Consider the following 57,671-nt stretch of genomic DNA (forward strand, 5'->3'; position numbering starts at 1 on the left):
CCGCCAATGAATGTTCCAATGGCAAAAACACTCATTGCGGTTAAAAAAAGCTGCCTCGTTGTAAAACGTTCAATTAAAAAAGCACTGACAGGGATCATAATCCCGTTGACCAGCATAAATACGGTTGTCAGCCACTGTGCGCTGTTCGGCGTCACACCCATTTCATTGATAATTGGCGGTATCGCAGTAATCATCAATGTCTGGTTTAAAATAGAAATAAAAGCCCCCGCCAGCAGCAATGCCACAACGGTTGGCCTATGTATTTGATTCATCCATCTATATCCCCTTGCAATTATATTTTATTTTTGTTTTCGAAATACTAATCGACTTATTATAGATTAAAGGAAAAGCTGAAAAGATGCTAGCTTTTTTTATGCTTCATCTATCTAAGAAATGAAATCTCATTTCCCAGTATGTTACCATATTCATATAATTATCTGATGAGAGGTGTGATTTTTATGCCAACCTGCCAACATTGTCACCAAAGATGGACCTGGAAACAAACAATGAAAACAACCACAACCATAGACACTGCATATATTTGCCCTTATTGTGAGGAGAAACAATATGCTACCAAAAAATCAAGAACAAAATTTTATTTCTTGACGCTTATTCCTTTGATAGCTCTTCTTTTAAATTTATTTAATATACCAATGTGGTTTATTTTCAGCTGGCTTATCCTTGGAAGTATTGCTGTTCTTAGCCTTTTTCCTGCTGTATTAAAACTGACAAATAAAGAGGAATTCTTCTTTTAACTTTATGTTGGTTGCTACACGCCAAGGAGATGTAAATTAGAAAACTATTTGAAATAAACAGGCACCCGACACCTTTGTTTCTATATCAATATTCCAATAAAATATTTGAATACAACATATCAGATATCCCACAATTGCTCTTCATCGCTAAGAATCGTGAAATTTCTTCTTATATCATGTTTTACTCACTCAAACAAAGGGAAAACTTTCTTTAACATCGCTATAAAGGAGTTGGACAAAATGAAAACATTCAGTGTAGTACCAAATGCAGATGAAACGAGCTGGATTGTAAAATTGGAGGACGTCGCACCGGAAGAAGTTTATGGTTCAAAAGATGATGCCATTTCTGCTGCAGAGCAAATGGCGAAGGAGAATACACCAAGCAAGGTGGAAATCATGGATAAGGACGACAATATCCAAGAAGAAAAAAACTTCTAGAATTTTACGTTTCAAATGTAGGGTTACTATCCTATTAACTTAATAAATGTAGAAAAGGAAGCGCTGGGAGCAGTGCTTCCTTTTTCTACATTTCCGTTGAATGAATGCTTTTATTAAAATTGAATATACAAAAATAGAGTTTAAAAAACGCTTCTCTATTGTCTTGGTATCTAGAAAAAATCTACGCTTTTATTTTCTTCATACACCTAAACGCACTCATTTCCCCCAAACTTCCTCAGCAACTTCTCTTACCAGCCGCAGTTTATTCCATTGCTGTTCTTCCGTAAGAATATTACCCTCTTCCGTAGATGCAAAACCGCATTGCGGGCTTACACATAAACGTTCGATTGGCACATATTTTGATGCTTCTTCAATACGTTTCTTGATTTGTTCCTTATCCTCTAACTCTGGAAGCTTAGAAGAAAATAATCCTAACACGACAAGCTTATCATCACTTACATTAACCAATGATTCAAAGCCTCCTGCACGCTCTGTATCAAACTCCAAGTAGTAGGCTCTTACTTTCTCCTGTGCAAATAAAATTTTGGCAATCGCGTCATAAGCTCCGGATGAAGCCCATGTTGAATGATAGTTCCCACGGCACACATGGGTTGTAATGATAAGATCCTCTGGATGGTTTTCGATTGCTTTATTATTTAAATTTACATAAAGTGTACCGATATCTTCAACATTCGCACCATCATGACGGCTGGCCCAGTATTTTTCATCGACCAGCATTCCCCATGTGCAATCATCCACTTGCAGGTTTCTGCACCCTGCTTCATATAAATCCTGGATAACTGTACGATATGCTGCCGCAATGTCTTCTATTAATTCATCCTGATTCGGATAAATCTTATTCGTTACTTCCACATTTTCCGGACGTTGTAATTCTGCTAAAAATTGTGCCGGTGCAGGAATCGTTTGTCTTGCAACTACTTCATCGTCAGCAAATTGCTGAACAAATTGGAAATGTTCCACAAACGGATGATTTTCTCCACTGATTTTCCCTGTTAAACCAGCTGTTTCCGGACGCGTTTCCTCTCCTTTAAATTTATAACCTTGAGCAATATCCTGCTTTTCTACACCTTGCAGCCCCCACATAAAATCAAGATGCCACCAGGAGCGGCGGAATTCTCCATCTGTAATTGCTTTTAGCCCAACTTCTTTTTGCTTTTGGATTAAATCTTTAATTGCTTCATCCTCTACAGCTTTTAAATCCTGTTCCAAAATATTCCCCTTTGCAAAAGCTTGACGGGCTTCCTTTAATTTTTCCGGTCTCAGGAAGCTTCCCACGTTATCAAAACGGAATGGTGTTTCTGCACGTACGCCTTCTTTACTTGCTACTGTCATCACTGATCTCTCCCTCACTTTATTGGTTGTAGATTAGTCTATCACAGTAAATTCATTATCAGATAACACCTAAAATCTATCGTTTGGTATAGTTTTAAGCTATAATAAACTCTGCCGTTCTTCCTCAATACTGGTCTGCAAATACGCAATATACGTTTCCGCCATTGGGCTAAGCTCAATATCCTTATGAACAATATAGCCGACATTAATGATTTCATCGACCTTCAAAGGCACTGCTATAATATTATCGCCATTCAGCTTTTGACTGATAACCCCTGTAGATATCGTATAGCCATTGAGACCAATCAACAGATTAAACATCGTCGCCCGGTCCCGGACATGGATATTTTTCGGGCGGGTCAGCGTGCTCAATATCTCCTCCGAAAAATAAAATGAATTATAATCTCCCTGTTCATACAGCAGATAAGGATAGGGCTCTAAATCCTCCAGAGTAACGTAATCCTTTTCCGCTAACGGGTTGTCCCCGCTGATAAACACATGCGGTGTTGCCTCAAATAAGCGATGAAAGGCTAGATTCCCTTCCCTTAAAAATTTCCGGATCACCTGTTCATTGAAATCATTGATATACATAATCCCGATTTCACTGTTTAAATTTTTGACATCTTCAATAATTTCATAGGTCCTTGTTTCCCGAAATGTAAAATCATACTCATCCCGGTCATAATCCTTTAACAGGCGGACAAAGGCGCTGACCGCAAAGGCATAATGCTGGGCAGAGACAGCAAAATGATGCTGCGGCGCTGCATTGTTGGAATAGCGGTTTTCCAGCAGCTCTGCCTGCTCCAGAACCTGTCTGGCATAGCCTAGAAACTCGGATCCTTCCTTGGTTACATGAATTCCCTTATTGGTACGTGAAAATATTTTAATGCCAATTTCTTTTTCCAGTTCCTTCAATGCATTGGACAAGCTCGGCTGGCTGATAAATAAAACTTGGGCTGCTTTGGAAATGGAACGGCTTCTTGCTACTTCTATGACATATTTTAATTGTTGTAAGGTCATCTCTTTCCTCCCTTATAAAAAGATCAATAAAAAATAACTGCACTTTTTTCATTTTTTACCATTTAAACACCATCAATTGGTGAAAGTCGCCTTGACGCGCCGGGACCTGATGAAATATAAAATCCAAAGGACACTGGGCAGAATAGAACCCCCGCTTGTTTCTCCTTCCATAAACAGGACAGGCAGATGCGATAAAATATTGATCGTATAAGCTGTTATCATCAGCTTTGGCAATATTCTTTTCCTTTTGACCCATGAATATATAATAAAAAAATAGAAGAATATTAAAATAATGTTTGTTATGTAGATAATTAAATCGTAAGTCTCTAAATAAGCCGGATTGACAACTATAACAATATATACCGCCGCAACTATATTAAGAATCATCATAATTGCCGGGAGAATAAGCCATCCAGCTACAATTGCATAAGGAGAATCTGTCCTAAATTCAGGCTGATTTTCTGTATTTTTTTCTTCCAATGAGACATCCTCTTTTCTACTTAATGTAGACTCAATATAGCAAATTCGGGATGTTCCTTCAACTGTTTTTAGTCTGACAGAACTATTTCCACTCCAGATTATCAGCATTTCCGTATTTTTTATAATGGATGGCTAAATCAGAATAGAACTTTTAATCTTCTCATTTGATAACACTTTTACCCAAACAGAATTTTTCCTGCTCTATTCTGCTTTCCGGAAAGGATGCCGGGACAGCCAAATAAATAGTGCAAGAAAAATACCTGCTGAAATTAGAAATAGCGGTGGAACAGGTAGCCATTCTGCCCAAATCCCAGCAATAAATAACCCCAGTGGCAGCATCAGTTTCATAAACATAGAAGCAGTTCCGGCAACTCTTCCAAGCAGATGGTTTGGAGTTACCTCCTGCCGGATAGCGAGATAAATAATATTGGATATAACAGTTGAAAAGGTACGGATAGCTAGACTGATTCCCAACAACCACCATGTATTTGCAAAAGACAGAAGCACCATTGCAACAACATCGACTAAGAAAAAACCCGTAAAAATTCTCCCTCTGTTAAATTTCCTGCGCAGCGGTTTTACGGCCAATGCTCCCATCAAACCGCCCAGCGAAGAAATCGAAAACATCAAACCAATTTCTTTTTCCGACGCATGCAGCTGGTCAGCCGCATAAAAAACAAGCACACCGATAACAAGACTCATCGCCAGATTAGTAAAGATAATTGCAATTGTAGGTGTAAGCAAGGTTTTATTTTGAAATAGTTCGTTCCAGCCTTCTTTAATTTCCAGCCTCCAGCTTCCTGCTTGTTTTGTTTTCAGTATTTCCTTCTCCGGAACCTGAACAAACTGCACACAAATAAATAAGATGATTAAGCTCACCGTATAAATCGATAACACAGATGCAGCCGTCAGTATGCTTAATAACATTCCGGCGAGTCCCGGACCGGCTGTTTGAATAAATGTTGCTACAAAGGAAAGCTTGGCATTTGCCGAGGTAAGCTGTTCCTTGGAAACAATCTGCGGCATAACAGAATGCTGTGCATTTCCAAATGTATAACCGGCTGAAGATAATATAAAGCCAAGAATATATAGATGCCACGCCTGCATTGTATTTGATAAAAGAAGAAGGATCATCCCCAGCGAAGCAAGGATGGAAATCAGACTTGTCCAACGCATCATCGTTTTCCGATTCACCCGGTCAACCAGCACTCCGGCAATAATCCCAAGAAAAATATTTGGGAAGAAATCAATAGCCCGCATCGTACTCATTGCCAGAGCAGACTCTGTCATACTGTAAATCAATAGCGGAATTGCTAGAATATACATTTGCATACCAATGCTTTGTACGGTTGACCCTCCCCATAAAAACAGGAAATTTTTATTTTTCCATAAAGAAACCGGTACTTCTTTCTCCAGTTTGACTTGATTTAATTCCATTCCATCATCTCTCCTCGCTATCTGCTATTTACTTTTAGTGTAAGTTGTGAAAAGATGAATAAAAAGTGAGGATTATAAATTATTATTGTTCACCTTTTTAAAATGGAAAGGAGAATCGCTGGTGAAGCATCATAAATATGCGTCTAAGCTGCTGGATTATTTCACTTCAGAAAATAAGACGGAAACAACCATTGCGGATCTGGCCAGTGTCTTTCAATGCTCCGAAAGATATACCAAAACGGTTATCCATCATTTAGCTGCCAAACAATGGATAACATGGCATGTTTCTCAGGGGAGAGGAAAAAAGCCGCTCCTTACATTGCATTTTGAAAAAGATGATATTCTGCTGGAGCAGGCGAAGGGATTAATAGAAAAGGAAAATTATCAAAAGGGGTTTTCTGTAGTTCAGCAGGCGAGTGCCGCCTATCAGGAAAAGTTTCGTGCCTGGTTTCAGCAGCAGATCGGAATCACTCAAGTTTCATCGGATAAAAACGCATCCTTAGATGTGCTTCGTTATCCATTTTATCCTGTCCGTTTATGTATGGACCCCCTCGATGCAAGCTCACGTCATGACAGTCATATGATTCAGCAAATCTTTGATCGGCTAGTAGAATATCATCCAGAAACGGAGACCCTGGAACCTGCAATTGCACACTACTGGGAAAGCAAGGATGGAAAGCAATGGATTTTTTATTTAAGGAAAAATGTGCGGTTCCATCATGGCAGAATATTACATGCAAATGATGTAAAGGCTACAATTCTTCGTTTCACAAAGGACAGTGCCATCAGAAAAAATCTGCTTAACATACAAGTAATCAATCAGACAACACTTATCTTCCAGCTGGATAAGTCCGATTATTTGTTTCCCAGATTACTGGCAGATGTCCGAGCTTCGATAGTTCCTATAGATGTTATTAAGAAAAAAGGAAGGCTGTTTTCTTCAAAACCAATAGGCTGCGGGCCTTATCAGCTTACGATGTACAACGAAGAGAAAATTCAACTGGATCGATTTGAAAATTATTATGGACTGGCACCCTGGCTGGATAAGGTTGAAATTATTACAGCCTCCGAAGATTTTTTATCAAAGCAAAAACATCCGCTTTTACTGGAAGCACCGGACAGCTCCTGGTTAGAAAAGTTTACGTATGAGCAAGGAGCAGATTTTATTATTCTGAATAGTAGAAAGCCAGGACCTCTACAGGATAAAAATTATCGAAAAAATCTGGCTGAAGCAATTCGTCCGGCTGATTTTTGCCTGACAAAACAGAGAGAAATTGTTGCTCACAGTATGCTTGTAGATAAATCAATGACCTTTCCCAATAAAATAAAACAGGCCTCCAGCAGCCCCGGACAGGCTTCGTTAAAGATTGCAGCACAGCAAATACGAAGAAATACGAATCATTACCGGGAGGCAGTTATTTTACAAAGACAATTGGAACATATCGGCATTTATTCTGAAATCGATTTACTCTCTAAGACGGCGTGGAAAGACCCAAATAAAATATTAGATTATGACTTATTTGTTGGCGGGATTTTCTTATCAGATGATTATTTACTTTCTGCTCTGACATTTATGGAAAGTATGTCTATGCCTCTTTACTCTCTGCTTCCTGACAGTGTCCAAAAAGAAGTTCAACAAAAGCTCACTAAAATACGGCAGTCTAAGAATTCTCAACAGCAATGGGAGCTTTATTTTCAATTGGAAAAGGATTTAAAGAAGCAGCATTTTATCGTGTTCTTAAATCACCGGGGTCATAAGATGTACGAGACACAGAACAGCCTGTATGAAAATATAAAGCTTGACAGTAACGGGCGGATTGATTATCGAAAGGTTTGGAAGAAGCCTTTTTAAAGAATTAATTTATATATAGTTGTTTTTGGAGGATAGACTTATACTGTTCCATTTATAAGTCTATCTTTTATCTTCCTCCAAAAACAACTGATAAGCATACCTCTCTCCATTTACAAAAGGAAGCTGGATAATCCCTTTGAACGCAAACCCCGCCGATAAAATAATATTTTGCATTGCCCGATTTCTTGGATATGTATCAATTCGCACTTCAGACATTCCTTTTTCTTTGCATACAAACAACAGCAGCTTTAGAAATGTTTTTCCATAGCCTTTCCCGTTTATTTCCGGATTAATAGCGAATTTATGAATCGTCGCATAGCTCCCCTGTGATGCATCCCAATCCCCGTAGCTTATTGTCGAATAGGCCTGCTCCTCTTCATCCGTAATAATCGCAGTACCGACAATCACATTATTTATTGCAAAAAGATAATTATTTCCTTTTTCTATCTCACTTTTTATATCTTCCTCTTTCGGAGAATCTTCATCTGACCATTGTGGCGACCCGGATTCAGCCAGTTTGATTCTCGCCTTATTAATAATTTGCATAATATCATGGAAGTCATCAAGATTTCCGTTTCTTATTTCGACGTTCACTATATCACCTGCTTTTATAATTTTATGTCTTCTTTAAGTATATTTCTAATTTTGTATAAACAAAATGAATAAGCATCATTTAAATTAAAACTTATATATTAGCATTTGTACAACCTCTGGTAATCAGGATTATACCATATAAATCATATTAAAATGGCATTACTCCATGCGAGTAATGCCATTTCGTTACGTTTTAAGTATTTCCTGCTAATTTAACAATCCGCTTTACTTTTATTCCTCTAAAAAGCCATTCTCCACCAGATAATTATGGGCAACTATAGCGACACTCTGCCTTTCAATATCTACCTGGTAATTGAGCTGACGCATCACTTCACTGTCAAGGCTTTCTGCCAGGGGTGCAAGAATAGACTCAACTTCTGGATACTCCTCCAGAAATTCTTCATTTACGGCAAGTGCTGCATTATAAGGAGCGAAAAATCTTTCATCATCTTCTAGTAAAAACAGGTCAAATGCATCAATTTGGGCATTGGTTTCATATGCCATACCTACATCCAAATTCCCGCTTTGCAGGGCTTCATAGATAAGGCCAGAATCCATTTGCGTAATATTTTCTGCTCCAAATTGAAAGTCATATGCTTCTTCCAGTCCGGGAACGCCATCTGCCCGATTGGCAAACTGAGCGTCAGTTCCCATTGTTAACTCGTCTGGATGTTCATTCACATAATCTGCCAAATCAGAGTAGGTTTCAAGCCCATATTCTTCAGCTTTGTCACGAGTCATGGCAAGCGCATAGGTATTGTTTACTTCCGAAGGGTTCACCCAGGTGATGCCATTTTCCTGATCAACTTTCTTTAACTCTTCAAAAGCTTCATCAGGATCTGTTACCGGTTCCATCCCTAAATAAGTAACAATCGCTGTTCCTGTATAATCCCAGGCAAGGGTGACCTGTCCATTTTCTAAGGCGGTCCGGAGAACGGTACTTCCCAAATTCTCCATCATTTTTACATTGAATCCTTCCTCCTCAAGTAAGAAAAAGGTCATTTGTGTAAGTAAATACTGCTCGGTGAAATTTTTTCCGCCAATCGTTACCGTCTTCCCGCCACCACCAAAAACTGAGCAGCCACTTAAAAAGACGAAGAGGAGGACGAGCATGATGGAGCGTCTAAAAATAGTCATTTTATAATCCTCCTTTATGTTGTGGTGGCAGTATCAGCCGTCTGTCTTGTTGATTTTGGCGAAATAACGTAACCCACGCCTCTTAATAAGTAGTCAAATCCAATTGCCATCAGCGTAACAGGAATAGCTCCTGAAATTAAATAAGCATTGTCGAAAAGCTCAATACCTGTCATAATCCAGACACCTAAACCGCCGCCGCCAATATAATAAGCAAGAGCAGCCGTTCCAATATTTAAGACAACCGCTGTTCTGAGTCCGCCAATAATTGCATACGCAGCATTAGGCACTTCCACCCTCCAAAAAATCTGGCCTGCTTTCATTCCCATTCCTTTCCCTGCATCAATAAGATCGGGGTTTATGGAATTAAATCCTGCAACTGCATTACGAAAGATCGGCAAAACAGAGTAAATAAATAAAGCAAACACTGCCGGCTTAAAGCCAACCCCTAAAATACCAATTGCCAGCGCTAAGACAGCTAAACTCGGAACCGTCTGTGCCAGATTAGCAACATTGGAAGCAATCCATTCATATTTACGAAAACGTGGACGTGTAAACAGAACCGCCAAAGGCAGCGCAATAACAATTGCCAGAAAAGAAGAAATTATAACTAGGTTAAGATGCTGACCGACCAATACCCAAAACGTGTCCGACTGCTCGAAAATTGGTGAAAAGTAGCCATTTACACCTGCATAAACAAAGAAACCAATTACAAAAGCATACAGTAAAATACGGACGATAATGGCGATAATCTTCTTCTGATTCACTCCATCACCTTCTCTTTTCCGCCTGATTGAGCCGGTTTTTGGCGCATTTCCAGATGCAAATATCTTTGTACACGATCAATGGTGATTGCTCCTTGTACCTCATCATTATCATCGTGCACAATCACCTGATCCGCCTCTTGATTTAACAGCATTGCAAGCGTATCTTTTAAATTCTCGTGAACGTTCACCTGCTTGGAATCAACAATAGACTGATCAATTTCCACCAGGCCGATTTCTTCTTGCAGCTGAGCAATCGTACGTAAACTGAGGTGTTTAATAGCACGATCCCTTCCTATAAATTGGGAGACATATTCATTTTTAGGATGGATTAATATATCTGATGGAGTTCCATACTGCATAATCTCTCCATCACGCATAAGTACAATTTTATCTGCCATTTTAATCGCTTCATCAATATCATGGCTGACGAATAAAATAGTCTTCTTGACTTCACGCTGAATTTGTAAAAACTCATCCTGTATTTTTTCGCGGATTAATGGATCCAGTGCACCAAACGGCTCATCCATCAACATAACAGGGGGATCAGCAGCAAGCGCCCTAACCACACCAATCCGCTGCTGCTGGCCTCCAGATAGCTCATTCGGAAATCGTTTCCTGTATTCCCCCGGATCCAGACCGATCAATTGCATTAGCTCTTTATAGCGTTTATGCTTTTTCTTTTTATCCCACCCCAGCAAATCAGGGACAATTGTTACATTTTCTTCTATATTCATATTTGGAAAAAGTCCGTTACTTTGGATGACATAACCGATCTTCCGTCTAAGTTCAATTTCATTTAGTTCACCTATGTCCTGGCCATTAATTAAAATGGACCCTTCAGTAATCGTCTCCAAACGGTTTACCATCCGAAGAAGTGTTGTTTTCCCACATCCGGACGGGCCAAGGAAAATAACAATTTCACCTTGCTCCACTTCAAAATTAACATCATTTACTGCTTTTTCAGTTCCTGTGTATGATTTAGATACATGTTTAAATGAAATCATATGTTCACCTCTTCATCAGTGTTAGTTTTCTATGCCTTTTGGTGTCAGCCGCTTTTGAATCAGCAGAAGAACGGTATCTGCAATAATTGCAAGCAAGGAAACCACAATCGAACCTGTAACAATAGAATACATATCGGTTCGGGTGATACCTTGAACAATCAAAGTTCCGAGCCCTCCTGCACCAATAAATGCAGCAATAACACCAATCCCGATATTCAGGACAACAGCTGTGCGGATACCAGCCATGATAACAGGCAATGCGTTGGGAATTTCTACGCGGACTAGCCGTTGCCGCCTCTTCATTCCAACACCATTGGCCGCATCTATTACCGCTGGATTTACATTCTTAATCGCCGAATAAGTATTACGGATAATAGGCAGCTGCGAATACAGCACAAGTGCGACTAACGCCGGAACAAACCCGATTCCCTGGTTGATTAGTGAAAAGAACGGAATCATTATTCCAAACAACGCAATACTTGGGATTGTTAAAAGGACAGAAGCTGCAGCTAAAACGGTTTCCGCCAGATCCTCGTTGGTCGTTAAATAAATGCCGATCGAGACACCGATAATAATGGCAATTATTATCGCTATCCCTACGAGCTCTATATGCTGAACCGTAAGGCCCCATATGTAAGAAGCATTGATACGCAGATATTCGAGATATTCATTCATTTAAGTGCCCCCTCTTCAGTATTAGAAACAAATAATCTTAGCATCCTTATGTTACTCACCTCCGAATAACAAATATACGCCAGCGTAAATACGAAATTTTTAAAAAATTAAAATTCTACAAAATAAGCAGCGCATACGTCTGTTCAAAAAATCTATGAATTTCATAATTAAGATAACCTATTAATTGGAAGGCATTTATTTGGGCTACAAGGGTCTTACCCTTTTATACCGCTTCATCTATAAAAGTTGAAGAAACTTTCCTAATAAACGGAAGGAATTAAATACGAAGACTTTACAGAAAATAGTTTTCGTTTGGATTTCCATCTCCTAGTGACAACAGTGGCGAAAGCTTTGTCATTATAGAGAGGAGAAGTTTTCATTTGTTCAGTAAGGTATCCCAATTTTATCTCACGGATTGCATGAGATACTTCTCTAACTGCCCAAGACTCCCATATATATCACAGCTATTCATAAGCTCATCCATACAGCCGCCGAATCCTTTTCCTATAAGCCGGCTGCTGTTTCTATACTTCTCAGCTATAGAGGATGTTCAAAAAGGCTAATCATTATAAACCGTCTCCTTTGCCAAAAGAATAAATTCTGTCTGTATCAGACTAAACTATCAGTATGAAGAAGCTTTTAATTAGGAATAATTATCTGCTTTCATATTTATATAGTATATTTCCCTAAAAACATTTTAGTAAACTACAAAATAGTGAACTGGTTTATTTTATTCAAATTAAATAATTAAAAAAGCTATTCATGAGCACATTAGAATTAGCTCACGAACAGCTTTTACAGATTGGAAAATTACTTATTATAAAGCAAATGGTGTCCGGCATAAGCAAACAGCGCTGCGCCCGACCGCATGTTCCAGTTCCATATACTCACATCGCCGAAAAAACCTTTACAATAACTCTTTATTCTTCTTATACGATCTTTTTAATGAAATAAAGTCCAACAAAAAAGATAGTACGCCAACACTTATTACCATTCCAAAAAAATCATACCAGCTTGCTTGATCAGATGTTATTTTATATATCAGATAGCCTATTCCAAACACAACAACAAAGGAAGCAGTTCTGGATTTAAGAGCTCTTAACGCTCTTTTATATTCTTTTTCCGTAGCAATATCTGTATGTTCGATTCCCGATAGGATATATCTTCCCAACGTATAAAACAGGAAAATTGCTATACCGGCTAATAGGATGACACCTGTATCTAAGCTTATAAAATTACTGCTAATAATCATGATTACCAGAAAAAGAAAAAGCAGCACTCCTCCTTCAGCTAAAAAATACAGCATCTTTTTTTCTTTATATTCGTCCTCCGGCATTAAAAAGGATATCCATGATTTCATTATTCTTCTACCTCCCAAAATAATTCATCTAATGTTTTATCAAGCTCTTTTGCTATTGCAATACAGAGCTGAAGCGTGGGATTGTATTCCCCTTTTTCAATCAATCCAATTGTCTGTCTGGTCACACCTGTTTTTTTCGCAAGCTGCTGCTGAGTCATTGATGTTTTTATACGGGTTATTTTCACATTATTTTTCATTATTCATCCCATCTCGCTGAACGCAATATATAAATTGCTTTTGTAATTTATATATTACATTAACTAATTAATAAAATCAAATTATTTCTATGCAAAAAAACCACTTGAAGAACTTCCCCCGCTCTTCAAATGGTCCTGTTTTTATTAAGGCTATCCTTTTAACAATTTATCATTTGGTTAATCCATCATCCGCTTCTTGAATGTAACAGCTGCCAATACTAACGTTGCCGCAACCCAGGCCAAGATAATTGCAAAAGGCTTCCAAAGCTCGTCAAAACCTGCTCCCGCTTCACTGAATTCAGCAATTTCTTCCAGCTGAATTCCCGGTGTATACTCTAATACTTGTAAGAAACTGAATTGATCGGCAAGTCCGATAAACATATTAGCCATACCAAATATAAACATTACAGGAAGAATATAGACAGATGCTTCTAAAACACTTCTTGTAATTAATCCCATCCAGGTTCCTAAAGCGATAAAGAAAACTAAAGACAAAAGGATTCCAGCAATTAGCCAGCCTCTTCCAGTAAATGAAAAATCCATGATAAACATACTAACAGCAGTTACAATAATGGTAATTACAATGGTAACAGCACTTTTTCCAGCTAAAATTTCTGTCAATGTTGCTGGAGAAAGCATCAGCCCGCGCAACGTATTTTTCTCCTTTTCTTCTGCTATTATTGCACATTGCAGAAAGGTTCCAACCAAAGCAAGTGATAACGTAATGACAAATAAGTGCATTGCCAAGGGCACTTCCCCTATCCGACTATATATGACAGCAAAGATAAGCGGCATCAGTGCTGTTGACGAAACGTACAAATTTCGATATAAATCCTTCAAATCCTTTTGAAAAATAGCCATAAAACGTTTTACAGAAAATGTCATACTAATTCCCTCCCAGTCACTTCAACGAAGATATCCCCTAATGTCGGTTCTTTTGTATAAATACGCTCCACCATTTCCCGGGAAATATATTGTTGAATTTCCTCAGCACTTGATGCTTTCAAGGGAAGCTCTAATTCTCTTCCATCCTTTAATTCGATACCAATAATTTCTTCCCGATACTGTTTTTTCAGCTGTTTTGGCTCATCTAAAAGCTGGACAACCCCTTTATTTAAAAAGGCTACCTGGCTGCACAGATGGTCTGCCTCCTCCATATCATGTGTTGTCAGAAAAATGGTCGTTCCCTGTCGATTCAGTTCCTTTAAACCATTATGGATGTGTTTGGAATTAGCAGGGTCCAATGCAGAGGTCGGTTCATCTAAAAATAATAGCTCCGGCTTATGCAGAAGTGTTCTTGCCAATAATACCCGCTGTGTCATTCCTTTAGACAGCTTGGCGACCTGTGTTTTTTTCTCGGAACCTAAGTTAACTGATTCCAGCGCCTCGTCAATCCGCTGCAAAGATGTACCATATAAATCTGCGTAAAGCTTTAAGTTATCATAAATAGTCAGCCTTGCGTATAAACCGCTATTATCTGTCACCACACCAAAACGTTTTCGGTACTCAGGTGTGTTTAACTGTGAGACTGGTATTCCAAATACATTCGCTGTACCTGCACTCTGCCTCATTTGACCGGTTAAAATTTTTATTGTAGTTGTCTTTCCTGATCCGCTTGGACCTAAAAAGCCAAATGTTTCTCCTTTTTTAACCTGGAAGGACACATCCTGCAATGCCCGTTTATCACCAAAAATCTTCTCTAAAGATTTTACTTCTATCATATTCTCCACTCCAAAAACCTCCTGCTTCAGTTATTTGCCTGTGACTACAGAATAGTCCCTTTTCAGCAATAACGCAGTATTTTTCAGATGAATGGAGTATATTTTGAGCTGAATTGTGCTTATTCCACTCCCAATAATTCCTTCAGCTCGTTCAATTTTGATTTTGATAATGGAACCTGGGAGCTTTTTTTATCAACAAGCGATAAGCTGTAGCTGTTTCTGGTCCATGTAATAACCTCTCTTATTTTTTGAAGATTCACAATATAAGAGCGGTGGCAGCGAAAGAAGCCCTGATGAGATAAGCGCTGTTCCAGCTCTTTTAAGGTAAGACCTGTGGGAAATCCTTCTCCACGTGTATACAAATATGTTTGACCATTCTGGCTTTCAATATAGTCGATTTCCTGTGGATCAAATAAAATAATTTTATCCTCTACTTTAGCGGAGATTTTATTTAACTGAAAAGTTTGCTGTACTTGAACCTCTTCTTCCGCTGTTTCTATTCCATCTATTTCTGAAGATTTTACTCTGCCTTTTTCCTCCGTTTCAACTTCGATTTGATGCAGGCCCTGTTCATCTAAACGATAGACTATATCCGCAATTGTAATGGCACTCTCCGTACTTGTTGTTAAAATCAGTACCGCTTTTTGCTGTTCCTGCAAAATCTCGACAAATTGATGAAGTACACGTTTGGTTTCCAAATCCACATTTACCTCTGGCTCTTCAAAAACCACAATTTCTGCTTTCTGCATTAATATTCTGCCAAATTGAACCCGGCGCTTTTCAGAACGATTCAGCTGATGCATTTTCCATCTTGCTTTTTCCTCCAGTTGAATCAGCTGCAAAGCTTCTTTTATAGAAGTTTTGCTTTGATATAATGACCTAATAAATGTCAGATATTCCTGTACCCGCAGCCGATCATAAATACCTTCTTCATACCAGCAAATACCTAAAGAGGAAAAGTATTTCTGCTTATCCTCCTCCAGTGTTTTGTGGTGTATCTGAATAGAACCCTTTCGCACACTTTCTTCTCCGGCAACCATCTGCAGTAACACCGCACGAATATTAACAGTGGACTGAATTGCTTTGATTTCTCCAGGCTTTATTTCTATATCTATCTTCGGAAATAATGTTTGATCTCCTTGCCGGTATTCAATTCCGTTCATTCTTAACATGCTTTATACCTCGCTCTATCTATAAAGAATTCATTTCGTTCTATTTTGATACCACTTAAACCTGATTATTATTTCATGACAAACAGTTAAATCTTTGATACAGTAGATTCAAAGATAATAATGAAAAGCAACTACTAGGGGAGCCCAAAATTGCGGGCTGAGAGGGAAGCATGCTTACTTTCCGACTCTTACAAACCTGATCTGGCTAATACCAGCGTAGGGAAGTAGTCAATCAACTTATGATTACTCTCAGTATACCAAATCAGGCCTCTCTTTAGAGCCTGATTTTTTATTTTTACAAGGTAGTTTACTTTTCATTTCCAAAAAGAAAAGGAGATGATTGGATTGAAAAACCGTACACGCTTATTAACAATGATGGCTGTTCTAGTAGCTATTGGAACGATTGGATCTCAATTGCTCTGGTTTCCAGCAGGAGTGGCCAGAGCCTATCCCGTTCAGCATGCTGTTAACGTGATAGCTGCTATTTTACTTGGGCCGGGACCGGCAGTAATTGTCGCATTCATGATCAGCTTAGTCAGAAATCTTTTAGGATTAGGAACATTGGTTGCATTTCCAGGAGCGATGATTGGTGCTTTTGTTGCCGGGGTATTGTATAAGAAAACACAAAAATATTCAATGGCGGCTGTTGGAGAAATCATCGGAACAGGAATTATCGGTTCCTTCTTTGCTGTTCCGATAGCTAATCTGCTTATGGGAAGCTCTGCAGGGGCATTTGCCTTTATCCCGCCATTTATTGTAAGCAGTGTCTCTGGCGCCTTAATTGGCTGGCTGCTGGTCAGCCGTATTCCCGCAAGACAGCTTTCTTTAACAAAATAATTTACTTTACAATCCTAAGGAGGATTTTTATTATGAGTCAGGTTCGTTGTGCATTAACAATTGCCGGTACAGACCCAAGCGGCGGTGCCGGTATTCAGGCAGATTTAAAAACATTTCAAGAGTTAAAAACCTATGGCATGTCTGTCATTACTTCCGTTGTGGCTCAAAATACAACAGGGGTCCGCTCCGTTGAACATATGCCGCTTTCTATGATTGAGGATCAGCTGGATGCAGTTATTGAGGATATGCCCATCCATGCAGTGAAAACTGGAATGATTGCAAGCAAGCCGATGATGGAATTAATTGCTGAAAAATTAAAACAGGTTGATGCTCCATATGTGATGGATCCTGTTATGGTTGCAACCAGCGGCGATGCTTTAATTAATGAAGAAGCCCGCAACTTTTTGCGGCAATATCTTCTTCCTTTAACGACAGTTGTTACGCCGAATATTCCAGAAGCAGAATTTCTGACCGGGTTATCTATTGAGTCTACAGATGATATGAAAAGTGCTGCAGAATACCTCGTTCATGAGTATGGTGTCGATGCTGCCTTAGTTAAAGGAGGCCACCTAAAAGGGCAGGCTGTCGATTTTCTTTATGACGGAAAGCAGATGCACAGCTATGCTGCAGAACGTATAGATACGAAGAATACGCATGGAACCGGCTGTACCTACGCTGCTGCCATTGCTGCCTATTTAGGTAAAGCCTATCCGCTTCCAGAAGCAGTAAAGCACGCAAAAGCTTTTGTTACCGCTGCTATTTCTAAATCATTTGCACTTGGAAAAGGAAATGGACCGACAAATCACTGGGCAATCCGGGAAAATGCCGGAAGGGAGATTACACATGAATCCTGATATTATTCAAGAAGTCAGAAACAGCACGCCACTTATTCATCATTTAACCAATCAGGTTGTTATGAATTTTAGTGCTAATGGGCTGCTTGCCTTTGGCGGCAGTCCTGTGATGGCAAAAGAAGTACGGGAAGCGTCTGATATGGCGGACATTGCTGATGCTGTAGTCTTAAATATCGGAACGATTTTGGAAGGGGAAGTCGAGGCAATGATTGCAGCGGGGAAAACCGCTAATAAAAAAGGTATTCCTATTGTTCTTGATCCTGTCGGCGTGGCTGCAACTTCTTTTCGGAAAGAAATAATTGAAAAGATTTTACAAGAAGTACGTCCGACAGTTATCAAGGGTAATGCAGGTGAAATTGCCTCCTTGGTTAATGCAGATATTCAAACACGCGGAGTAGATTCTGTCGGGGAAGGAAATATAGATGATATTGCGGAAAAAGCCGGTAAACAATTTGATACTGCGATTGTAGTAACCGGAAAAATAGACGTTATCTATGCTGATCGGAAATTAATTTATAATCAGACTGGACATCCGCTTCTCTCCAGTATTACCGGGGCAGGTTGTTTATTAGGATCTGTGGTGGCAGCATGTCTGACTACTTCCTATCCAGTCGGGGAACAGCTTCGTTCCGCACTCAGCTTCTACGGAATGGCCGCAGAGCATGCAGCAAAGCAGTCTCATGTGCAAGGACCGGGAACCTTTTTGCCAAGCTTTGTCGATGCTTTGTCCTTTACACCCAAGCAATTAAACGGAGGCACGGAAGATGGAATTTAATAGAGAACAATTAAGAAAATATTTTATTATGGGAAGCCAAAATTGTGACAGGGATCCTCACGCTGTTTTAGAGGAGGCACTCACTGCAGGTATTACTGCATTTCAATTTCGGGAAAAAGGGACCGGCTCGTTAAATGGCGAGGAAAAGCTGAAGCTGGGTAAAAGCTTCAGAGCGCAATGCCGTAAACATAATATTCCATTTTTTATTAATGATAATATTGAGCTTGCCGAAGAGCTGGATGCAGATGGTATACATGTAGGGCAGGATGATATGCCTGTCAAGGAAGTCCGCGCTAAGTTTCCGGATAAAATTATTGGCCTGTCGATATCCACACAGCAGGAGCTTGACCAAAGTCCGCTTGATTTAGTGGATTATATTGGTGTCGGCCCAATTTTTGCAACCTCTACAAAAGAAGATGCAAAACAGGCAGTAGGCTTAGAATGGATTCATACTATCCGCTCGCAATTTCCTGACATGCCTGTTGTGGCAATCGGCGGGATTCAGACAGAAAACGCAAGCGCTGTTATAGAAGCTGGTGCGGACGGAGTTTCTTTTATTACTGCTGTTACAGAAGCAGATAGTATTCAGGAAGCTGTAGATAAGCTGTAAGCTATACTGTTTCTCCAGATTAGTTATTCCGCCCATTCTGTTTGTTATGAAGCGCAAATAATACAGATGCCTCATATGCTATTAGGGAACATTAGCCCAATAGAGGAGGAAAATTATGAATTATTTTCAACCATCGCATCCAAATGGCGAGGAAAACAAACAGAATAACCTGCCTGGTAAGATGCTGAATAACTACTTTCAGCCGGCCCCACAGCACGATTATTCGAATGGGTTCTTTGCAGGGGGCCCAGAAGGTGAAACTGGCGGACCGGGCGGCTATTACCAGGAACAGCAGCCTGCTAATCATATGCCGCCTCAGCAAGGACAGCAAAACCCTCCATCACAGGAGCGAATCGGCAACTTTTTCCCTGGTTTCCCAGGATCAGGAGGAAATGGGAATGAATCACCTTTTCCAGAGTTTAATACAGATCAATTTGTAGATAATATATTCCCTGGCCCTCCAAATAACAACGGGAGCGGAGGCGGAAATGAAGGTACTTTTCCAAATTGGCCGCCAGCCCCGTCTGCTCCATCTTTTCCAAATTTCCCGGAGAGCGGAGGTAGTGGAGGAGCCCCAGGACAGCAGGCAGGCCCGGCAGAAATGGGCGGTATGAACAGCCAGCCCCCAATGGGACCGCCGCCTAACTTTGTACCGCAAAAGCAGCAGGTGCAGGCGTTTGCTGTTGATCCCGGCGGTATCAGACATTGCATGTTCCGCTTCACCTATATTTGGCCAAATCGCGGCAATGGTTTCTGGGCTTTTCCGACATTCCTAGGCAGAAATTCTATCGCCGGCTTCCGCTGGAACGGTTTTCGCTGGGTTTACTTCGGGATGGATTTAAATAGTATTGAATCCTTCCAATGTATGTGACTATAGAAAAGTGTATGAAATTAAAAACGAGCCGCTGAAAGCAAAACCTTTTCAGCGGCTCGTTTTATATTAAATCTCTTAATTAATTATATTTTTTATCTTCTTTCTTACGCATTTCACGCTGCCAGATAAGCCCCTGTTCCAATGCCATTTTCTTTGCAATTTTCGGCGCATTCCACAACGGCGGTAAAATCAATAACGATACTGGGACTGCCGTTATAACAATAGAATTTTGAATCGATGTAATACTATCTTCACCAATTGTAAGGATAACAGCAGTAAATGCTCCAAATAAAATGGCCCAGACAACCCGCAGCCAACGTTTTGGATTATCATGTCCTGTTAATGTTGCAGCAACAGTATACGACATTGTATCTGCAGTTGTTGCAACAAAGACAATAGATACAAGCAGGAAAGCAACTCCCATTACTGTACCTAAAGGAAGCTGATCAGTAATCGCCATAACTGCAGCAGGCATGCCGCCATTAGTTAATGCATCAGAAATAGAACCCGGTTTTTCTATTTCAAAGAAAACACCAGTTCCACCGACAATGGAGAACCAGAAATTTGTTACAAGCGGTGCTACTACGGAAACTGCAATAATAAGCTCCCGAATTGTTCTTCCTCTGGAGATACGGCTGATAAATACGATAAGCATTGGTGCATAACCGATAAACCAAGCCCAAAAGAAAATCGTCCATCCTGCCAGCCATTCTCCATCTCCACGATAGAACATCATTTCAAACATATTTTGAATATGGACTCCTGTACCGCCGACAAACCCATCAATAATAAATGCGGTAGGTCCAATAATAAATACAATAATAGCTAAAAGAATTGTAAATTGTATATTCCAGTTACTTAAATGATAAATCCCTCTATCAACTCCAGTTGCTGCGGAAATGGCAGCTACAGTAACTAAGACGATAACGACAATAATACTCATAGTTAATGTATCCGGTACATTAAAGAGATGATTTAATCCATAAGAAATCTGTAAACCTAAAAACCCAAGCGGTCCCAATGTTCCTGCTGCCGTTGCAATAATAGAAAAGGAATCGGCCAACGTCCCAATGGCACTTTTTTCAAATATCTTATCTCCAAAAATAGGATACAACAATCCCCGAGGTTTTAAAGGATAACCCTTTTGATAATGCACATACATCATTACAATAACTGCAAGTGTACCGAGAATTGCCCATGCAAGAAATCCCCAATGCATAAATGCTTGAGCAAAGGCTCCCTCTATATTATTAAATTCTCCTCCGCCAAAAAGAGGCGGCGTAGTCATAAAATGATACATAGGCTCCGCTGCAGCCCAAAAGACCCCTCCACTGGCTAACAGGGTTACCAAAATCATACATACCCAGCCAAAATAGCTGTATTTTGGTTTATCCTGATTTCCTAACTTTACTTTTCCATACTTTGAAATTGCCAGGCCTAACCCGATGGCGAAATTAAGGAATAAGAGTATTTGCCAATAAGCGCCAAACCAATCAGCAGAATAATTAAACAAAGTGTTTACTGCACTATCCACCATATCACTGTTAATCAGCGACAGGACAATAAACACAACTAAAAATCCTCCACTGATATAAAAAACTGGCCAATCTAAACCTTTTCCTTTTTTTGACTTCACACTTTACCTCCTGATTAATGTAAGCGTCTAAAATATCATGAATATGTTATTTACAGACCTTTTTTGGATGAAAGCATTATTTAGAGAAATGCTTGACAAACTTTCATCCTCTCACTTGTTTTGTTTGCACATGTCTTTTTATTATAGTGACATCCTTCATACAATACAACTTTCAATTTAAAGACGTATTCAGCGTATAGCTTTGAATATAGAAGTATTTCCCTTCTTAAATATTCCTAAACCCTTCTCATCCCCGAAAATAAAAAAATCTCAGCAGATTTAGCGAGATTTTTTTATAAGTCTATCCTATTCGGCTTTTCAAAGTTTAAGAATTAATAATTTTATCTACCGTTTCTTCTACTTCATCTCTGGACATTTTTTCCTTACCGTTTTTCAAGGCATTTAATGTTTTATGTGCCAGTGCTAATGGTATCCGGCAGAATAGAAGTATATTTTTGGTAGAGATTTGTGTCATATACTCGTCCGCTTTTTGTAAATTCGCTTCTGCATATGCAAACATTTCCTTCTTAGACCAGTCATTCGGGAAAAAGCCGACTCCTCTTTCCGCATCTTCATCAATATTCCGTAATATATTCACAGCCTGCAGTCCGCGCCCATAACCGATAGCCAGATCGCGGTCTGTTTCGGTTCCGTCATACCATTTCCAAATATCAGACAGCATGACACCGACAAGACCTGCTACATAATATGTATACTCATCTAAATCCTCTTTTGTCTTTACTTCCCAGTCTTTACCTACCCATTTAGCCATTCCCTCTGCCATTTCACTCGTCGAATCTTTTACTTTTTGCTGAATATCTTCCGGACAGAATTCAATCCAGTCAGCTAAGCGCAATGTCACTTCAGGAAGTTCGTTTTCATATGGAGCTACCAGCCGGCGATAAGCCTCGCGGTTAAATACTTCTTCCTTTAATAAATGGCTTGTCTCATTTAATAAATGCTGTTTTATTTCTGCATCCATTTCTTCATGGTCTTCCATTTCGTCAACAGCGCGCATGCAGAGGTAAGCTGAACCAACTGTTTTCCGCAATGTTTTGTTCAACAGTTTAATGGGGATATAAAATGTTCTGCTCGTCTGTTTTAAAACCTTCATTGCATCTTTTTCTAATGTTGCTTTGTTACTCACCCAAAACTCCTCCTTATTTCATGCGTTACTATAAGTATAACAAACAAGTATCTTTTTTTCCTTTAAAAGTGTTGAATTCTCATTAATTTTCACATAAAGTTCTTGTGCTATCCTTTTTTTAAAGCTACTATGGTAGATAGTGTTTTTATCACTTCGATGTTAATAACAGGATAATTATAGATAAGGCGTGTTGATTATGAATAAAAGTGTATATTTACTGATGACCATTTCATTTGTAGTCGGAATGGTTGAATTAATTATTGGCGGTATTCTCGATTTAGTAGCGGGTGACCTCGGTGTGTCATTAGGAAAAGCTGGATTATTAATTACCATTTTTTCTCTTGTTTTCGCTATTGCTTCACCTATTTTACTTTATTTAACTGCATCTGTTGAACGGAAAAAGCTGACCATTATTTCTTTAGTATTCTTTTTACTTGGAAATATTCTTGCTGTTTTTAGTTTAAACTATACGATGATTTTTATTAGCAGAATAATTTCTGCAGCAAGTGCTTCTTTACTCATTGTACTTTGTGTGATGATGGCATCCTCCATTGTTAAGCCGGCTTACAGAGGACGGGCTATCGGCATCGTCAGTATGGGAGTAAGCGGATCGCTTGTTTTCGGGATTCCATTCGGGCTAATCCTTGGAGAATCGTTTGGCTGGCGCGCTCCGTTTGTACTTATTTCTTTCTTAACGGTTGCTTCTATTATATTTGTCCATTACTTTATGCAGCGTATTCCTTCCGCAGAAAAACCACTGCCGTTAACAGCGCAGCTGAAAATGATCCGGAACCCGAAGGTTCTTTTTATATTACTGACGACATTCTTTGTCTTGGCCGGCCACACAACATTATATGGCTACTTGAATCCATTTATAAAAGATTTCATGGAATTAGACGGCATTTGGCTAAGTGCTGTTTATCTGATCTTTGGTATTTCTGCTGTCAGCGGTGGCGGTGCAGGTGGAACATTATCCGATTTATTCGGACCGAAGCGAACTATTCTCAGCACCATTATCTTATTTGTGGCTACCATTTTAATTATTCCGGTTTCGTCGTTCCATGTTGTCTTATTCCTTGTGGTACTTATACTATGGGGAATGCTCAGCTGGGCTGTTTCGCCGCCGGTTCAAAGCTATTTAATTGAGACCTCCCCGCAGAATTCGAGTATTCTGGTCAGCTTAAATAATTCTGCTTTACATTTAGGTATTGCAGTCGGTTCATTTGCCGGAAGTATCGTCATTGAACAAGCAAGCGTGGAAAAGAATGCCTATGTCGGCGGAGCTATTGTCTTTTTAGGATTAATCACAGCCTTAATCGCACTGAAAGGATATAAACGCCCGGAAGTAACAGCAGACTGATAGGTTGATAAACTGCATGGATGATTTTATTTCCATGCAGTTTTTAATTTACATCAGAAAATTCGCTGCTCATGTATACGATGTTTTATCTTCCTTATCATTAGAGACCTTTTCTTTCTTTATAATACTTCTTCTGTAAATAACAATAGGCAGCGTTCCTAAAATTAATCCGCTCACTGCGAACACTTCTATTTTACCCAGGCTGCAGCCAACGACTATACCCAGGCTTAAGAAAAAAATAAATAACGCTCCGAGATGGTAGATCCGCATATCTTTATATCCCCTTTTTACCTATTATATGAAGGAGATAATTTAATGGTACATCATCGCTTGAGCGGCTTATGCCCATTCCCCCTTAACCATATAAATATCTTTTAAAAATCCGCGTTTTTTCAAGATTACTTTATTGCCGCATTTTTGATAACGGTTACATTCGTGAGCCCAGATGTATTCTAAAAATTCGCTATTGCCTTACTTCCTTTTTCATGTTTAAATAAATTCAATATACAATAGGAAGCGTAGAGGTGGTTAGATGGAAGAGAAGGTTTCAGTAGGATTATTAGGTCTTGGTGTCGTTGGCTCAGGCGTTATTCACCTGATTGAAGATCACCAGGAAAAACTGGCGCATCAATTAGGCTGTAAAGTTGAAGTGGTTAAGGCGCTTGTACGTGATATAGAAAAAGCAAGAAATATTGATGTGAACCAGGAAATTTTAACAACAGATCCCGATGACGTTCTTGAAAATCCGGATATTGATCTTGTCATTGAAGTAATGGGCGGAATTGATCATACCAGGGATTATATGCTAAAAGCCTTTTCTAATAAAAAACATGTCGTATCAGCTAACAAAGACCTGGTAGCTGTGCACGGCCCAGAATTACAGGAAGCAGCGGTTAAAAATAATTGTGATTTTTATTATGAAGCAAGTGTAGCCGGCGGTATTCCTATACTACGCGGAATTAATGAAGGATTATCCTCCGACCACATTCAAAAAATAATGGGGATTGTCAATGGGACAACCAACTATATTTTAACAAAAATGGACGAAGAAGGTGTAAGCTACGAGGATGCTCTTGCAGAAGCACAGCGTCTCGGCTTTGCAGAATCGGATCCAACTTCTGATGTAGAAGGATTAGATGCAGCCCGGAAAATGGCTATTCTCGGCCGCTTAGCGTTCTCTACTCCTGTTGACTTGCAGGATGTTGAGGTAGAAGGAATTCACGGGATTGAATTAAAAGATCTTCGTTATGCTGCACAGCTGGGGTATACGATGAAGCTTATCGGATTTGCCAACTTCTTTGATCATGAATTAGAAATAAGTGTACAACCTACATTACTGGCCAAAAATCATCCGCTGGCCAGCGTTAAAAATGAATATAACGCAGTTTATGTTTATGGTGAAGCAGTTGGTGAAACAATGTTCTATGGTCCCGGCGCCGGAAGTCTTCCGACAGCTACAGCGATTTTATCCGATGTTGTCGCTGCAATTAAAGCGATGCGTCTCGGGGTATCCGGAAAACAATTAAACGACATGCAATTTCCAAAAACATTGCGTCCAAAGGATAAGCAGCATGGTCAATATTATGTTCGTTTATGCGTAGAAGACAAGACTGGAGTGTTCTCAGAAATTTCATCGATTTTTCATTCACAGGACATCAGTTTCCAACGTATTCTGCAGACACCAGTGGATGAAAAAGATTCTGCAGAAATTGTATTAGTCACACACGACACACCATACTCTCAATTTGAACAAGTATTGAATCAGTTGGAAGCATTTGATGCAGTGAATGAGATAAAGAGTTATTACAAAGTAGAAGGAGATGCGTAAGATGGCTTGGAAAGGGTTAATTGAAGAATATCGTGACTTACTTCCTGTTACGGATAAAACACCCGCTTTATCATTATTAGAAGGAAATACTCCACTATTTCATTTTCCAAATCTATCAAAGGAATTGGGGATTGAATTATACGGGAAGTTTGAAGGCTTAAATCCGACCGGGTCATTTAAAGATCGTGGCATGGTGATGGCTGTTGCTAAAGCGATAGAAGAAGGCTCAAGCTCTGTTATTTGTGCATCTACCGGAAATACCTCTGCAGCAGCAGCGGCGTATGCGGCACGTGCTGGAATCCGGGCAATCATTGTTATTCCAAAAGGAAAAGTTGCTCTTGGAAAACTCGCTCAGGCTGTTATGTATGGAGCTGAAATTGTTGAGATTGAAGGTAATTTCGATCAGGCGTTGCAGCTCGTTCGCAAAATTAGTGAAAAGTCTCCTATCACACTAGTAAACTCTGTTAATCCATATCGTTTGGAAGGCCAAAAAACAGCAGCGTTTGAAGTATGCGATCAATTGGGAGACGCTCCTGATATTCTGGCAATTCCTGTCGGTAATGCCGGAAATATCAGTGCCTACTGGAAAGGCTTTAAAGAATACAGTACATCAAAAGGAACAGCTCTTCCAAAAATGTTTGGTTTTGAAGCAGAAGGTGCAGCTGCCATTGTCAGAAATAAAGTTGTTGAAGACCCGGAAACAGTGGCAACGGCGATTCGAATTGGAAATCCTGCCAGCTGGGATTTAGCTGTCCAGGCCAGAGAAGAATCAGGCGGAATGATTGGTTCTGTCACAGATGACGAAATCATTTCTGCCTTTAAACTGCTCCCACGCAAGGAAGGAGTTTTTGCAGAGCCGGGCTCAGCCGCTTCTATTGCAGGTGTTATCCAGCAGGTAAAAGCAGGTACAATCGCTGAAGGCAGCAAAGTTGTTGCTGTATTAACCGGTAACGGATTGAAGGATCCACAGACTGCCATTGATCAATTAACAATTGACCCTGTTACGCTTCCAAACGACGAAGATGCCATCCTTGAATATTTAGAGAAGATGATCACATCATGACGCCGTTCCGCATTTCTGTACCTGCAAGCAGCGCTAATCTTGGCCCTGGATTCGATTCCATGGGCCTTGCATTAGGCTTGTACATTCATTTAGATGTAGAGCGTGCAGATCATCATGTTTTTTTTGCACACGGCTCTGAGGAGACAGAAGAAAATCATTTTATCTGGAATATCACGGAGCAGGTAGCAGAACGGTACGGGGCAGCATTACCTCCCTGTAAGGTACAGGAAACCAGTGAAATTCCACTGGCCAGAGGATTAGGAAGCAGTGCATCCGCAATTGTCGCAGGAATTGAGCTCGCTAATCAGCTTGGAAATTTACAATTAACAGATGAACAGAAATTGGCATTTGGAACGGAAATCGAAGGTCATCCAGATAATATTGCACCTGCTTTGTTTGGAGGATTAACAATTTCTACAATGCTTAAAAATGAGATCCCTTCTGTCCGGCTAAATGACATCGAATTAGATTTAATTGCATATATTCCGGAGGTAGAACTGAAAACAAAGGTTGCCAGGGATTGTCTGCCGGATACATATGAACGGAGTTATGCAGCAAGAGCGAGTGCAATGAGCAATCTGGCCGTTGCTGCCCTCTACTCGAAAGACTATGCTTTGTTTGGAAAAATGCTTGAGAACGATTTATTTCATGAGCCTTTTCGAAAAGCACTTGTTCCTAATTTTGATCTTATCCGTGAAAAAGCAAAGGAAGCCGGGGCATATGGTACAGCTTTAAGCGGTGCAGGACCGACGATGCTTTCTTTTGTACCGAAAGGAAATGGAGAAAAAATCAAGAATGAGATAGTAAAACAGCTTAACGATTATCAAGTACAGCTTTTAAAGATTGATACAAAAGGGGTTTCTATTTCTTAAAATATTACTTAATAAAGGGCAATAAAATGTGCAAGAGTTTTCCAACCACTCTTGCACATTTTTTAAATGATTTCATTATAGATCAGGCCATCGTTATTATGAATATCAATGATTTTTAAACGGCTATCATGTTTAACAAAGATGGTTTTATAGTATTTCTCTCCATCCATTTCATAGATCATAACACGAGATTCCTTATTATCTGTTTCAACTACTGCGTCATAATCACCTTCCGCAATCTGTTCAGCAATAACTTTCTGTTCTTTATAGTCATAAGATGCTTCTGCTTCATTATCGGAAGTGCCATCTTCAGATTCCTCCTCAGGTTCTTCAGAAGCTTCACCAGCTGTATCTGACTCATGCTCTTCTGCAGCTTGTTGGCTTTCGTCAGCATTATTATCAGCTTCTTGCTCTGTATCAGCCTGGCAGGCACTGGCAACGAGTAAAACAAACAGGATGCTTGACATTTGCAGTATTTTTTTCATTATATCTCCTCCCCCAGCACTAGATTTCCTTTTTTAAGATCGTATTAAACCTTTTTTTCACAATGATTTATTATAACTGAGATATCAAATATTTGTGTTATCGCAAGACTTTTTCTGTCTTTTCACATATATTTTATTTACTGGCTTTCTCTGTTTTTTTTCGGTGAACCGGCTCTCTTCGTACAGATTTAAAAAATGAAATACCCATAAGAATAATCACAATAGAAAACGGCAATGCTGCGATAATAAGCATATTTTGCAGGCCTTGCGTACCGCCAAAATATACAATGATTGCTGCAACTGCTGATTGCATTAATCCCCACATAATTTTAACGGAATTGTGCGGGTTGATTGTCCCTCCTGTACTCAGCATTCCCAATACAAAAGTGGCTGAGTCAGCTGAAGTAATAAAAAACACCGCCACTACAACAATAGTAATGATTGACATTATCATTCCTAATGGGTATTCATTCAAAACGCCAAACGTTGATGTTTCGAGAGCAAATTCAGAAATTTTAGCAATTCCATTTTGCTCCAGATTTAAAGCAGAAACACCAAAAACAGCAAAGAAAATAAAACAAACAATCGCCGGAACAAATAATACTCCCAGCATAAATTCTTTAATCGTTCTCCCTTTAGAGATGCGGGCAATAAAGATCCCTACAAATGGGGACCAGGATATCCACCATGCCCAATAGAAAATTGTCCAATTATTAATCCATCCCCTCTGTTCTTCATTTTGAGGAGCCAATCGCAGACTCATCTCAAAAAAATCAGATACATAGTTTCCTAATGTATTTGTAAACATGTTAAGAATGTATAATGTAGGACCTATTATAAATAACATAAGTAATAATACAAATGCCAGCCCCATATTAAAATTACTCAGGTATTTTATTCCTCTTCCAATTCCGGACCATGCAGAACAAATAAACAAGGCTGTTGCTATCACTAAGATCAGTAACTGTACCGGGAAAGTACCAGGTGTACCAAATAAATAGGATAATCCACCATTAATTTGTGCAGACCCAAATCCTAAAGTAGCAGCAACACCAACTACTGTAGCAAAAACTGCTAATGTGTCTATAATTTTTCCGGCTAGACCCAGCATTCTCTTCTTCCCAAATATAGGGACCAACGTTGCGCTAATTAATCCCGGTGTGTCCTTATGAAATTTAAAGTATGCTAATACGAGTGCCACAATACCATATACTGCCCAGGCATGCATCCCCCAATGAAAAAAAGCATACTTTAAACTGTCGTTTATTGCTTGTTCAGACCCCAGCTCTGCAGCCGGAGAATTGGTAAATGCATGTGAAACAGGTTCTGAGGTTGTCCAAAAAACTAATCCCATCCCCATCCCGGCACTAAATAACATAGCAAACCAGGATAATAAACTAAACTCTGGTTTATCATTTTCTTTTCCCAGTTTAATATTTCCATATCGTGAAAAGATAAGGTAAATACAAAATACCAGCATAAACATAACTAATATTAAATAATACCAGCCAAATTTTTCGGATATAAAAGTAGTGACATCTAAAGTAATTCCTTCTAAGTTCTTTGGTGCAACAGACCCCCAAATAACTACGATAATACATAATACCAATGAATACCAAAATACACTCGTTACATTTTTCATCTATACACCTCTTATCATTTACTATTTATATGTACCGTCTTCCTAACCACTACTACCCTTCAAACCATCCTATCAAACCTTCACCTGTTCTTATTTACCATTTGTAAAATTGATAAATAAACAAGTAATGGCATGGTATTTGTTGAAAAAGAGTTGATGCAACAGCCCGGATAAAATCTCGACTGCCCCGGGAACAGGATGTTCACACGGAAAAGAAAAATAACGGGGGCCCAAGGGGCGTTTTCCGAACTTATCTTACATATTTTTGGTCAGGTTTGTACTCTCAATATCTGCTCGTAAACATTTTCAGCACATACCCTTTCTGACACATAAAAAGGAGTGTAACAGGAACTGCGCGTTCCTGTTACACTCCTTTTATTCTAAACAAAACGGCTTACTGTTCTAAATAAACATCTTTTAACAGCAGCATTTTCGTCGGCAGCATTTTTAGGTTTTGAACCTCTGTTCTTTCAGCAAGCAGATAGTCCTTATGCATAATGTAGACCATTGGCGCTTCATCAATCAGTAATTCCTGCGCTTCTTTATAGATTTCTAAGCGCTTCTCTTCGTCAACTTCCTGACGTCCTGCATCCAGTAATTCATCTAACTCATCAATTTGTAAAAATGTACGGTTGCCGGGAGGTCCCAAATTATCCGAATGGAATAACGGAGCTAATCCAAGATCAGCATCTGCTGTACTGTTTGACCAGCCCAGAATAAACATATCATGATCACCATTACCAATCTGTTCCAGATATGCGCCCCACTCCATCATTTCAATATCGACATCAATTCCAATTTCTTTTAACTGTGCCTGAGCGTTTGTAGCAATATCTGCACGCTCCCGCGTTTCATTTGTCCAAAGCGTTGTTGAGAATCCATCAGGATATCCAGCTTCCGCTAAAAGCTCTTTTGCAGCGTCAACATCATATTCTAATCCTTCTAAACTTTCATCATAACCAAATACACCCGGTGAAAGCGGACCTTCCGCCTCTAACGCATAACCATTTACAACACCATCCAGAATTTGGCCTTTATCTAATGCCATAGAAATGGCCTGGCGCACACGTTTATCATCAAACGGTTCTTTTTGTGTATTAAATCCAATATAGTCTAAGGAAACACTGCTTTGCTGATACATTTCCAAATCTTCAGATTGTTCAACCTGTTCAATATCTGAAGAGCTGAGCGGGTTAGAAACATGCGAATCTCCTGTCTGTAATTCTGCCAATCTTGTTAAATCCTCAGGAACTACTTTAAATGTTACTGAATCAAGTTTTGCTGCTCCATCCCAATAGTCTTCATTCTTAACAAGGCGAATATGTTGCCCTGATGCCCATTCATCAAATTTAAAATAACCTGTGCCGATTGGATTTGCATTAATAACAGATCCGGGGCCCTCTCCATCCTCCATTGCTGCATAGTCTTCTTCAATCTGTTTCGGTGAAATCATTGCTCCCATTGGATGCCCTAAATTAGCCGGAAGTCCTGGAAACGGATACTCTGTTTTAATATGAACTGTATAATCATCCACCACCTCAACATCTTCAACCATTTCCACCATATTTGCAGTTGGATAGCCTACATCAGGATCCATCATTCTCTCAATATTTACTTTTACTGCCTCTGCATTAAAAGGCTCGCCGTCATGGAAGGTAACTCCCTCCTGAAGCTTAAATTCCCAAGTTGTATCATCAACCTGCTCCCACTCTGTTGCCAGACTTGGCAGTAGATTCATATCTTCGTCATGCTTTACCAGTTTTTCAAAAATGTTATATTGTACATCAAACGAAGGTACATCATTTACAGCGCCCGGATCTAAAGAAACTGCATCAGAAATTGTAGCGATTACTAAATCTCCGCCTTCTTGAGCTTGCCCTCCATCTCCTGAGCCTCCTTCTGACTCATTTGGTTCACTTGCACAACCAGCCAACACTAAAACGGTCATGATCATGCTCATAAAAAATGCTAAGTAATTTTTTTTCATGCTGCTTCCCCCTGTGTTATATTGTTATAATAAATTTCCATTCCGTGAGACTCCTGATTTTCTCTCACGGAATGAGCATTTTTAACAAAATTTCCTGATGTATTATTTTAAATAATGGTTCATAAACTCAACAATTTTTGAATTCATCAGAATGTGATTTTCCAATTTTTCTGTCTGATGTCCTTCATCATCAAATATAATCAGTTCAACATCCTTATCCTGTTTTTCCAAGTCACTTGTCAGCTGTTCTGCTTCAGATACTGGTACACGTGTATCGTTTCTTCCATGGAAAATAAGCAGCGGTACTTCTATCTTATCTGTATGGTTTAACGGGGCAATCTCTTCAAAGAAATCTACATCATTTTCTAATGATCCATACTCCTGTTCACGCAGTCTTCTTCTCCAAAGACCCGTATTTTCCAAAAACGTACGGAAATGACTGATTCCGACAATATCAACAGCGGCAGCCCATAGCTTTGGATAGTGAGTAATTGCTGCCAGCACCATAAAACCGCCGTAGCTTCTTCCCATAATTCCTACACGATCTTTGTCCGCCTGATGGTTTTCTATTAAGTCTTTCACAAGATAATTCAAATCAGCAACAGAATCCATCCGCTTACGGACATCATCTAATTGTACATATTCTCTTCCATACCCCATGCTGCCGCGTACATTTGGAGTAGCCACTGCATAGCCTTGTGCAGCCAGGAATTGAATTACCGGGTTGTACTCATTCCGTATTTGACTCTCCGGTCCGCCGTGAACATGAATCATTACCGGCTGATTAGCATGCTTCTTGCCATATAGAAAATAAGGAACTTCCAGTCCATCAAAGGATGTAAACTGATAGAGCTCCGGTTCTACCCATTGCTTGGCAATATCTGAATCTGGAGTAACATGGGTTAACCGGGTTGATTGATCTGCAGTAATTTCGACCTTCCATATGTCACCCGGAATGACAGCACTTGTTACGCCTGCCAATAATGTCTCCTCATTTAACCAGCTGAGAGATTGATAAACACCTGATGGAATACTCTCTATTGTTTTTACGGAGTTATCTTCCAGATAATAAGCGGCTAATTGTGAGCTTCCTCCTTTGTTCAAAGAGTAAGCAAGTCTGGTTTCATCCGGGGAAAGTTTTATTTCTTCAATATCCCATTGCTCATCCTTAAAAAGATACTCAATCTGCTGTGGTGAATCCAGTGAAAATGAAGCTATGGCTAATGTATTTCTGCCTTCGTCTGTGACTAGGTATCCTGCGCTTCCATCCTTCTTAAGCTGGACAGAATGATATCTTGCAGGAACGTCTACATTACCAATTCGTGTTGTCTCTCCTGACTCCAGGTCTAACATATGTAATTGGTTATCAATATTTGAGACTTTCACACTGATAATGAGACCCCTTCCATTTTTCGTCCAGCATAGCGCCGTACAATTCGTATCCGTTTCATATACTGTTTGTTCTTCTCCTGTTTCCACATCACAAACAAAAATATCAAAATATCCCGGATGTCTGCGATTACTTGCAAAGGCAATTTTCTTTTCATCTGGTGACCATCCGCCAAATTCATGAAAATGATCTTTGGAAATAACTAAATCCTCTACGGTTTGTCCTCTATCCTTTGTAATATAAAACTGCTGTTTCTCATTTCCTTCAAAATCAGAAGCAATAATAGATTTCTTCCCTGTTGGAGAATGGTACACCTCCAGTACACGATCGGACATTGTTGTAAAAGCTTCTGTTTCATCTTTTTTATTCAGCGTCCAGGCCTGGGGTCTTCCTGTAAGGTTAGCCAGGAATGTAAATTCATCCGAATCACCAATTTTTTGGGGATTGTATGCTCCCTTAGCAGTCAAATATTCCAGCAAAGCTGTCTCGTCCTTCTCTTGCATGTAATCCCTCCAAATGTTGAATATTTAATCATTTTACTATACGATAAAGTAAAACTATTACAAGTCTACTTAAATTTGTTTATTATCTGAATTTAATTAATAAACTTATAATAAGTTGATTATAGATTAAAGATTTGCAGAAATCAATATTATTTTGCCAAAGGAGAGTACATATGTTTGTAATTACAGGAGCTACAATTTGGAATGGCAAGGAAGAAATATTCGAACATGGTAACCTTTATATCCGTGACGGAAAAATTGAAAAAATCTCCAAAAAGTTAGATGCCTCAGATACTTACCATACGATCGATGGAAAAGATTACATTATTACTCCGGGATTCATTGATGTGCACACACATTTAGGAGTATCCGAGGAGGGGGTGGGACAGGAAGGTGCTGATTTTAATGAAACCTCTGACCCTGTTACACCTGAGGTAAGAGCGATTGACGGTATCAATCCCCGTGAAGAAGGCCTGAAAACAGCCAGAATGTCCGGAATCACAACTGTCCAGGTAATGCCGGGAAGTGCCAATGTGATTGGCGGCGAAATGTCTGTTTTAAAAACAACCGGTCATATTGTTGATGAGATGATAATCCGCCAAACATCAGGAATGAAGGCTGCAACTGGTGAAAACCCTAAGAGATTTCACGGTTCGAAAGGAAAAATGCCGGCTACCCGGATGGGTGTTGCAGCAGTATTAAGGAAAAAGCTTCTGGAAGCAAAAGCATACACCGAAAAAGAGAAAACGAAATGTGATCTTGGTTTAGAGCAATTAGCAAAAGTGATCAATAAAGAAATACCTTTACGTGTTCATGCTCACCGTGCAGATGACATTATCACGGTACTCCGTTTAAAAAAGGAATTTGATATTGATGTAACAATTGAGCATTGTACAGAAGGCCACTTTATTGCTGACTATATTGCCAAGCACCATGTTATGGTCTCTGTAGGCCCGACAATGTCTTCACGTTCTAAGGTAGAGCTGAAGGATAAAAGCTGGAGCACAATCAAAACATTAATGGATGCCGGCGTTTCCTGCTCCATTACAACAGATCACCCGGTTGTCGGAATCGAATATCTGCTGACCAGTGCAATTCATGCTGTCAAAAATGGGCTGACTGAACAGCAGGCTTTAAAAGCAATGACCTCCAATGCAGCCAGGCACCTTGGTGTCGAGGATCGTGTAGGGACGCTGGAAGCTGGAAAAGACGCTGATTTTCTGCTTTGGGAAGGAAATCCATTTGATCCGCAATCTAACCTGAGCCATGTATACATCAACGGGGAAGAAATAACAGACTAAGTCAAAACAGGAACAAAAAAGCAGGTTAGCCTATGATTCAGGCTAACCTGCTTCTTTGTTCTTTTATCCCATTAATGCTGTCATCAAAGCCTTTTGAGCATGCAGACGATTTTCAGATTGCTGGAAGACCACAGAGTGTTCTCCATCAATGACTCCTGCAGAAACCTCTTCCCCGCGATGTGCTGGAAGGCAGTGCATAAATGTTACATCTGATTTAGCCTTAGCAAGAAGCTCTTCATTTACCTGATACTGCTGGAATTCCTGCACCCGCTGTGTCTGTTCTGCCTCTTGTCCCATGCTTGCCCATACATCTGTATAAATAACATCCGCATCTTTAACAGCTGCTGCCGGGTCGTTGCTCCATTCAATGGTTGCACCATGCTCCTGTGCGAATTGTTTTGCTTTTTCCGTAACTTGTTCCTCAGGCTTATAACTATCCGGTGTTACCGTTACAATATGCATTCCCATCTTTGCAGCACCAATCATTAAAGAATGTGCCATGTTATTGCCATCACCGATATAAACGATTTTTTGCCCCTGCAGTACACCTTTAACTTCTTTGATTGTCTGCAGATCTGCTAATACCTGGCAAGGATGATACAGGTCAGTCAGCCCATTGATTACAGGAATACTTGCATACTTTGCCAGCTCCTCCACATCAGACTGATTATAGGTTCGGATCATAATTCCATCTAAGTAGCCGGAAAGTACCTGTGCTGTATCAGCAATTGTTTCTCCTCTCCCAAGTTGAAGATCCCTGGAGCTTAAGAAAATTCCTGAGCCCCCAAGCTGATAAATACCTGTTTCAAAGGAGATACGGGTTCTTGTCGATGATTTTTCAAAAATCATGCCCAGCATTTTGCCCTTTAACGGTTCAAAAACAATTCCATCTTTACTTTGTTTCTTTTGATAATTTGCTAATTCAATTAAGTAGTTAATCTCTTCTTTTGTATAATCCGCAAGCTTCAAGAAATCTCTGCCTTTTAGCGCCTGCTGAAATTGGATTTGATTTGTTGTCATTCACCTACACCTGCCTATTCAATTAAGTTGTTATGCATTATTATGCAATAAAAAGAATATTTATTCAATAGATTTTGAGATTTTTATTGTCTTTTTTCTTTAGGCGGTATTCCAAATATGATGAGTATATACATTCTCCCATAAAAAAAAAGGCATTTTTACAACAAGTCTTGCACCGTTGTAAAAATGCCTCAATAAAATTCATCCCTTTACTTGAATAACTGCTACCTTCAAATAATTCCCCTGTTTAAAATGCTTATCCACCGCAAAATCACCCGGTAATGAGAATTCTTCCAAAATCGTATATTTCTTTTGCTTTGCCTCAAATCCCCGATGTATCATATCTTTGAATTTCTTCATTCCAAAGGAGGCTGTGTTAGTGGAAGCAATAATCACTCCGTTTTTTTCCAGCAGCTCAATAGAATTCTCTATCAGCTCCGGATAATCCTTTGCTGTCTGGAAGGTTCTTTTCTTAGAGCGTGCAAAGCTTGGCGGATCAAGAACAACAACATCAAATTGCAGATTCTTCCGTTTAGCATATTTGAAATAATCAAATACATCCATCACAATAATATCCTGCTGCTCAAAATCAATCCCATTTACGCTAAACTGCTCAATTGTTTTACTTTTACTTCGTTTCGCCAAATCAACACTGGTAGTCTTCGCTGCGCCGCCTAAAGCAGCAGCGACAGAGAAAGCCCCGGTATAGGAAAAGGTATTCAACACATGCTTATCCTTGGCATATTTATCACGCAATGCTTTTCGGACCTCACGCTGATCCAGGAAAATACCGACCATTGCCCCATCATTCAAGTAAACAGCATAGTTCATTCCGTTTTCTTTCACTATCAGCGGGAATTCACCCCTTGTTCCTTTTACAAAATCATCATCTTCTACATACTGTCCTTTTGTATCAAAGCGTTTCTTTTCATAAATCCCCTGATAGTCACCCAGCTCGTCAAAAACTTGTATAATCCAGTCTTTAAACGCATAAATTCCCTCACTGTACCATTGAATAACGTAGTAACCGTCAAAATAGTCAATGATTAAGCCGCCAATTCCATCTCCTTCCCCATTGAACATGCGAAAAGCAGTTGTTTCTTCGGCTTGATAATAAGAACGGCGTTTATTCATAGCACTGAGCAGTTTCTGTTTAAAGAAAGCCTGGTCAATGGTCTCTTCCTGCTTAAACGTTAACACCCAGCCCATTCCTTTATTTTGACGGCCTGTATATGCCTGTGCCAAAAATTCTCCCTGCGGTGTGTGAAGAGCAATGATCTCTCCTTCGCTAAGCTTATGAGGCTCATCAATAGCTTCTTCTAAAATCAACGGGTTTTTCTGTTTGATATTTTTTACATAGGATTGCTTTACTGTTACTCGTTTCATTATTTCACCCTTATTCCTAATTTGTTTCAGGATCTTTAATCACTGCAAAAACACAGCTGTCTCTAAGTTCCCCATTTTCTTCTATATCATCATTTCTCAGGATTCCTTCGAGCTCAAAACCGGCTCTTTCAGCAACAGCTTTACTTCTGCCATTTTTCGTATCACACCGGATTTCCACACGGTTTGCATCCAATTCCCGGAATGCAAAAGCAGTCAGTCCTTTCACCAATTCTGTCACATAGCCTTTCCCGCTGTGCTTCGTATCAATCCAATAACCAATTTCAAATTTTCGTACGTCCCAATTAATACGATGTAGACCGCTGGAAATAATAAATTCTCCACTCTCTTTATCAAAAGCATGGAATCGTAAATCCTCACGTGCTAAAAAGTTCAGATAGGCCTCTTTTGTTGTCTTTTTTACATCTGATTCTGTCTGCTCCTGCCGTGCAAATGGGAGCCACGGCTTTAACTCATTGATAGAGGCCTGCATCGCCTTATAAACCGGCTGCCAATCTTCCGGCTTCGGTGCACGAATGACCAGCCGTTCTGTTTCAAATTGATCTGGAAATGTTAATAGTATAGGCTCCATTGTATCGTACTCCCCCTCTATATCCTAAGAATTTATTTTTCGCACAGCTTCAAATAAAATTCGCTTGTATTGCCTTTTTCATATAAATTTGTCGTTGAAGTAGAATATTCTTGGATAGCTGCCGGAAAGGACAAAGATTTTTCAGGAATGTTAACCTGAAAATCATTTTTATACAGTAAAGTCGTAACGTCATGATAGGTTTCACTGGTAACATCAAATGAGAATGCAATCTGCTTCTTGTCAGCCGTTTCATCCAACTCTACCTGTTTTCCTTCAAACACCTGTTCGTTAATCTTGATTTCCATGTAAAATCTCCTCCTTAATCTAGTCCTATATGCGGGCTGCGGCGCTCTACAAGGACAACGTCCCGCCACCTGCCGTCTTCCATCTGACCGATTTTCTCCCGATAACCAACCTTGCGAAAGCCCATCTTTTCATGCAGCTTCAGACTGCCTGTATTTTCAGGAAAGATTTCTGATTGCAGCGTCCACATCCCGGCTGCTTCACTTGCCTCAATCAACGCCTGCATAAGATTTGTACCCACACCTTTTCCCAAGCTGTCTTTATGCAGATAGATGCTTACCTCCACAACTCCCTGATACGCCGCTCTTGCAGAGATTGGTAATAGGGAAGCCCAGCCAAGAACTCTCTTTCCCTCACGGACAACCAGACGGCACTCCTCCAAATGGTCACGATCCCAGTCTTCCCAGGATTTCCAATCGGGCTCATTCATTTCAAAGGTCGCATTCCCCGTTTCCATTCCATGATAATATATTTCCAGAACCTGTTTCCAATCCGTCTGCCTCATCTGATCAATAACAAAATCCATACGTACAAGCTCCTTTTTCACGATAGATAGTGATTAATATCTTACAGGCTTTTTGTGTAAAATTCTAGTGAATGAGACAAGGTCGGTAAATATTTGCTAAAATAGATAAAAACCTTAGAAATGAGGGAATCGAATGAAAATCTATATAGATGCAGATGCCTGCCCTGTTAAAGACATTATTATAGAGGAAGCGGGAAAAAAGAGTATCCAGGTTGTCCTGGTAACCAGTATCTCACATTTTTCTTTAAAGGAGTATCCAGATTGGGTGGAAACCATTTATGTTGACACTGGTGCGGATGCCGCTGATTACCGGATTATGAAGCTTGCTGCAAAAGAAGATATCGTGGTGACCCAAGATTACGGACTGGCTTCTCTCGCGCTTGCAAAAGGCTGTTATGTGCTGCATCACAAAGGGTTCGCCTACACCAATGATAATATTGACCAGCTTCTGCAGTCCCGCTACCTGAGCGCCAAGGAACGGCGGAGCGGAAAGCATTCAAAAGGGCCTAAAGCATTGACAGAGGAAGATCGGCAAAAGTTTTTGGAGCTTTTCCGCAAATATTTATGATGCAAAAATTAAAAAAGCACTCTTACCGTTTTCTTAACCTTTATTTATCAGGTTGAAAACGTTAGAGTGCTTTTTTAAAGGTTATTCATCTTCCTCAAAAGCCGCAAAATTTGTGGAGAATAAATGCTTCACAGGGTCTTCCGGATCGGCGATTTTTTTGGCGTGATTGACTGCAATCGGTCCTTCATTAAATGCTCCGGCGATTAATCCAAGCTTATCCGGATAATGGGCAATATCACCAATTGCAAATACCCCTTCAACAGAGGTCTGCATACTGGAATCAACCGCAATCATGCCGTCTATCATTTCCAGACCCCATGTCGTAATCGGCTCCAAATTAATTTGGAAGCCATGATTGACTACTACCCGGTCAATCTGGATTTCTTTCTCATCCGTTTCATCCTCTAAATGTCCCAATATTACCTTTTCAATCTGCCCGTCTGTACCATGCAATGCCTTTAATTCATATGGCGTCATTACATTTACACGCGAATTTTTCAGCTTTGTCACACTGCTTTCCAAACCTTTAAACTCATTCCGGCGATGGATAAGCGTTACACTCTTTGCAATGTTCTCAAGCTCCAGCGCCCAATCAACAGCACTGTTGCCCCCGCCGGAAATAAGCACATGCTTATCATGATAATCCGCCAGCTTCCGTACCGTATAATGCAGACTCTTCTCTTCGTAATAAACTGCTTCCGGATGATCTAATTTCACAGAATGCAATGTTCCAAATCCGGTTGCCAGCATGATTGTTTTAGAATAATGGATATTTCCGTTACTGCTTACCAGCTCAAAATTCCCATCTGCCATCCGCTGCATATCAACAACCTGTTCTCCCAGAACAACCGCAGGGTCGAAGGTCATTGCCTGTTCCACCAGCTGTTCGGTTACTTCTTCTCCGGTAGCATGCGCAATACCACCGATATCACGAATTACTTTTTCCGGGTAAAAATAAGGCACCTTCCCGCCAAGATAAGGAAGATATTCAATGATTTTTGTCTTCATCTCACGCATCCCGCTATAAAAAGCAGCAAATAACCCGGCAGGTCCGCCGCCAATGATCGTTACGTCATATATTTCTTCGTTCATAATCACCTGAATCCCTTCCCTTTTCTAATTTGTTTTCATCAGCAGATAGACAAAATAAGGTGTACTGACAATCGATACAACAATTCCCACAGGTATCGTTGTCGGTGCTAAAATATTACTTCCAATCATGTCAGCTGCCATTAAAATAAATGCTCCCAGCAGGGCAGAAATCGGAATCACATAATGATGCAGCGGTCCGACAAGCTTGCGGACAATATGCGGCACAACCAGTCCTAAAAAGGCAATCGCTCCACCGGCCGCAACAGATGCCCCCGCTAATGCTACAGCAATTAGAAGCAGGATCCCCCGCTCTCTTTCCACATGTGTTCCAAGACCAGAAGCAACATCGTCCCCTAAATGAAAGACATTTAAATTTCTTGCTTTATTTATTGCAATTGGAATAAGTATCAGCATCCAGGGCAGTAAAGCAAATACGAAATTCCAGTTCGCACTCCAGATCTCACCTGACAGCCAAATCGTTACCTGACGATAGTTTTGCGGATCCATGCGCAGCTGCAAAATTGTCAGAAGTGCACCAAATGCTGCATTTACCCCAATTCCTACTAAAACAAGCCGAATCGGCGCTACTCCTTTTTTCCAGGCAATAGCATAAATCAATATTGCCGCTGTAAAAGCTCCAATTAAAGCAACAAAAGGAAGCATATAAGTGTTTAGTGCACTCGCTGCCGGTATTACACCTTGGAAGAAATAGAGAAATAACACAATCGCAAAGCCCGCTCCTGAATTAATTCCCAGTATTCCAGGATCAGCAAGTCCATTTTGAGTGATACCCTGCATAATTGTTCCCGAGACTGCCAAGCCTGCTCCAATTAATAATGCCAAAATAATTCCCGGCATCCGGAATTTAAATAACACCAGCTCCTGTCTATCTGATCCCTGGCCCATCAATGTTTGAACTACTTCCTTTGGCGAGATCGAAATAGCTCCCAGATTTAAACTAAGGAAGGAAAAAACAATAATCCCGATAACTAATATGCTGATAATCATCCAAAATCGAAATCTTTTTTGCTTTTCTAATGGATTCATTTTTTGTCACCCCCGCTGCCTCTTGCCAAATAGAGGAAGAATGGCACACCGATAATGGAAGTAATAGCTCCTACCGGTGTTTCAAATGGGGCATTAATCATCCGTGCAATCAGATCTGCATTTACAAGTAATAAAGCCCCCAGCACTGCTGAGGTAGGAATAATCCAGCGGTAGTCTGTCCCAATAATAAAACGTGTAATATGAGGAATAATCAAACCGACAAACCCGACTGACCCGGCAACAGAAACTGCTACACCGGTTAATATTAATACAACTATAATCCCGGTAATTTTAATAAGTGTATTGTTCTGCCCAAGTCCCGTCGATAAATCGTCTCCCAAACTCAAAACAGTGATAGACTTCGCAATTGATAATGCTAAAATTACCCCTACTGTTCCCGCTAAAAAGAGAACCATTACTGCATTCCATCCTGCGCCGTCCAGTCCACCCGCAAGCCAAAATCCGATATCCTTCTCCAGCTGGAAATGCAGCGAAAGAATGGAGGAAACTGACCGCAGTAAAGTCCCTATTGCCACCCCGGCCAGCGCCAGCTTAACAGGTGTCAATCCACTGCTTGAAAAAGATCCCACTAAAAATACCAGGGTTACTGCTATACCTGCTCCAAGAAAAGAAGCAAACATTAAGCCGACACTGGAAACTGCCGGATAAAAGGCCAGAATAATGACAAGCATAAATGCAGCGCCATCTGTCACCCCCATAATAGATGGTGAGGCAAGCGGATTACGTGTCATTCCCTGCATCACAGCTCCGGACATAGCTAAAAACGCACCAACCAGCACAGCTGCCAGGGCACGCGGAATGCGCAGCTCCCAGATAACCTGGTGCGCCTGCTCCCCGTCAGTGAAATTGAACACAGCCTGCCAGACAGTATGTAAATCAATCGTTGTTGCACCATAAGAGATAGACACACCAATCGAAAAAACAACAAGACAAATCCCTATGATATTAATTAGTATCTTCGTCAACTGAGAAGAACGTGAAAACAATCTCATTTCTTGTATACTCCTATACTTTCTTCATAAAATATGGTTGTAATATGATTTGATTTTTTTTAGAATTAAATTTAATAAAATCTCGCTTTTAAATAACTTATTGACTTTCTAATTGAAACTGATTATCATTATCGTTAGACGTTCATTATAACATAAAAGGAGAAAAAGAGATGAACAAATTTATGCGAAAAAATTATTTATTTATGCTGATACTTACTACTCTATTACTTCTTGCTGCTTGCGGCAATAGTAATGATAATGAGTCTGATGATTCAAATACATCTGACAATACAGAGGAAGCATCTGAAATCACGGTTGATTCAGACATGGGAGAAGTTACTGTCCCGGCAAACCCGGAAAAAATTCTTGCCTCCTATAATGAAGATACACTGATTGCACTAGGTGAAAAACCTGTTGCAAAATGGGCAATTGGCGAAAGCGTTCAAGACTATCTGGAAGAAGATTTAGCAGATGTAGAAACAATTGAATGGACACTGCCTTTAGAACAAGTACTTAGTATAGAGCCGGACCTTATTATTTTGGATCATACCTTAGATAACTATGAAGGTTCTTACGAAGACTACTCTGCCATCGCACCAACATATGTATTATCCGAGGAAGAAGTAAGCGATTGGAAGGTACGCTTACAGAAATTTGGAGAAATCCTTGGAAAAGAAGACGAAGCGGAACAGGCTTTAGCAGATTATGATGAAAAAGTGGCAGCAGCGAAAGAAGAGCTGAATGAAACATTAGGTGATGAATCTGTTGCAATGATGTGGGTTGTCGGCGGAAAATACTTCCTATTTGAGGAAAACCGTCACTCTGCAAACATGATTTATAATGAACTTGGAGTGGAAGTTCCCGAGCTTGTCAAGGAGCTTGGACAAGGCGAAGAGGCCTGGAACCCGATTTCTTTAGAGAAGCTTTCGGAGATAGATGCTGACCATCTGATTATTTTAGGCTACGAGGACGACGAAGGAATTGAAGCATTGAAAAATAGTAATGTATGGAACAATACCGATGTTGTCAAAAACGATCAGGTATACTACATTGAGGATGAGAGTAACTGGACAAACAGCGGCTTAGTTGCTTCTGAACAGACGATTGATATGTTTGTTGATTTATTTAAATAATTTCTAAAAAAAGTGTATCCCAAAAGAACAAAAGCTGACTCCTTCTTTTTCAGCTTTTGTTCTTTTTTTAGGTTTGACTCTGCGCAATTAATTTAACTTTCATGTTTTACTATAAATTCAATCGGCATATCTTCAGATAATTTATTGGCCAATACTTCTAAGTGGCTTAACTCGCTATAATCTTCCATCTTCAATTCCCGATTGCTGATTAACGTAGAATACGTACTGAAATCTTTCTCACTTTCTTTAAAATCGCTAAAAGTAATTTCCAGGTTTTCATTTTCATTTTCAAAATGAAGTACGAGTTCTTCACCATTTAATTCATACGTTCCCTCTGTATCAATCATCGTTACTACATTGTCATCCAAAAATTCTAATGTTACAACTCCCGGATATTTATCAGGGTTATCCATATCCTCTTGAAGTACTGGCGTATTAGCAATTTTAAATGTTCTCCCGGATAAATTATTGCTGTCTTCGCTGCAGGCTGAAATGAATAATATAGATAAAAGTGCTACAAAAACAACCAAGCATTTCTTCATAGGGTAATCCCCTCTCCTTAAATAAATGTAATAATATTACTATTAAGTATATTATGAAAACAAACTAATAACAACTAATTTCAAGGATAGTTATGTTTATTAAAAATGGGTAATTCCTGATACTTTTAATAAAGAAATAATTACCCGGAAAAAGAAGCTGTGCATTACTTCTATACTGAGAAATTCTAATAAACGGACAAAAATAATAGCGTCTGTTCAAGGATTTCAAATTGTATCTGTCACCTAATTGAAAATTATTATCATTGACTATTAGTCTCCCAAGCAATAAAATGAAGTAAGAAGCTAATACGCACCTTTTTAGGTCAGGAGGCGTTTTCATTGAACTCATTAACAGCGAGTAACTTAACACTCGGATTCGGAGACCGGATTATTATAGATGAATTAGACATTTCCATCCCTAAAGGGGAAATCACTGTTTTTATCGGCCCAAATGGCTGTGGAAAATCAACTTTATTACGTTCTTTGGCACGTTTATTAAAGCCAAAGCAGGGATCTGTTATATTAAACGGACAAAATATTGCTAAAATGCGGACCCGGGAAGTAGCACAAAACATGGCTATCCTCCCTCAGGCGCCAACCAGCCCGGAAGGATTGACAGTATATGAGCTTGTTAAGCAGGGCAGACACCCCTACCGCAAAGTCATGAAGCAATGGTCCAAAGAAGATGAAGAAGCTGTACAAAAAGCATTAGAGGATACAAATATGGCAGATTTGAAAGATCAGTCTGTCGATTCCCTCTCAGGCGGACAGCGCCAGCGGGCATGGATTGCATTAACATTAGCGCAGGATACAGACATAATCTTATTAGATGAGCCCACTACTTATCTTGATTTAACGCATCAAATCGATGTGCTTGACCTTCTTTTTGAATTAAACGAAAAAGATGGCCGTACGATTGTGATGGTACTGCACGACTTAAACCTGGCAAGCCGCTACGCGCATCATATTATTGCAATTAAAGATAAAAAAGTATATGCACAAGGCAAGCCGGAGGATACGATTTCAGCTGACCTTGTGTCTGCAGTATTCCGGATGCGGTGTAATATCGCATGTGATCCGATATTCGGGACTCCAATGTGTATTCCTCATGGACGGGGAAATTGTTTAATCAAAGATGCGGTGCAAGAAAATTCCATGCTTCAGACAACACCAAAAGCTTTATAGTATATACCCGGACGATGATTCCATATTCTTTTATCAGAATAGGAGCTTGTCCGGTTTTTTTCTTTTGGTGACAAATACCTCTTTTTCCGCTATACTGTAATCAACAAATATCGAAAGGGTGAACAAAGGGAACATGAAGTACTAATCCTGTTTTTTTAAAGAATGAATTCAAATAAGAGTGTGATAACAGCAGATCTATCGGCCTTATCCTGCTGTGTTATTTTTCATGCTTTTATGGAATGATTTCAGAACAGGATTAGCCTTTATCCTTTGTGGTACCCATATGGAATGAGCAGACGTATGCTCACTCTCTTTTTTGGCGACCCCTGTTCTGATCTAAATGCAGAACAGGGGTTTTATCATTTATAGAATCTCCCTGTTCGAATTCTTAACAGATACGGAGATGATTTTATGACTATTTTAGAAGCACATCATATTAAACAAAATATCAAAGACCGGGAATTATTTTCTATAGAGCACTTGGCTGTTCATGACAAGGAGCGGATTGGTTTAGTCGGCAAAAACGGCTCGGGAAAAACAACCCTGCTCAACTTGCTTGCCGGTAAAATTCCGCCTGAGCAGGGTACAATTCAAATGTATACTTCTGTAGAGTTATTGCCACAATTAAAAGAGAAACGTGACCAAAAAAGCGGAGGCGAAGTAACACAGGCTTATATCGTTGAATCTTTAAAAAAGCAGACCGGTCTTCTCCTTGCAGATGAACCGACAACAAATCTGGACACGGCTCATATTGAATGGCTGGAGAAACAGCTGTCTCATTGGCAGGGAGCGCTTATTATTGTCTCTCATGACCGTAACTTTTTAGATAAACTATGTAATGTAATTTGGGAAATTGAGGAAGAAAGTCTTCAAATTTATTCCGGCAATTATACTGCTTATCGCCAGCAAAAAGAAAAAGAAATAGAAAAACAGCGTCTTGCTTATGAGCACTATCAGCAGAAAAAACAACAGCTTGAGCGCGCAATCGAGAAAAAAGAACAGAAAGCACAACGGGCAACTAAAACACCAAAAAGTAAAATCGGATCCACCGAGGAATCATTAAAAGGTGCAAAGCCCTACTTTGCGAAAAAGCAAAAAAAGCTGCAAAAAACATCAAAGGCTTTGGAAACAAGATTAGATAATCTTGAAAAAGTGGAGAAGGTCAGAGAAGCTGCCCCTCTGAAAATGGCTCTTCCCAATCAGGCAAGATTGCAGCAGAAAATTATTTTAAGAATAGAGGATTTAGAAGGAGCTGTTCCCGGAAAGCAATTATGGAAAAAAACCAGCTTAAATATAAAAGGTGGAGATAAGGTTGGTATTATCGGCCCAAATGGAGCGGGAAAAACAACCTTTGTGAAAAAAATAATGCAGGGAGATGCCGGTATTACCCTGAATCCATCTGTTAAAATTGGTTATTTTAAACAAGACTTATCAACATTGAACTCAGAAAAGTCAATTCTGGAAAATGTCAAAGAAACCTCCAAGCAGGATGAAACACTGATTCGCACCGTTTTAGCCAGACTGCATTTCTATCGGGACGATGTATTTAAGCCTGTTCACGTTCTCAGTGGCGGAGAACAGGTCAAAGTGGCATTTGCAAAGCTTTTTGTCAGTGATATCAATATGCTTATTCTCGATGAACCGACAAACTATCTGGATATCGATGCGGTAGAAGCTTTGGAGGGTCTGCTTCAGGCTTATGAGGGTACTGTTTTGTTCGTATCGCATGATCGGCAGTTCACCGAAAATATTGCCACAAAGATGATTGAAATTAATCAGCAGGTGCTCACGTTTTTTGATGGAAGCTTCCGACAGCTCCATGAAGAACCGGCCGAAAAAGAAACACAGGAAGACCCGCTGGAACAGCAGCTGATGGTTATTGAAACAAAGATAACTGAAATCCTGAGCAAGCTCAGCCTGGAGCCCTCTGATGAATTAGATCAGGAATTTCAAAAGCTTCTTCAGGAAAAACGCATTCTTCAAAACAGACAGAAGAAATGATAGAATAAATCTTAATGCAGCAGGAGGAATTTTTCTTCTCCTACTATCTATTGCAGTGCCCCGAATATTCGGTGCACGAGGAGTAAAGTTTCATTTCACCGCAGAAAGGAATTCAAACATGCAGCAAGCAAATGAAGTAACTGGCAAAGCAGCCATAGAACTAAATCATGTCAGCTATTCAGATGAAGGCTTAGATATTATTAAAGATGTTTCCGGCTTCCTCCCTGAAGGAAAAATCACTACATTTGTCGGACCTTCCGGAGCTGGAAAAACAACCATTTTCCGCCTATTAAATGGACTTATTTCTCCAATAAATGGAGATATCCATCTTTTTGGAGAAGATATTCAAACCATTGAGCCGACCACATTACGACGAACAGTCGGCATTGCACTTCAGGATGCTACGATGCTGCGCGGCTCCGTTTATAAAAATCTGGCTATGCCCAAAACATTGCAAAATCAGGAATTAGAAAAGGAAGATGCAGAACACTTATTAATACAAGTTGGGCTGGATGCTTCTTTTCTCAACCGGGATATAGCAGATTTATCAGGCGGTCAGCGCCAAAAGGTATCCATTGCTCGTACACTTGTCAATCGTCCGAAGGTATTGCTGCTTGATGAAATTACTTCATCCCTTGACCGTGTCTCCACATCAGACATCGAGCACTTGATTCAGCATATCAATCAGGAATTTGCAGTGACCATTGCCTGGATTACGCATAATTTAGAGCAGGCGTTGCACATTGGGGATTATACATGGGTCATGATGAATGGAGAGCTTATCGAATCAGGAAATACAGATGTATTGAAAAACCCGGCAGATCCTCGTGTACAGCAATTTATAAAGGGGGATTGGCAATGAGTTTTCTATCCCTCGGCTTATCGCTTATTTTTGTGCTTATTCCCTTAATCCTTTCCAAAACATTACATCTCGGCTTAGGAAAAGATACATTTATCGCAACTATTCGTTCTATCATTCAGCTTATAGCTGTCGGCTATGTCCTGACCTTTGTATTTGAATCAGGCAGTTATCTTTTTATCATTCTGATGGTTGCCCTAATGATTGGAGCAGCGACACATAATGCCCAGAAAAAAGGAGCTTCTATCAAGGGAATTATTTGGAAACTGATTCTTACATTTATATTTATTGAGATACTGACGCAAAGCATCTTATTAGGGTTTCAAATCACACCGCCGACCGCGCAATATATTATTCCAATCAGCGGGATGGTTGTCGGTAATTCGATGGTGCTCTCCATTCTGTTTCTTAATCGTTTCACAGCAGAGATTCAGACGCAGAAAAAAGAAACCGAGCTTCTGCTTTCTTTAGGCGGAACACCAAAACAAGCTATTCACCTGCCGCTTATCCATTCTATTAAAGCAAGCTTGATTCCAACAATCGAAAGTCAGAAAACAATCGGACTTGTTCAATTGCCAGGGATGATGAGCGGTCAGATTATTGCTGGAGCAGACCCGATTCAAGCCGTCCAATTCCAGCTGTTAATTCTCTTTCTATTACTGACAACAGCGGCCGTAACCAGTATTATGCTCGGCTTTTTATCCTACCCGACACTCTTTAATGAACGGATGCAAATGCTTAAGATTAAGACAGAGGAAGAAGAATAGTTTTACAGGAAGCTTTATTTTTGCAGGCATTCAAGCCAATCCTGCTATCAGGTTCACTTAAAAGAATTCATTTTGAAAAGGATAATCAAAATGAATTCTTTTTTGAATCCGTATCCGGAAAGATCATTCGCGTATGGCCTTCCTTTGTCAATGATACCGTCATGAAGGTCTGATGATTGGAGATACGACCTTTCTATCACCTATAAGGATAATTTAAATCACAGAGTAGACGTTGAGAAAATAATAAAAACAATCAAAACGATTCATTCGGTTTAGTTATTACGGGGAGCGGCTGTCCCAGCCAATTTGACAAATCAACTATAATTCATTATTATTTAATTAAATATATCTTAATTAAAAATATATACACTTACCCTATCACTTTATAAAAGGAGGCTAAAAAATGTCTGAAAATTTATCACTAAAAACCTTTGTGATTACCATGAAAGCATCCAAATCTTTAGAAGAAGTTACCAAACAGGATATAAAAAAACATGGCATGCGTGCATCAGATTTTGCGATTTTAGAAGCACTGTATCATAAAGGCAGACAAACTATCCGGGAAATTTCTGAATCGGTATTAATCAGTACAGGCTCGATAACATACGTCATTGATAAGCTTGAAAAAAAGGAACTCCTCATCCGGACAAATTGCCCTGACGACAGAAGAGCAGTTTATTTAGAAATCACTGCTAAAGGAAAGCAAACCATGGATGATATTTTTCCAAAACATCAGCAGGTAATTGAAGGACTGTTTGAAGGAATTTCGGAAAGCGATAAAAAGACTGTTATCGATGTCTTAAAAAAGGTTGGATATAAAGCAAGCGATAAAGAGTAACCGATAAGAAGGGACGAAAATTAATGAAATATATCTATGAAGAAAAAGCGGGTCCCAATGGTCCTACACTTCTTCTCTTGCACGGAACCGGCGGCACAGAAAGTGATTTATTACCTTTAGCAGGCATTATTGATCCAAATGCAAACGTCCTTAGTGTCCGCGGAAACGTATTAGAAAATGGGATGCCCCGTTTTTTCCGCCGTCTGGAGGAAGGCGTCTTTGATGAAGAAGATTTAATCAAACGCACTGAGGAATTACATGAATTTTTAAATGAAGCCAGTCAGAGGATTGGTTTTGACCGGAAGCAGGTCACGGCTATCGGCTATTCGAACGGAGCTAATATTGCCGGAAGTCTTTTATTCCATTATAAAGATTCCTTACAAAAAGCAATCCTGCATCATCCGATGGTTCCCAGAAAAGGAATTGATCTCCCGGATTTAACTGGAACAGAGGTATTTATTGCTGCGGGTGATAACGACCCAATGTGTCCGCCGGAAGAAGCAGAGGAATTACAGCGGTTATTGACTGCAGCTGGTGCTAATGCCGATATTCACTGGGAAAGTAACGGCCATCAGCTGACAATGAGTGAGATTAAAGCAGCTGCAAGCTGGTATGCGCATTAAAAAGAAGGAGAGTCAGTTCTCCTTCTTTTTAATTTCTTATAATAATATAGATTGTATACACTACATAGATAAGGGCCAATATAATTCCTTCTCTTCTTCCAATTCGGAAGCTTGTCCGCGAAAAGATTAACAAGAGTATCGTCAATACTATCATTATCCAGATATCAGTAAAAATTATAGGATTTATAGTTAAAGGAGAAATCAGCGATGCTGCTCCAAGAACAAATAAGATATTAAAAATACAGCTGCCGACCACATTACCTAATGCAATTTCACTTTCATTTTTTAGCGCTGCTGATATAGAGGTAACCAATTCAGGCAATGAGGTTCCTATTGCAACAATAGTCAATCCCACTAAAGCTTCACTCATTCCCCAGGACAAAGCAATTTCTGTAGCATTGGTCACAACAAACTGCCCTCCAAGAATAATTGCTGCCAGCCCAAGAAGTGTAATCAGTGTACTCTTTCCCCATTTTACATTTGAATCTTTAATAGCTTTGGTTTCTTTTCTGCTTTTCAAACCGACCTCAATAATGTAATACATAAAAATCGCTAAAAACAGAAAGAAAATGATTCCATCACTTCTGCTGAGTATATTTTCTGTTGACCCTTGAAGCAGCATATCGCTTCCTAATGCAAACAATGCAACTGCCGCCAATAATGCAAAAGGAATCTGTTTAACAATCATTTCATTTTGAACCTGAAGCGGGTAAATAGCCGCTGCCAATCCAACAACCAGTGTAATATTAAAGATATTGCTTCCAACCACATTTCCCACTGCTACATCGGCCGTTCCCTGCACAGCCGCAATAATACTTACCGTTGCTTCCGGCGCACTTGTCCCTAAGGCTACAATCGTTAATCCAATTAAAATTGGCGGAACACGCAGCAGCTGCGCAATATTGGAGGAACCGTCGACAAACCAGTCTGCTCCTTTTACTAACAATGCAAATCCGATAATTAATAAGACATACTCCATGAATGTACTCCTCATCTCTCCCAACTTATTGTGTTTTATTCTACCTTAATTGTATTTTCCTATCCATTATTTTCATGCAGATATTTTTTACTTTGCTGAATCAGATAAAAAGATTTGATTTCCTGCAGGGTCCTTTACCATTCCTTCATCAACTAAATAACCTAAAGTTTCCAGTCTTTCCTTAGCTTTCTCGGCCTCTTCTTTAACAGGATATACTATTGTAAAAAATTTTAAGCCGGTTTCATTAGAATAGGGAGTTGGCGCCCCTTCCCCATTCCATGTATTTATTGCAATATGGTGGTGATAACCGCTATCAGATAAAAAAGATGCTTCAGGATAAGTGGTTACTTCTTGAAAGCCTAATCCTTCTACATAGAATTTCTTAGCTTTCAGCAAATCATTCACATGTAAATGAACATGACCAATAAGTGTTTCTTCAGGCATACCATTCCATGCTTCCGCTGATTTAAGAAGACCATCTGCATCAAGGGGGTCTGTACTCATTTGCACGGATTTACCTGACCAATCCCAGCCTTCAGATAACCGGTCTTTTGCTACTTCAATCCCATTTCCATCCGGGTCCTGGAAATAAAGTGCTTCACTGACTAAATGATCAGCAGCACCTAATTGTAAAGAATACGCCCTTCCTGCTTGCAGAAGATGCTTTAGAAAATCAGCTAAATCCTGTCTGGCTGGCAACAGAATAGCAAAATGGTAGAGACCCGTTGTTCTTCTTTGTTTTGGAACAACCTCTTCAGGCTGCTCCAGATTAATTAGAGCCTTCTTGCCATCAGCTGATAGCATTGCTTTATTATCTGTTTCCTCCATTACCTGAAAGCCTAGAAAATCCTGATAAAATTCAATAGACTGTTGTAAATCTGTTACTTGTATAGTTATATCTGATACGTGTATTGCCTGTGTTTCAAAAAATTTCTTCTCCATTTATAATAATCACCTTTCATTTACATTTCACTAAAAATAATAAACTTACTTTATGTAACTAATTATAAATGAGTAAAGCCCGACGGTCAAAAATGTTTTTCGTTCAGATTCTTTCACTTCTATTTCAATTAATAATCAAAAATTTATCTGCAGTAGCTATTCACATTGTCGAGATGAACCAGTGACGAGAAAACAATAAGACGGCTAATATTTACACCGTAAATAAAATAGTATAAAACAATTGTTTTCCAATTCAAATACTGATATGATAAGCGTTGCATGACGTGGTTCGTAACCATCCCACGCTAAAAAACTAGGAGGAAAACAAAATATGAATATAAGAACACTTGTAATTAACGGGATTATTGCAGCATTATATGTTGCAGTATCTTTACTGGTAGCTCCAGTCGCATTTGGAGTAATTCAATTTCGGATATCAGAGGTATTTAATCATTTAGTTATCTTTGATAAACGTTACTTTTTCGGAATAACCATTGGTGTATTTTTAACAAATTTATTTTCAACGGCTGGCGGTTTAGATTTAGTGTTTGGGACAGCACACACTGCTATATCCTTAGGAATAATCATTTTTTTAAAAAAATATATTAAAAATACATGGACGCTTTTATTCCTTAATACATTGATTTTCAGCTTTAATATGTTTATTGTAGCTTTTGCTTTAAATGTTGTAATAGAATGGTCATTTCCATTCATTTGGTTCACACTGGCAATGAGTGAGCTGATTATATTACTTATAGGTATTCCGGTTATTTCTGCTTTGCAGAAGCGCCTGCGCTTCGATAAGCTTATATAATTAAAAAGAAAAAACGGTGGAATTCATCCATCGTTTTTTCTTTTTAAAATTGATTAATTATTAAACACCTGTATTTACTAGTGATTTCACAAGATTTCAATGAAATAAATAGGTTCTCTATTAGTTAGATAAAGTGATTAAACCATGCATTCGTTAGAGAAACTATTTATTTTTTATAGCCGTTTTAAATCATCCTGTCCATTGAATTAACTGTGCAAAAATCAGCATGACAACTCCAATTCCCGACAATACTAAGAATATTGGAAGATAGAAACGAATCCACTTCTGCCATGAAACGCCGGCAATAACTAGTGCTGCCATGAAATAACCTGATGTCGGGAACAGAATATGTGCAAATCCATCTCCAACTTGAAATGCGAATACAGCAGTTTGTCTTGTAACACCAATGATATCAGCCAGAGGTCCCATAATCGGCATAGTTACAAGAGCTTGTCCACTTCCGGATGGAATGATAAAATTGATGGTCAACTGTGCTAAGAACATCCCAACCGCCCCAAGAACGGATGGCATTTCACCTACAACAGAACCAAGAGCATTTACAATGGTATCCATGATACGCCCATCTTCAAGTACAACTGCTACTGACCGGGCAAGACCAATAATTATTGCTCCCATTAAAACTTCACGAAATCCTTTCGTAAATGCTTCAGAAATTTCCGTTGCATTAAGCCCAGAAATTAAACCCACAACAATTCCCATGAAAATAAAGAGACCAGCCATTTCGACCATAAACCAGCCTTCGTTTAATACACCATAGACTAAAACTAATGCAAATAGTAGTGCTGCAACTGTTCCAAACTTTTGCCTTGTATTCATTGTTCTAATTTCGATATTATCTTTATGTTTATAAAGCTCTCTTTTCTCCATGTCCTCTTCATATACTAAACTGTTTTTAATTGGATCCTGCTTGACTTTTTTTGCATAGCGCATTATGAAGAAGATTCCCACTGGTAATGCAATAACAAATAAGACAAGTCGCAGCTCAATCCCGGAGAAAACTGGAAGACCAACAATTTGCTGTGAAAGTCCTACGTTAATAGGATTTAAAACACCGGCCGTAAACCCAATAACAGGACCTACTAATGAAACACTTGCTGCAACTATTGAGTCGTACCCTAAAGCAATCATCAACGGCATTATTACAGGGATATAGACAAGAGCCAGCTCTGGTGTTCCAATAAGTGTCGCAATTACTGCAAATACGGTTGTTAAAATTGGAATCAGAAATATACTTCGCTTAGAAAATTTATTTGCCAAACGATCAACAACAATTTCGATAATCCCGGTTGTTCTTAAAACCATGAACATACCGCCGATAATGAATGTAAAGAACACAACTTCCCCAGCATCGATAAGTCCTCTCGGTATAACAGTTAAAAAGTCTGTAATATCTACCGGTGTTGATTCAATCTGAGTAAATGAGTTCGGATCAACTGTTTCCCTCCCATCAGGACCAGGAACCCTGTCAAATTCTCCAGCCGGCACAAAATAAGTTGCTATTGCTGCCAAAGCACTAAATAAAAATAAAATCACATAAATATGAGGCATCTGGAACTTTTTTTCTTTTCTGTTTTAGCCATACTTACTCTCCTTTTTGTTTGTCCTGTGCAGGGGTGAAGAATATGTGAATAACGCGTTTTTTACTTTTCTTTTTTCTCTTACTATGTGTTTCTTCTTTATAATAAATCAATTAATTTATCAGATTTAATAAATTTTCACATACTGCACATTTAGCCTTTGTTATTTAGACAATTGAATACAGAGTTCACTGAATGAAGTTTCACTTTATACGTAATATACAGTACCTATAATATAATAACAAAAGCTAAAATTGTACAAAAAAACCTACAAATTTTTTTGCTAAAATGTATAAAAACACTATTTATTTTAGTAATAGCAGGTTATTATGTCAATTTGTAAAAATATCTTGACGCAATCTATCTACTATGGAGCTGTTTCTCCCTATTGGAAGACAATGCTTATGGTGTAACCTTTACAATTGAGCATTATAATTAATGGACAATATCGATTACCTTAGGAAGATGAGTTTCTTCATCCGGATGAAACTTCTCGAGGTTATCCCCTATCAAAACGAAATATGGTGAAAAAACTAAATAACATCATAACATATTAACATGAAATAAAAAGGAATGGAAAGACATCGTACTCGCTCTGAATATTTCAATGTTTGAAATGGGCTTCCTTTTAGAGAGGTTAGGCTTTATGTGAGCAGGCAATAGTTTGACAAATTCAATTATATTGGAATGCGGCCAACAATAAAAAAGAGGACCTGGCGTCATCCAGTCCCCTAAAGTGTAAGCCGGAGCTATACATTTTGTGAAATATCAGGTCAATGAGAAATTATTTAATTCAACTTATATAATCATTTTTTATCATATTGCTACGGGATGCAGACCATAAGGGGTTTGCGATTACTCTCCCCAAACATATGGAGTTTCCTGATACACATAGTAATTCAACCAATTAGAAAACAGCAGACTGCAATGACTTTTCCAGCGATGCTTAGGCTGACGGTCCGGGTCATTATTGGGATAATAATTTTCCGGCAATGCTGTATCTACACCACGGGCGTGATCTCTTTCATATTCTTCTTTTAATGTAGTCGCAGTATACTCTAAATGCCCTGTTGCCATAATATGCTTGCCGTCCTTGGAAGCAAGTAAAAATACACCGGCATCATCGGATACAGCTAATAATTGCAAATCAGGGTGATTATCAATCTCTTCCAAAGAAACGGTGGTGTATCGGGAATGCGGTGCTAAGAATATTTCATCAAATCCTCTTACCAGACGTTCTTTCGGTGCCAATACCTCATGTTCAAAAATGCCAAAGCATTTTTTCGGGAGAGCCTGCTTATCAATGCCGTAATGATGATATAATGCTGCCTGTGCTCCCCAGCAAATATGCAAGGTGGATGTAACATGATCCTTTGTCCAGTCCATAATTTCCTGAAGCTCTTCCCAATAATCGACGTCTGTAAAAGAAAGATGCTCCACCGGAGAGCCTGTGATAATCATCCCGTCAAAAGTTTTATTCTGAACCTCCGCAAAGGTCTTGTAAAATGTATCCAGATGATTCTGGTTTGTCGTTTTTGACTCATGTGAGGCCATCCGTAAAAAAGAAATCCGCACCTGCAATGGTGTATTCCCCAAATATCTTAACAGCTGTGTTTCTGTTTTTTGCTTTTCGGGCATTAAATTAAGGATAAGGATGCTCAGTGGACGAATCTCCTGTGAATCAGCACGCTGTTCGTCCATTACAAAGATATTTTCCTCTTCTAAAATTTCTTTCGCTGGCAGCTCTCTCGGAATTTTAATTGGCATTGTCTGACCTCCATTCACTTTTCAGCTTTATTCATTTCAAACGAGCTTTTATTTGAAAGATAATGATTTTCTTCCAAATTATTAGTCTATTTCTTATTGTAAAGGCTTGCTGAAAAAGTTCAACCCTTCTTTCCTTCTTTTCAGCAAAATAAGCAAATATTTATTCTAATCTTGGATGAATAATCTGTACCTGACGCATACTTTTTAAAATTAATAGCAGCTGCTCTGCCATGTAATACGTACTATAGCTGAAATTATTTTCTGCCCATTCAGATATCATACCAATAATTGCGTTCGCAAAGAAACTGGCCTGCAAAGCCTGATCCGGCTGATTTGCTTCCTTTTTTATTTTCATTAAATCATGAATCGTTAAGCCCTTTAACACCTTGAAAATCTGTGTTTGAAAATAAGTCAGTTTGTCTGTCCGCAGCATTAAGGCATAGAAGCCCTGGAATTTTTCCACATGTTCAAAAATTTTAACTGTGGAAGCAGTAAGATTATCCAGATTAAATATACGCTGTTCTTTATAAGGCATACGATAGGATTGGATTAAATCTTCCATAATATCCTCTGTTAGCTCCAATAAGATATCTGTTTGCGATTTATAATGCTTATAGAAAGTTCCTCTGTTTAAATCTGCACGTTCCACGATATCTGTTACGGTAATTTTATTAAATTCCTTTTCCTCTATTAATTGGATGAGCGCATTTCTCATCGCTGTTTTTGACTTGCTGATCCGCCGATCTTCAGGATTTAACATGGATAAATCCCCCCAAAATTTAGTAATTAGACAAATATACATGGAAGTGTTGATAAACATACATTTTAATCATTTTTTGCATATTGTTAATAGGATATCCCTATTTTAAGATGGATAGGAAACAGGCACAATTTTTTTACAGGAGGGGTAAGATGAAACTAAAAGACAAAGTAGCCGTTGTAACCGGAGCAGCTTC

59 protein-coding genes and 2 riboswitches (2 of these 61 only partly in view) are annotated in these 57,671 nt (G+C 39.4%); of the genes, 23 read left to right on the plus strand and 36 right to left on the minus strand.

Translation table 11 applies throughout. The features are described 5' to 3' along the window. Window positions 1–272, minus strand: partial view of an MDR family MFS transporter gene (locus BN1068_RS19665; protein ID WP_077604525.1) — the 5' end (the start) only. The gene continues 1,150 nt to the left of window position 1, outside the view; the window shows 272 of its 1,422 coding nt (coding positions 1–272); its start codon is at window positions 270–272; the stop codon falls past the left edge of the window. Between the two features lie 186 nt (window positions 273–458). Between BN1068_RS19665 and BN1068_RS24375 the strand changes: the two genes are divergently transcribed. Together BN1068_RS24375 and BN1068_RS19675 are read left to right on the plus strand one after the other, a co-directional pair. Next, window positions 459–755 (plus strand): TIGR04104 family putative zinc finger protein, encoded by a 297-nt coding sequence (locus BN1068_RS24375; protein WP_175637206.1) that lies wholly within the window; start codon window positions 459–461, stop codon window positions 753–755. Window positions 756–995: 240 nt separating this feature from the next. Beyond that, the gene (locus tag BN1068_RS19675; RefSeq protein WP_077604527.1) at window positions 996–1,193 is read left to right on the plus strand and encodes a DUF2188 domain-containing protein; all 198 of its coding nucleotides are present in this window, start codon (window positions 996–998) and stop codon (window positions 1,191–1,193) included. A gap of 216 nt (window positions 1,194–1,409) precedes the next feature. Here BN1068_RS19675 and BN1068_RS19680 read toward each other — a convergent pair whose 3' ends face one another. The 4 genes from BN1068_RS19680 to BN1068_RS19695 form a co-directional block, all read right to left on the minus strand. Then, window positions 1,410–2,549: a 5-methyltetrahydropteroyltriglutamate--homocysteine S-methyltransferase gene (locus BN1068_RS19680; RefSeq protein WP_397334267.1), complete on the minus strand. Its 1,140-nt coding sequence runs from the start codon at window positions 2,547–2,549 to the stop codon at window positions 1,410–1,412. A 96-nt stretch (window positions 2,550–2,645) separates the two neighbouring features. After that, window positions 2,646–3,566: a LysR family transcriptional regulator gene (locus tag BN1068_RS19685; RefSeq protein WP_077604529.1), complete on the minus strand. Its 921-nt coding sequence runs from the start codon at window positions 3,564–3,566 to the stop codon at window positions 2,646–2,648. Window positions 3,567–3,638: 72 nt separating this feature from the next. After that, window positions 3,639–4,046 carry a DUF2569 family protein gene (locus BN1068_RS19690; protein ID WP_254846840.1) on the minus strand — a complete coding sequence of 136 codons (408 nt, stop codon included), beginning with the start codon at window positions 4,044–4,046 and terminating at the stop codon, window positions 3,639–3,641. A 201-nt stretch (window positions 4,047–4,247) separates the two neighbouring features. Next, window positions 4,248–5,483, minus strand: coding sequence for an MFS transporter (locus BN1068_RS19695; protein WP_077604531.1), 1,236 nt, complete (start codon window positions 5,481–5,483; stop codon window positions 4,248–4,250). A 121-nt stretch (window positions 5,484–5,604) separates the two neighbouring features. Here BN1068_RS19695 and BN1068_RS19700 point away from each other — a divergent pair, with 121 nt between their 5' ends. Beyond that, complete coding sequence (locus BN1068_RS19700) at window positions 5,605–7,335, plus strand: ABC transporter substrate-binding protein (protein ID WP_139344893.1); 1,731 nt, start codon at window positions 5,605–5,607, stop codon at window positions 7,333–7,335. A gap of 60 nt (window positions 7,336–7,395) precedes the next feature. Here the strand turns inward: BN1068_RS19700 and BN1068_RS19705 are convergent, their stop codons facing one another. From BN1068_RS19705 to BN1068_RS19750, 10 genes are all read right to left on the minus strand, one after another. Continuing rightward, window positions 7,396–7,929 (minus strand): GNAT family N-acetyltransferase, encoded by a 534-nt coding sequence (locus BN1068_RS19705; RefSeq protein ID WP_077604533.1) that lies wholly within the window; start codon window positions 7,927–7,929, stop codon window positions 7,396–7,398. Window positions 7,930–8,160: 231 nt separating this feature from the next. After that, window positions 8,161–9,066 carry an ABC transporter substrate-binding protein gene (locus BN1068_RS19710; RefSeq protein WP_077604534.1) on the minus strand — a complete coding sequence of 302 codons (906 nt, stop codon included), beginning with the start codon at window positions 9,064–9,066 and terminating at the stop codon, window positions 8,161–8,163. A 14-nt stretch (window positions 9,067–9,080) separates the two neighbouring features. Then, window positions 9,081–9,830 (minus strand): ABC transporter permease, encoded by a 750-nt coding sequence (locus BN1068_RS19715; RefSeq protein WP_077604535.1) that lies wholly within the window; start codon window positions 9,828–9,830, stop codon window positions 9,081–9,083. Then, window positions 9,827–10,834, minus strand: a complete 1,008-nt coding sequence (locus BN1068_RS19720; protein ID WP_077604536.1) for an ABC transporter ATP-binding protein — start codon at window positions 10,832–10,834, stop codon at window positions 9,827–9,829. The genes BN1068_RS19715 and BN1068_RS19720 overlap by 4 nt, the downstream gene beginning before the upstream one ends. Window positions 10,835–10,855: 21 nt before the next feature. Next, window positions 10,856–11,509 (minus strand): ABC transporter permease, encoded by a 654-nt coding sequence (locus tag BN1068_RS19725; RefSeq protein WP_077604537.1) that lies wholly within the window; start codon window positions 11,507–11,509, stop codon window positions 10,856–10,858. Window positions 11,510–12,416: 907 nt separating this feature from the next. Next, the gene (locus BN1068_RS19730) at window positions 12,417–12,869 is read right to left on the minus strand and encodes a hypothetical protein (protein ID WP_077604538.1); all 453 of its coding nucleotides are present in this window, start codon (window positions 12,867–12,869) and stop codon (window positions 12,417–12,419) included. Beyond that, window positions 12,869–13,066 carry a helix-turn-helix transcriptional regulator gene (locus BN1068_RS19735; RefSeq protein WP_077604539.1) on the minus strand — a complete coding sequence of 66 codons (198 nt, stop codon included), beginning with the start codon at window positions 13,064–13,066 and terminating at the stop codon, window positions 12,869–12,871. Before BN1068_RS19735 ends, BN1068_RS19730 begins: the two co-directional genes overlap by 1 nt. A 177-nt stretch (window positions 13,067–13,243) precedes the next feature. Further along, window positions 13,244–13,951: an ABC transporter permease gene (locus BN1068_RS19740; RefSeq protein ID WP_077604540.1), complete on the minus strand. Its 708-nt coding sequence runs from the start codon at window positions 13,949–13,951 to the stop codon at window positions 13,244–13,246. Continuing rightward, window positions 13,948–14,796, minus strand: coding sequence for an ABC transporter ATP-binding protein (locus BN1068_RS19745; RefSeq protein ID WP_077604541.1), 849 nt, complete (start codon window positions 14,794–14,796; stop codon window positions 13,948–13,950). Before BN1068_RS19745 ends, BN1068_RS19740 begins: the two co-directional genes overlap by 4 nt. 110 nt (window positions 14,797–14,906) lie before the next feature. Then, entirely contained in the window at window positions 14,907–15,959 is a 1,053-nt protein-coding gene (locus tag BN1068_RS19750; RefSeq protein WP_077604542.1) for a response regulator transcription factor, read from the minus strand. 126 nt (window positions 15,960–16,085) lie between these two features. Then, a riboswitch (TPP riboswitch) is annotated at window positions 16,086–16,199 on the plus strand. A 132-nt stretch (window positions 16,200–16,331) separates the two neighbouring features. On the opposite strand from BN1068_RS19750, the gene thiW reads away from it, so the two are divergent. The 5 genes from thiW (at window position 16,332) to BN1068_RS23455 (ending at window position 19,906) form a co-directional block, all read left to right on the plus strand. Continuing rightward, the gene (gene thiW, locus BN1068_RS19755; protein WP_260051971.1) at window positions 16,332–16,796 is read left to right on the plus strand and encodes an energy coupling factor transporter S component ThiW; all 465 of its coding nucleotides are present in this window, start codon (window positions 16,332–16,334) and stop codon (window positions 16,794–16,796) included. 32 nt (window positions 16,797–16,828) lie between these two features. After that, window positions 16,829–17,650: a bifunctional hydroxymethylpyrimidine kinase/phosphomethylpyrimidine kinase gene (gene thiD / locus BN1068_RS19760; RefSeq protein WP_077604543.1), complete on the plus strand. Its 822-nt coding sequence runs from the start codon at window positions 16,829–16,831 to the stop codon at window positions 17,648–17,650. Beyond that, complete coding sequence (gene thiM, locus BN1068_RS19765) at window positions 17,640–18,425, plus strand: hydroxyethylthiazole kinase (RefSeq protein WP_077604544.1); 786 nt, start codon at window positions 17,640–17,642, stop codon at window positions 18,423–18,425. The genes thiD and thiM overlap by 11 nt, the downstream gene beginning before the upstream one ends. Beyond that, window positions 18,415–19,035 carry a thiamine phosphate synthase gene (gene thiE, locus BN1068_RS19770; RefSeq protein WP_077604545.1) on the plus strand — a complete coding sequence of 207 codons (621 nt, stop codon included), beginning with the start codon at window positions 18,415–18,417 and terminating at the stop codon, window positions 19,033–19,035. The genes thiM and thiE overlap by 11 nt, the downstream gene beginning before the upstream one ends. Window positions 19,036–19,150: 115 nt before the next feature. After that, complete coding sequence (locus BN1068_RS23455) at window positions 19,151–19,906, plus strand: hypothetical protein (protein ID WP_139344894.1); 756 nt, start codon at window positions 19,151–19,153, stop codon at window positions 19,904–19,906. Window positions 19,907–19,988: 82 nt separating this feature from the next. Here BN1068_RS23455 and BN1068_RS19780 read toward each other — a convergent pair whose 3' ends face one another. Beyond that, complete coding sequence (locus tag BN1068_RS19780) at window positions 19,989–21,545, minus strand: BCCT family transporter (protein ID WP_077604546.1); 1,557 nt, start codon at window positions 21,543–21,545, stop codon at window positions 19,989–19,991. Between the two features lie 325 nt (window positions 21,546–21,870). Further along, window positions 21,871–22,692 (minus strand): squalene/phytoene synthase family protein, encoded by an 822-nt coding sequence (locus BN1068_RS19785; RefSeq protein WP_077604547.1) that lies wholly within the window; start codon window positions 22,690–22,692, stop codon window positions 21,871–21,873. Between the two features lie 196 nt (window positions 22,693–22,888). Between BN1068_RS19785 and BN1068_RS19790 the strand changes: the two genes are divergently transcribed. Next, complete coding sequence (locus BN1068_RS19790; protein ID WP_077604548.1) at window positions 22,889–24,052, plus strand: MFS transporter; 1,164 nt, start codon at window positions 22,889–22,891, stop codon at window positions 24,050–24,052. 69 nt (window positions 24,053–24,121) lie between these two features. Here the strand turns inward: BN1068_RS19790 and BN1068_RS19795 are convergent, their stop codons facing one another. Next, window positions 24,122–24,322 (minus strand): hypothetical protein, encoded by a 201-nt coding sequence (locus BN1068_RS19795; protein WP_077604549.1) that lies wholly within the window; start codon window positions 24,320–24,322, stop codon window positions 24,122–24,124. A 262-nt stretch (window positions 24,323–24,584) separates the two neighbouring features. Here BN1068_RS19795 and BN1068_RS19800 point away from each other — a divergent pair, with 262 nt between their 5' ends. Genes BN1068_RS19800 through thrB form a run of 3 tightly spaced genes read left to right on the plus strand, consistent with a single transcriptional unit; the run spans window position 24,585 to window position 27,815 of the window. After that, window positions 24,585–25,880, plus strand: coding sequence for a homoserine dehydrogenase (locus BN1068_RS19800; protein WP_077604550.1), 1,296 nt, complete (start codon window positions 24,585–24,587; stop codon window positions 25,878–25,880). A gap of 1 nt (window position 25,881) precedes the next feature. Next, window positions 25,882–26,943 carry a threonine synthase gene (gene thrC, locus BN1068_RS19805; protein ID WP_077604551.1) on the plus strand — a complete coding sequence of 354 codons (1,062 nt, stop codon included), beginning with the start codon at window positions 25,882–25,884 and terminating at the stop codon, window positions 26,941–26,943. Then, window positions 26,940–27,815, plus strand: a complete 876-nt coding sequence (gene thrB, locus BN1068_RS19810) for a homoserine kinase (RefSeq protein WP_077604552.1) — start codon at window positions 26,940–26,942, stop codon at window positions 27,813–27,815. Before thrC ends, thrB begins: the two co-directional genes overlap by 4 nt. Before the next feature lie 62 nt (window positions 27,816–27,877). On the opposite strand, the gene BN1068_RS19815 is transcribed toward thrB, so the two are convergent. The 4 genes from BN1068_RS19815 to BN1068_RS19830 form a co-directional block, all read right to left on the minus strand. Continuing rightward, on the minus strand, window positions 27,878–28,300 hold the full coding sequence (locus BN1068_RS19815) for a hypothetical protein (RefSeq protein ID WP_077604553.1): 423 nt from the start codon (window positions 28,298–28,300) through the stop codon (window positions 27,878–27,880). A 133-nt stretch (window positions 28,301–28,433) separates the two neighbouring features. Continuing rightward, entirely contained in the window at window positions 28,434–29,942 is a 1,509-nt protein-coding gene (locus BN1068_RS19820) for a BCCT family transporter (RefSeq protein ID WP_077604554.1), read from the minus strand. A gap of 394 nt (window positions 29,943–30,336) precedes the next feature. Continuing rightward, window positions 30,337–31,929 (minus strand): glutathione ABC transporter substrate-binding protein, encoded by a 1,593-nt coding sequence (locus BN1068_RS19825; protein WP_077604555.1) that lies wholly within the window; start codon window positions 31,927–31,929, stop codon window positions 30,337–30,339. Between the two features lie 102 nt (window positions 31,930–32,031). Beyond that, window positions 32,032–33,822: a S9 family peptidase gene (locus tag BN1068_RS19830; protein ID WP_077604556.1), complete on the minus strand. Its 1,791-nt coding sequence runs from the start codon at window positions 33,820–33,822 to the stop codon at window positions 32,032–32,034. A 173-nt stretch (window positions 33,823–33,995) separates the two neighbouring features. Here BN1068_RS19830 and BN1068_RS19835 point away from each other — a divergent pair, with 173 nt between their 5' ends. Continuing rightward, window positions 33,996–35,123, plus strand: a complete 1,128-nt coding sequence (locus BN1068_RS19835; protein WP_077604557.1) for an amidohydrolase — start codon at window positions 33,996–33,998, stop codon at window positions 35,121–35,123. A gap of 63 nt (window positions 35,124–35,186) precedes the next feature. Here the strand turns inward: BN1068_RS19835 and argF are convergent, their stop codons facing one another. The 5 genes from argF to BN1068_RS19860 all read right to left on the minus strand — a co-directional run bounded on the left by argF (window position 35,187) and on the right by BN1068_RS19860 (window position 38,947). Then, complete coding sequence (gene argF, locus BN1068_RS19840) at window positions 35,187–36,143, minus strand: ornithine carbamoyltransferase (protein ID WP_077604558.1); 957 nt, start codon at window positions 36,141–36,143, stop codon at window positions 35,187–35,189. Window positions 36,144–36,344: 201 nt separating this feature from the next. Continuing rightward, on the minus strand, window positions 36,345–37,529 hold the full coding sequence (locus BN1068_RS19845) for a class I SAM-dependent rRNA methyltransferase (RefSeq protein ID WP_077604559.1): 1,185 nt from the start codon (window positions 37,527–37,529) through the stop codon (window positions 36,345–36,347). 16 nt (window positions 37,530–37,545) lie between these two features. After that, complete coding sequence (locus tag BN1068_RS19850) at window positions 37,546–38,118, minus strand: GNAT family N-acetyltransferase (protein WP_077604560.1); 573 nt, start codon at window positions 38,116–38,118, stop codon at window positions 37,546–37,548. A 32-nt stretch (window positions 38,119–38,150) separates the two neighbouring features. After that, the gene (locus BN1068_RS19855; protein ID WP_077604561.1) at window positions 38,151–38,423 is read right to left on the minus strand and encodes a DUF3219 family protein; all 273 of its coding nucleotides are present in this window, start codon (window positions 38,421–38,423) and stop codon (window positions 38,151–38,153) included. Between the two features lie 14 nt (window positions 38,424–38,437). Beyond that, a complete protein-coding gene (locus tag BN1068_RS19860) occupies window positions 38,438–38,947 on the minus strand; it encodes a GNAT family N-acetyltransferase (RefSeq protein ID WP_077604562.1) in 510 nt (169 codons plus the stop codon). Window positions 38,948–39,080: 133 nt separating this feature from the next. Here BN1068_RS19860 and BN1068_RS19865 point away from each other — a divergent pair, with 133 nt between their 5' ends. Continuing rightward, a complete protein-coding gene (locus BN1068_RS19865; protein ID WP_077604563.1) occupies window positions 39,081–39,515 on the plus strand; it encodes a YaiI/YqxD family protein in 435 nt (144 codons plus the stop codon). A gap of 81 nt (window positions 39,516–39,596) precedes the next feature. On the opposite strand, the gene BN1068_RS19870 is transcribed toward BN1068_RS19865, so the two are convergent. The 3 genes from BN1068_RS19870 to BN1068_RS19880 are packed head-to-tail and all read right to left on the minus strand — an operon-like array spanning window position 39,597 to window position 42,667. After that, entirely contained in the window at window positions 39,597–40,613 is a 1,017-nt protein-coding gene (locus tag BN1068_RS19870) for an NAD(P)/FAD-dependent oxidoreductase (RefSeq protein ID WP_139344895.1), read from the minus strand. 18 nt (window positions 40,614–40,631) lie between these two features. After that, on the minus strand, window positions 40,632–41,654 hold the full coding sequence (locus BN1068_RS19875; RefSeq protein WP_077604564.1) for a FecCD family ABC transporter permease: 1,023 nt from the start codon (window positions 41,652–41,654) through the stop codon (window positions 40,632–40,634). Further along, window positions 41,651–42,667 carry a FecCD family ABC transporter permease gene (locus tag BN1068_RS19880; protein WP_077604565.1) on the minus strand — a complete coding sequence of 339 codons (1,017 nt, stop codon included), beginning with the start codon at window positions 42,665–42,667 and terminating at the stop codon, window positions 41,651–41,653. Before BN1068_RS19880 ends, BN1068_RS19875 begins: the two co-directional genes overlap by 4 nt. 170 nt (window positions 42,668–42,837) lie before the next feature. Here BN1068_RS19880 and BN1068_RS19885 point away from each other — a divergent pair, with 170 nt between their 5' ends. Then, window positions 42,838–43,800 (plus strand): iron-hydroxamate ABC transporter substrate-binding protein, encoded by a 963-nt coding sequence (locus tag BN1068_RS19885; protein WP_077604566.1) that lies wholly within the window; start codon window positions 42,838–42,840, stop codon window positions 43,798–43,800. 92 nt (window positions 43,801–43,892) lie between these two features. Here BN1068_RS19885 and BN1068_RS19890 read toward each other — a convergent pair whose 3' ends face one another. Then, window positions 43,893–44,342 carry a hypothetical protein gene (locus BN1068_RS19890; protein WP_077604567.1) on the minus strand — a complete coding sequence of 150 codons (450 nt, stop codon included), beginning with the start codon at window positions 44,340–44,342 and terminating at the stop codon, window positions 43,893–43,895. Between the two features lie 339 nt (window positions 44,343–44,681). Here BN1068_RS19890 and BN1068_RS19895 point away from each other — a divergent pair, with 339 nt between their 5' ends. The 6 genes from BN1068_RS19895 (at window position 44,682) to BN1068_RS19920 (ending at window position 50,615) form a co-directional block, all read left to right on the plus strand. Next, complete coding sequence (locus BN1068_RS19895) at window positions 44,682–45,527, plus strand: ABC transporter ATP-binding protein (protein WP_077604568.1); 846 nt, start codon at window positions 44,682–44,684, stop codon at window positions 45,525–45,527. 411 nt (window positions 45,528–45,938) lie between these two features. Then, the gene (locus BN1068_RS19900; RefSeq protein WP_077604569.1) at window positions 45,939–47,528 is read left to right on the plus strand and encodes a Vga family ABC-F type ribosomal protection protein; all 1,590 of its coding nucleotides are present in this window, start codon (window positions 45,939–45,941) and stop codon (window positions 47,526–47,528) included. Between the two features lie 118 nt (window positions 47,529–47,646). After that, window positions 47,647–48,390, plus strand: a complete 744-nt coding sequence (locus tag BN1068_RS19905) for an ABC transporter ATP-binding protein (RefSeq protein ID WP_077604570.1) — start codon at window positions 47,647–47,649, stop codon at window positions 48,388–48,390. Then, window positions 48,387–49,154 (plus strand): ABC transporter permease, encoded by a 768-nt coding sequence (locus BN1068_RS19910; RefSeq protein WP_077604571.1) that lies wholly within the window; start codon window positions 48,387–48,389, stop codon window positions 49,152–49,154. Before BN1068_RS19905 ends, BN1068_RS19910 begins: the two co-directional genes overlap by 4 nt. A 403-nt stretch (window positions 49,155–49,557) precedes the next feature. Beyond that, window positions 49,558–49,992: a MarR family winged helix-turn-helix transcriptional regulator gene (locus BN1068_RS19915; protein WP_077604572.1), complete on the plus strand. Its 435-nt coding sequence runs from the start codon at window positions 49,558–49,560 to the stop codon at window positions 49,990–49,992. A 23-nt stretch (window positions 49,993–50,015) separates the two neighbouring features. Continuing rightward, complete coding sequence (locus BN1068_RS19920) at window positions 50,016–50,615, plus strand: alpha/beta hydrolase (protein ID WP_077604573.1); 600 nt, start codon at window positions 50,016–50,018, stop codon at window positions 50,613–50,615. Between the two features lie 28 nt (window positions 50,616–50,643). Here BN1068_RS19920 and BN1068_RS19925 read toward each other — a convergent pair whose 3' ends face one another. Beyond that, window positions 50,644–51,594, minus strand: coding sequence for a calcium/sodium antiporter (locus BN1068_RS19925; protein WP_077604574.1), 951 nt, complete (start codon window positions 51,592–51,594; stop codon window positions 50,644–50,646). Between the two features lie 87 nt (window positions 51,595–51,681). Further along, window positions 51,682–52,536 carry a VOC family protein gene (locus BN1068_RS19930; RefSeq protein ID WP_077604575.1) on the minus strand — a complete coding sequence of 285 codons (855 nt, stop codon included), beginning with the start codon at window positions 52,534–52,536 and terminating at the stop codon, window positions 51,682–51,684. Between the two features lie 278 nt (window positions 52,537–52,814). Continuing rightward, a riboswitch (PreQ1 riboswitch) is annotated at window positions 52,815–52,859 on the plus strand. An 8-nt stretch (window positions 52,860–52,867) separates the two neighbouring features. Between BN1068_RS19930 and BN1068_RS19935 the strand changes: the two genes are divergently transcribed. After that, entirely contained in the window at window positions 52,868–53,350 is a 483-nt protein-coding gene (locus tag BN1068_RS19935; protein WP_077604576.1) for a QueT transporter family protein, read from the plus strand. A 189-nt stretch (window positions 53,351–53,539) separates the two neighbouring features. Here BN1068_RS19935 and BN1068_RS19940 read toward each other — a convergent pair whose 3' ends face one another. The 3 genes from BN1068_RS19940 to BN1068_RS19950 all read right to left on the minus strand — a co-directional run bounded on the left by BN1068_RS19940 (window position 53,540) and on the right by BN1068_RS19950 (window position 57,475). After that, complete coding sequence (locus tag BN1068_RS19940; protein ID WP_077604577.1) at window positions 53,540–54,919, minus strand: YfcC family protein; 1,380 nt, start codon at window positions 54,917–54,919, stop codon at window positions 53,540–53,542. Window positions 54,920–55,803: 884 nt separating this feature from the next. Next, the gene (metA, locus tag BN1068_RS19945; RefSeq protein WP_077604578.1) at window positions 55,804–56,715 is read right to left on the minus strand and encodes a homoserine O-acetyltransferase MetA; all 912 of its coding nucleotides are present in this window, start codon (window positions 56,713–56,715) and stop codon (window positions 55,804–55,806) included. Window positions 56,716–56,875: 160 nt separating this feature from the next. Next, entirely contained in the window at window positions 56,876–57,475 is a 600-nt protein-coding gene (locus BN1068_RS19950) for a TetR/AcrR family transcriptional regulator (protein ID WP_175637207.1), read from the minus strand. A gap of 152 nt (window positions 57,476–57,627) precedes the next feature. Here BN1068_RS19950 and BN1068_RS19955 point away from each other — a divergent pair, with 152 nt between their 5' ends. Next, window positions 57,628–57,671: the beginning of an SDR family oxidoreductase gene (locus BN1068_RS19955; RefSeq protein ID WP_077604580.1), read on the plus strand. 718 nt of this gene lie beyond the right edge of the window; the window shows 44 of its 762 coding nt (coding positions 1–44); its start codon is at window positions 57,628–57,630; its stop codon lies beyond the right edge, outside the window.

Source organism: Oceanobacillus sojae (genome assembly GCF_900162665.1).
GTDB classification, from domain to species: domain Bacteria; phylum Bacillota; class Bacilli; order Bacillales; family Amphibacillaceae; genus Oceanobacillus; species Oceanobacillus sojae_A.

Excerpts from the sequence above, each read along its gene's own strand:
- BN1068_RS24375 (WP_175637206.1), top strand. The coding sequence starts at position 459 with ATGCCAACCTGCCAACATTGTCACCAAAGATGGACCTGGAAACAAACA.
- BN1068_RS19675 (WP_077604527.1), top strand. The coding sequence starts at position 996 with ATGAAAACATTCAGTGTAGTACCAAATGCAGATGAAACGAGCTGGATT.
- BN1068_RS19685 (WP_077604529.1), bottom strand. The coding sequence starts at position 3,566 with ATGACCTTACAACAATTAAAATATGTCATAGAAGTAGCAAGAAGCCGT.
- BN1068_RS19695 (WP_077604531.1), bottom strand. The coding sequence starts at position 5,483 with ATGGAATTAAATCAAGTCAAACTGGAGAAAGAAGTACCGGTTTCTTTA.
- BN1068_RS19710 (WP_077604534.1), bottom strand. The coding sequence starts at position 9,066 with ATGACTATTTTTAGACGCTCCATCATGCTCGTCCTCCTCTTCGTCTTT.
- BN1068_RS19720 (WP_077604536.1), bottom strand. The coding sequence starts at position 10,834 with ATGATTTCATTTAAACATGTATCTAAATCATACACAGGAACTGAAAAA.
- BN1068_RS19725 (WP_077604537.1), bottom strand. The coding sequence starts at position 11,509 with ATGAATGAATATCTCGAATATCTGCGTATCAATGCTTCTTACATATGG.
- BN1068_RS19730 (WP_077604538.1), bottom strand. The coding sequence starts at position 12,869 with ATGAAATCATGGATATCCTTTTTAATGCCGGAGGACGAATATAAAGAA.
- BN1068_RS19735 (WP_077604539.1), bottom strand. The coding sequence starts at position 13,066 with ATGAAAAATAATGTGAAAATAACCCGTATAAAAACATCAATGACTCAG.
- BN1068_RS19740 (WP_077604540.1), bottom strand. The coding sequence starts at position 13,951 with ATGACATTTTCTGTAAAACGTTTTATGGCTATTTTTCAAAAGGATTTG.
- BN1068_RS19750 (WP_077604542.1), bottom strand. The coding sequence starts at position 15,959 with ATGTTAAGAATGAACGGAATTGAATACCGGCAAGGAGATCAAACATTA.
- thiW (WP_260051971.1), top strand. The coding sequence starts at position 16,332 with ATGATGGCTGTTCTAGTAGCTATTGGAACGATTGGATCTCAATTGCTC.
- thiD (WP_077604543.1), top strand. The coding sequence starts at position 16,829 with ATGAGTCAGGTTCGTTGTGCATTAACAATTGCCGGTACAGACCCAAGC.
- thiM (WP_077604544.1), top strand. The coding sequence starts at position 17,640 with ATGAATCCTGATATTATTCAAGAAGTCAGAAACAGCACGCCACTTATT.
- thiE (WP_077604545.1), top strand. The coding sequence starts at position 18,415 with ATGGAATTTAATAGAGAACAATTAAGAAAATATTTTATTATGGGAAGC.
- BN1068_RS23455 (WP_139344894.1), top strand. The coding sequence starts at position 19,151 with ATGAATTATTTTCAACCATCGCATCCAAATGGCGAGGAAAACAAACAG.
- BN1068_RS19790 (WP_077604548.1), top strand. The coding sequence starts at position 22,889 with ATGAATAAAAGTGTATATTTACTGATGACCATTTCATTTGTAGTCGGA.
- BN1068_RS19795 (WP_077604549.1), bottom strand. The coding sequence starts at position 24,322 with ATGCGGATCTACCATCTCGGAGCGTTATTTATTTTTTTCTTAAGCCTG.
- BN1068_RS19800 (WP_077604550.1), top strand. The coding sequence starts at position 24,585 with ATGGAAGAGAAGGTTTCAGTAGGATTATTAGGTCTTGGTGTCGTTGGC.
- thrC (WP_077604551.1), top strand. The coding sequence starts at position 25,882 with ATGGCTTGGAAAGGGTTAATTGAAGAATATCGTGACTTACTTCCTGTT.
- thrB (WP_077604552.1), top strand. The coding sequence starts at position 26,940 with ATGACGCCGTTCCGCATTTCTGTACCTGCAAGCAGCGCTAATCTTGGC.
- BN1068_RS19815 (WP_077604553.1), bottom strand. The coding sequence starts at position 28,300 with ATGAAAAAAATACTGCAAATGTCAAGCATCCTGTTTGTTTTACTCGTT.
- BN1068_RS19820 (WP_077604554.1), bottom strand. The coding sequence starts at position 29,942 with ATGAAAAATGTAACGAGTGTATTTTGGTATTCATTGGTATTATGTATT.
- BN1068_RS19825 (WP_077604555.1), bottom strand. The coding sequence starts at position 31,929 with ATGAAAAAAAATTACTTAGCATTTTTTATGAGCATGATCATGACCGTT.
- BN1068_RS19830 (WP_077604556.1), bottom strand. The coding sequence starts at position 33,822 with ATGCAAGAGAAGGACGAGACAGCTTTGCTGGAATATTTGACTGCTAAG.
- BN1068_RS19835 (WP_077604557.1), top strand. The coding sequence starts at position 33,996 with ATGTTTGTAATTACAGGAGCTACAATTTGGAATGGCAAGGAAGAAATA.
- argF (WP_077604558.1), bottom strand. The coding sequence starts at position 36,143 with ATGACAACAAATCAAATCCAATTTCAGCAGGCGCTAAAAGGCAGAGAT.
- BN1068_RS19845 (WP_077604559.1), bottom strand. The coding sequence starts at position 37,529 with ATGAAACGAGTAACAGTAAAGCAATCCTATGTAAAAAATATCAAACAG.
- BN1068_RS19850 (WP_077604560.1), bottom strand. The coding sequence starts at position 38,118 with ATGGAGCCTATACTATTAACATTTCCAGATCAATTTGAAACAGAACGG.
- BN1068_RS19855 (WP_077604561.1), bottom strand. The coding sequence starts at position 38,423 with ATGGAAATCAAGATTAACGAACAGGTGTTTGAAGGAAAACAGGTAGAG.
- BN1068_RS19860 (WP_077604562.1), bottom strand. The coding sequence starts at position 38,947 with ATGGATTTTGTTATTGATCAGATGAGGCAGACGGATTGGAAACAGGTT.
- BN1068_RS19865 (WP_077604563.1), top strand. The coding sequence starts at position 39,081 with ATGAAAATCTATATAGATGCAGATGCCTGCCCTGTTAAAGACATTATT.
- BN1068_RS19875 (WP_077604564.1), bottom strand. The coding sequence starts at position 41,654 with ATGAATCCATTAGAAAAGCAAAAAAGATTTCGATTTTGGATGATTATC.
- BN1068_RS19880 (WP_077604565.1), bottom strand. The coding sequence starts at position 42,667 with ATGAGATTGTTTTCACGTTCTTCTCAGTTGACGAAGATACTAATTAAT.
- BN1068_RS19885 (WP_077604566.1), top strand. The coding sequence starts at position 42,838 with ATGAACAAATTTATGCGAAAAAATTATTTATTTATGCTGATACTTACT.
- BN1068_RS19890 (WP_077604567.1), bottom strand. The coding sequence starts at position 44,342 with ATGAAGAAATGCTTGGTTGTTTTTGTAGCACTTTTATCTATATTATTC.
- BN1068_RS19900 (WP_077604569.1), top strand. The coding sequence starts at position 45,939 with ATGACTATTTTAGAAGCACATCATATTAAACAAAATATCAAAGACCGG.
- BN1068_RS19905 (WP_077604570.1), top strand. The coding sequence starts at position 47,647 with ATGCAGCAAGCAAATGAAGTAACTGGCAAAGCAGCCATAGAACTAAAT.
- BN1068_RS19910 (WP_077604571.1), top strand. The coding sequence starts at position 48,387 with ATGAGTTTTCTATCCCTCGGCTTATCGCTTATTTTTGTGCTTATTCCC.
- BN1068_RS19915 (WP_077604572.1), top strand. The coding sequence starts at position 49,558 with ATGTCTGAAAATTTATCACTAAAAACCTTTGTGATTACCATGAAAGCA.
- BN1068_RS19920 (WP_077604573.1), top strand. The coding sequence starts at position 50,016 with ATGAAATATATCTATGAAGAAAAAGCGGGTCCCAATGGTCCTACACTT.
- BN1068_RS19925 (WP_077604574.1), bottom strand. The coding sequence starts at position 51,594 with ATGGAGTATGTCTTATTAATTATCGGATTTGCATTGTTAGTAAAAGGA.
- BN1068_RS19930 (WP_077604575.1), bottom strand. The coding sequence starts at position 52,536 with ATGGAGAAGAAATTTTTTGAAACACAGGCAATACACGTATCAGATATA.
- BN1068_RS19935 (WP_077604576.1), top strand. The coding sequence starts at position 52,868 with ATGAATATAAGAACACTTGTAATTAACGGGATTATTGCAGCATTATAT.
- BN1068_RS19940 (WP_077604577.1), bottom strand. The coding sequence starts at position 54,919 with ATGCCTCATATTTATGTGATTTTATTTTTATTTAGTGCTTTGGCAGCA.
- metA (WP_077604578.1), bottom strand. The coding sequence starts at position 56,715 with ATGCCAATTAAAATTCCGAGAGAGCTGCCAGCGAAAGAAATTTTAGAA.
- BN1068_RS19950 (WP_175637207.1), bottom strand. The coding sequence starts at position 57,475 with ATGTTAAATCCTGAAGATCGGCGGATCAGCAAGTCAAAAACAGCGATG.